Here is a 57,170-nt window from a genome sequence, read left to right on the forward strand (position 1 = left end):
CCCAATGCCGTTGTCTTTGCCGTGGGCGTAGGCTGCTTGGCAGTGGGTCCCGGGGGTGGTTCGGGTGGCTGCGAGCGTGTCTGACTTATCGGGTCTTGGCCTGTTGACCTGGGTGTATCCGCCAGGCTTGGTGGATCGGGTGGTGGCGGCATGCGGTCGTGCCGAGCAACGTCAGCGGCTGCTTCCCGCGCGGTTGGTGGTGTATTTCGTGCTGGCGTTGGCCCTCTTCTCGCCTGCCCCGTATCTGGAAGTGATGCGCCACCTCGTCGAGGGCTTGCGGGGGTTGGGGCTGCTGAGCAACTGGCTTGTTCCGGCGAAGTCCTCCCTGTTCAGGGCCCGGCAGCGGCTGGGCTCCGAACCCTTGCGGGTGCTGTTCGCCACGACCGCGAAGCCGATGGCGACCGAGGCGATGCCCGGCGCGTTCTGGCGGGGCCTGCGGCTGCTGGCCGTCGACGGCACCTGCTGGGACGTCGCGGACAGCGAAGCCAACGCGACCGCGTTCGGGCGGCCGGGCAGTGGCCGCGGGTCGGGCAGGAGCGCATTTCCGCAGGTGCGGATGGCGGCGTTGGTGGAGATCGGCAGTCATGCGGTGCTGGACGCGGAACTGGCCGGCTGCCGCACCGGGGAAGTCACTCTGGTGAGCCGCCTGCCGCGTTCGACCGGCCCGGGCCAACTCGTCCTGGCCGATCGCGAGTTCCTCGGCGTCCCGTTGTGGCGGGCGTTCACCGCCACCGGTGCCGACCTGCTGTGGCGGGTGCCCGCCAACCGCGTCCTGCCCGTGATCAAGCAGTTCCGCGACGGGTCCTGGCTCTCACACATCAGAGCAAGCAGCGGTCCGGCCCGCAAGGAGCCGGTCGTGGTCCGTGTCCTGGCCTACCGGCTCAAGGGCCGGTCCGGTCAGGGTGAGAGCGACGGTTATCGCCTGGTCACCACCCTGTTGGACGCCCGTCGGTATCCGGCCCGGCAGTTGGCCGCGCTCTACCGCGAACGCTGGGAGATCGAGTCCGTGTTCGCCGAGATCAAAACCCATCAGCGCGGTCCACGCGTCGTGCTCAGCAGCAAAACACCCGACGGCGTCCGCCAGCAGATCTGGGCACACCTGCTGGTCCACCACGCGCTGCGGGAACTCATGCTGAGAACGGCCGCCACCCGCGGCCTGGACCCCGACCGGGTCTCCTTCACCGAAACCCTGCGTTCCGCCCGGCGCAGCGTGACCGTCACGCCGGGCAGTTTTTCCCCCTGACCTCCTGGTCAGGGCACTGGTGATGCTGGAGCAGGACCTCCTGGAACGGCTCCTGCCCGTCAGGCGCCTCCGCAGCCAGCCCCGCGTCGTGAAACGCAAGATGTCCAACTACCACCTCAAACGACCTGAACACCGTGCCTGGCCACAGCCGACCCGCACCGGACCTCAAGCCGTTCTCATCACAAGACCCCAACCCGCAAGCCCGTAACGCAACGGCATTGCGTCTAAACCCCGCCCCCAACGCCGACCAACTCGTCATAGGCGCTCCCAGAGCAACCGGTCGACCCCATTCACTCCAGCGACCTCACTTTGCCGATGACTTGCGGCGGCTGATCGTGCCCGAAGCAGAACAACAGCACGCCCGCGAAGCGGTTGGCCAGGTCGCGCTGTACGGCGCTGTGGATCGATGACCGGTCCTTCCGCGGCAGGCGACCGGCGAGAGCTCCAGGCTGCTGCTGGGCCGCCACTGGGGCGTGGGAGCGCCTACCGCACCGGGGGTGCGGCGGCCGTAGGTGGCATCGGCTCGTGGCTCGAGTCAGTCAGCCTGGAGCAGGGCGTGCAGCTCGGCGGTGTCGATGATGTGGGCCCGTGACGGGAAGACTTTGTGGAGCAGGACGTTGTGGACTTCGGTGTCTGGGTCGGCGACGCCGTCGGACAGGACGTAGAGCCGGTAGTCGAGGTCGGCCGCGTCGATGACGGTGGACAGGACGACGCCGCTGGTACTGATGCCGGAGACAACCAGAGTGGTGATGCCGCGCTCGCGCAGCTGCTGGTCGAGGTCGGTGGTGGACATGCCGCCGTATCGGATCTTGCGCACGGTGATGTCGCCGTCCTGGGGAGCCAGGCGCTCGTGGATGGCGGTGGCAGGGTCCTCATGGTGCATGACGCGGTGCTGGGCCAGCGGGGCGAAGGACTTGTTGACGGCCGGGACCGCGTCCCAGTCAGCCTCGGTGAAGCCGACGCGTACGTAGGCAATGGTGCCGCCGTATGCGCGAACGTCGGCGATGGCCCCTGCCACACGATCGAGCAGGGCCTTGCGGTCCCCGTCTTCGGGCAGAACGGCCAGGATCACGGGCTGGTAGTCCATCACGAGAAGTGCGGTGTGCGTGGGGTCAAGTGCGGGGGCGGTGCTCACGCGAGGGGTCCTCCTGGCTGGCGGTGTGTCTGATCGGCGCGGCCGTGCACCGGCGGACCAGCTGCGCCCTGTGGGCTTCAGTGGGAAGTTGCGGTGTGTCATGAGTGGCTGCGGGACAGTTCCGGCTCGTGTCGCGACGTCTGGTCGTGTCGGGGCAGCAGCAGCGGGCTGGTGAGGATGAGCAGTCCCGCGACCGTGAGAGCGGTGCGTGGGCTGGTGACGTCGGCGAGCAGCCCGCCGAGCGCGGTGAAGACGGCGATGGACGCCTGCTGGCCGATCGACCAGGCCGACAGGGTGCGGGCGACGAGATGTTTGGGGGTGTGTTCGAGCCGGTAGGTGGCGAGTACCGGGGTGAACAGGCTCATGTTGATGATGATCGCCAGCTCGACGGCCATGACGGTGGCGAGGCCGACGACGCCGGGACGGACGAAGGCCAGGCCGATCAGCCAGACGGCGCGCAGGGTGCCGACGGTCCGGAAGACCTTGTGCCGGCCATAGCGGGCCACGACGCGGGGGGCCAGCCGGGAGCCGATGAGCCCGCCGACACAGGGGGCGGCGAAGGCCAGGCCGTACTGCCAGGGCGGGAACCCGAGCTGGCGGAGCAGGAGCACGGCCAGCAGCGGCTCGGTGGCCATGATCAGACCGGCGACGAGCATGTTGTTGAGGTAGAGCGCCCGCAAGCCGGAATCGCCCAGGATGTGGCGCCAGCCGTCAAGCAATGCGCCCGCACGGACCGGGCTCTTGCCGGTCGTTTCCGGTGCTTCCTCCCGGCCACGGATCGCGGTGATGCCCAGCGCGGAGAACAGGTAGCTGAGGGCGTCGGCCACCACGGTGGTGACCGGCCCGAACAGGCCGATCGCCGCCCCGCCCAGCGGCGGCCCGACCGCGATGGAGCTCCAGTTCGTGGACTCGAACCGAGCGTTGGCCACGAGCAGGTCGTCCGGCCGGACGAGGGCCTTGAGGTAGGCGCCGCTCGCCGCGTTGAAGGCGATCTTGGCTGCGGCGACCATGGCCGAGACAAGGAGCAGCTGGACAAAGCTGAGCCGGCCGAAGGCGTAGGCGACCGGGATCGTCGCCATGACCGCGAACCGGGTCAGGTCCATCGCGATCATGACTGGGCGCTTGCGCCGAAACTCCACCCACGGCGCGAGTGGCAGTGCGATCAGCGCGCCCACCGCGGGCCCCACCGCGGAGAGCGCGGACACCTCGGCGGGGCCGGCATGCAACGCCAGCACGGCGATCAGCGGGAATGCCCCGAACCCCAGCCCCGACCCGTAGGCGCTCACCGCGTATGCCGCCCACAACCAGCCGAACCGCTGGCCCAACGGTCTCCTGCCCACCATGCGCAGCGCTCCCACCTGAACAAACCGACGTTGACCCGTGAGAGCTAAGCGAGCAACACAACAGCAGGTCAAACAACTGCACTGCCGGTTATCCACAACCATTCGTTGTTCACTAAGGTGACCGACGTGGATCCCGAAGCAGTACGTACCTTCGTCGCCGTTGCGGAAGCGGGCCAGTTCCAGAAAGCCGCTGCCGACCTGTCGATCACCCAGCAGGCTGTCTCCAAGCGCATCGCCGCACTGGAGCGCAGCCTCGGCGTGCGGTTGTTCACCCGCGCCCCCCGCGGCGCCGAACTCACCATCGACGGGCAGGCGTTCCTGCCCCACGCACGTGAGCTGCTGCGCGTCGCCGAGCGCGCGGTCACGTCCGTGCGCCCCGGCCGCCGTCCGCTGCGCGTCGACGTGATCGCTTCGCGCGGCGCGCAGTCGGGCCTCATGCGCGGCTTCCACCGCGCGTACCCCGACATCGACCTCGACGTGGTCATGCTGTTCGAGATCGAGACGGTCATCACCGCCATCCGGTCCGGCGCGATCGATGCATCCTTCCGCGCCGTCGCCGCACCCGGCCAGCCCCTTCCCGAGGACATCGAGTCCGTCCGCGTGCTCGACGAGCCGCTCCAGCTCCTCACCGGCCCCGCCCACACGCTGGCGGGCGCCCGGTCGGTGACCCTCGCTCAGCTCGCCGGGCACCGGATCTGGATGCCCGGCATCGTCCCCGGCACCGAGTGGGCCGCCTACTACCACGACCTCGTCGCGGAGTTCGGCCTCACCATCGAGGCGACCGGCCCCAACTTCGGCTCCGACGCACTCCTCGACACCATCTCCGACACCCCGGCCCTGGCCACCCTCATGGGCGGGCACACCCGCCTCATCTGGCCCACCGGCCACGACCTGCGCCGCATCCCGGTGACCGACCCGACGCCCGTCTACCCGCACTCGCTCCTCTGGCACCGCGACAACCCCCACCCAGCGCTGGCCACCCTCCGCGCCCACCTCGCCGCCACAGCGGCCGGCCACGACGCCGCCGGGACCTGGGCACCGGACTGGGTGATTCCGCGCTGAACGGCCTCGCCCGCGCAGCCGGCCCTGCCGGGACGCAGGCGGTCAACGGCGGGCGCCGCCGGGGCGAGCAGGCTGGTCAGCTCGGAGATCGCATCGGGGGAAGCGCCGCTACCGGTCCATTTTCAGCCGTCGCCGACCGTGCGGGACAACAGCAGACGGGACGGCGGCAGGGAGGACTGTGGTTCCGTCGAACCGATCAGTGCGGTCGCCGGCCCTCAGGCTCAGACGAAGGGAGAGAGCCCAGCGCTCTCAAGGTGATCAAGCAGTCCTGAAGACATGCGTCCGGCGAGGATCGGTCCGAACGAAAGAACGAACCCTCGCCCAAGACTCCACCGGAGACCATCACCATCCACCGTGCACCCGGGATCCGCTCGCCGTCAGCCTTGAAAACCACCCAGCACCCCTGCTCGACCAGCCATTCCATGGGCTCCACGACACCCATCCCCTCCCCCGTAGATCTCGCCACCACCAACCACCAACCACCAAGTGACCGATGGTGCCGCCCCTGGACCGTGCAGGGGTGGCCAAGAGTCGACGAGACGCCGTCGCTAGTCAGCTACCACCTGCGCAAGTCGGCCAAGCACGGCTTTGCTGCCCAGGCGAGCGGCCAGGGAGCCGACGGTCGCGAGCGGTGGCGGCAGGCGGCTTCCAAAGAGGGATGGGGTTTTACCGACTCTGATTTCCCGGACACGCCCGAGGGCGCGTTGTCCGCTCTGACCATCCCAGGCTGCTCCCCAGTAGCAGGTCAGAAGGGGCGCTACTCCCCGGAGGGACACCCCTTCTGCGCGATCTTGTCTCACCCTGGCTCGCGGGTTTCCCACCCCTGACCAGCATGTGCGGCCAACCCGCGGCCAGGATTCACAGCCCCTCCGCCGGCTCACCAGCGGTGTCGGGAAGGTCGTCGTCGTGGGTGTCGGCTATGAGCTCGGCGAGGGTGAAGTGGGCTTCGTCAGCCCTCGACCATCGGTCCTTGACACGCACGTAGTAGCTGCGTTCGGAGACGCGGAAGACCTGTCTTTTCTGGCGTCGGATCCCCGCTGCGGAGTAGACCTTTTTGAAGGTGTCCACGATGCGCAGCATCGCGGCCAGAGCTTCAACGGGCCTTGACCCCTGATTTTGGACACACGAGACACTGGATCCTGAGGATCTGAGAACGGACATCTCGTGGCCATGAAGAACTATCCGCCGGAGTTCAAGGCGGACGCGGTCGCGCTGTACCAGTCGCGGCCCGAGGCGACGATCCGGCAGGTTGCCGCTGATCTGGGGATCAATCCCGAGACCCTGCGCAACTGGGTCCGGGCAGCCGGCGCGAGCCGACCGCGGGGACGCCGGTCAGAGGCACCCTCCGAGCCGCCGCGCCTCTGGAGGCGGAGAACGCCGCTCTGCGCAAGAAGGTCCGTGAGCTGGAGGAAGAACGCGAGATCCTGCGCAAGGCGGCCAGGTATTTCGCCGGGGAGACACGCTGGTGAACCGCTTCCAGTTCGTCGCCGACCACCAGCGCCACTACGGCGTGAAGCGGCTGTGCACCATCCTCAACGTCGCCCGCTCCAGCTTCTACTACTGGCGCCGGACCGCCGAGGATCGGGCTGCCCGCCGGGCCGCCGACGGCCGCCTGGCCACCCGGATACGGGCCGTGCACCACGAATCGGGCGGCACCTACGGCGTCCCGAGGATCACCGCCGAACTCCGCGAGACGGGCGAGCGCATCAACCACAAGCGGATCGCCCGGGTGATGCGGAGCATCGGCCCGGCCGGAGTGCGGCTGCGGCGCAGGCACCGCACCACGACCGCGGACCCGGCCGCAGCGAAGGCCCCGGACCTGATCGGCCGCGACTTCAGCGCGAGTGAGCCGAACACGAAGTACGTCGGCGACATCACCTATCTCCCGCTGGAGGGCGGGAGGTTCCTCTACCTGGCCACCGTGATCGACCTCGCCTCGCGCCGTCTGGCCGGCTGGGCGATCGCGGATCACATGCGCACCGATCTCGTCACCGACGTCCTGGCTGCCGCCGAACGCACCCGCGGCAGTCTCGCCGGAGCGGTCATGCACACCGACCACGGAGCCCAGTACACCAGCCGGGTCTTCGCCGAAGCCTGCCGCCAGGCCGGCATCCGCCAGTCGATGGGCGCGATCGGATCCAGCGCGGACAATGCACTCGCCGAGTCCTTCAACGCGACGTTCGAACGCGAGACGCTCCAGGGCCGCGAGCACTGGTCCAGCGAGCGAGAGGCTCGCCTCGACGCGTTCGGCTGGCTGCACCGCTACAATACCCGCCGCCGTCACTCCCGCCTCGGACACCGCAGCCCGATCACCTACGAAGCAGCGTCCCGAACAACACCAACTACGCTGACCCCAGCCGCATGACCCGTGTCCAGAACTCGGGGTCAAGGCCCGAGGAAGAGATCGCCCAGGCAATGGACCACCTCGTCCCGCTCTCCGGGTAACGTCCAGGCATGAGTCATCCGCACCCCGAGCTGAAAGCCGCTCCGCCCCTTCCTGAAGGAGGGCTGCGGGTCATCGCCCTGGGCGGCCTGGGCGAGATCGGCCGCAACATGACCGTCTTCGAGCACGCCGGCAAGCTGCTCATCGTCGACTGCGGCGTACTGTTCCCCGAAGAGACCCAGCCCGGCGTAGACGTAATCCTTCCGGACTTCACCTCCATCCGGGACCGGCTGGACGACATCGTGGCCGTGGTCCTCACCCACGGCCACGAGGACCACATCGGCGGCGTGCCCTACCTGCTGCGCGAGCGGTCCGACATTCCCATCGTCGCCTCCAAGCTGACGCTGGCGTTCCTGGAGGCCAAGCTCAAGGAACACGGCATCCGGCCGCGCACGGTGCGCGTGCGGGAGGGCGACCGGCGCAGCTTCGGGCCCTTCGACTGCGAGTTCGTGGCGGTCAACCACTCCATCCCGGACGGCCTTGCGGTCGCGATCCGCACCGGCGCCGGGATGGTGCTGCACACCGGCGACTTCAAGATGGACCAGTTCCCTCTCGACGACCGCATCACCGATCTGCGTGCCTTCGCCCGCCTCGGCGAGGAGGGCGTGGACCTGTTCCTCACCGACTCCACCAACGCCGAAGTACCCGGCTTCACCACCTCCGAGCGCGAGCTGAACCCGGCGATCGAGCAGGTGCTGCGCACCGCACCGCGCCGGGTCATCGTCTCCAGCTTCGCCAGCCATGTGCACCGCATCCAACAGGTCCTGGACGCCGCCCACCAGCACGGCCGCAAGGTCGCCTTCGTCGGCCGGTCGATGGTCCGCAACATGGGAATCGCCCGTGACCTGGGCTATCTGAAGGTCCCCTCCGGCCTGGTCGTGAGCACGAAGGAGCTGGAGAAGCTCCCGGACCACAAGATCACTCTGGTGTGCACCGGCTCCCAGGGCGAACCGATGGCCGCGCTGTCACGGATGGCCAACCGCGACCACCAGATCCGTATCGGCAAGGGCGACACCGTCCTGCTCGCCAGCTCCCTCATCCCCGGCAACGAGAGCGCCATCTACCGCGTCATCAACGGGCTTACCCGGTGGGGCGCCCACGTGGTCCACAAGGGCAACGCCAAGGTCCACGTCTCCGGGCACGCCAGCGCCGGCGAACTCGTCTACTGCTACAACATCGTCAAACCCCGCAATGTCATGCCTGTGCACGGCGAATGGCGCCACCTGCAGGCCAACGGCGACCTCGCCATCCGTACCGGTGTCGACCCGGACCGGGTCGTCATCGCCGAGGACGGCGTCGTCATTGACCTCGTCGACGGCCGCGCGTCCATCACCGGGAAGGTCCCCGCAGGCTACGTCTACGTGGACGGGATGGAGGTCGGCGGCGTCACCGAAGCCTCCCTCAAGGACCGCCGCACGCTTGGGGAAGAGGGTGTGGTCACGGTGGTGGCGATCGTCGACGCCGACACCGGCGCCCTCGCCGAAGCCCCCGACTTCCTGGCCCGCGGCTTCGCCCACGACGACACCACCTTCGAGCCGGTCATCCCCGTCATCGAGAAGACCCTGGCCACCGCCGCCGACGAAGGCATCGGAGACGCGATCCAACTCGAACAGCTCATCGCCCGCGCCGTGGCGAACTGGGCGTTTCGCACCCACCGCCGCAGGCCCCTCATCATCCCCGTCATCATCGACGCCTGAGCCCGGCAGCACGGCCCCCTGACTGCCGTGCCCGGCCTCGTGAGCATCGAAGCCGGGCACGGCAGTCAGCAGCCGCCCGAGGAGTCGCCACGCAGTCGGTCGCAGCCGATGGCGCTCGGACAGCGAAGGGGTGACATTGCCACCTGCTCCATCCTGGCGGGCGCGGCACGGCGGCGGAACTCGTTCGTACGGATCTCACTCGAGTGTGTGCCGGGTCCCGGTGGGCCCGGCACATCTATTCGCTCAGTGGGAGTCGTTACTGACTTCGGCTCGTTAGGGTGATCTTTCTCGAAGGCCCTGATGAGCCGGGAGTGTTGTCTGTATCCCGTGATGTATGAGGTATGCGGATGGGGGCGGGCTGACCCGTGCGGGACGTCGACGCCGGGAGACGGTCCGGATACAGGCGGCCGAGCTGTTCGAGCAGAACATCAAGTCGCCGGATATTGCACGGCGCCTGCGGGTGAGCCTGAAGTCGGCCTACCAGTGGTACCAGCTGTGGCGGGACGGTGGCGTGCAGGCTCTGGCCTCTCGTGGCCCGAGCGGATCGCGATGCCGCCTGTCCCCGCGCTGCCTGGAAAAGCTGGCCGCGTATCTCGATGAAGGGCCAGCCGCGCACGGCTGGGTGGAGGACCAGGTGTGGACCGCGGCGAGGGTGGCCACGCTGATCGGCAGGAAGTTCCACGTCTCCTACAGCGTCTCGGGTGCCACCCGGCTGATGCACCGGCTCGGCTTCAGCCCGCAGATCCCCGTACGGCGGGTGGCCGAGCGCGACGAGCAGGCTGTCACCGTCTGGAAGGAGGCGACCTGGGCGGAGGTAAAAGAGCCGGGCGGCCTGCGGAGGCTGCATCTGCTTCGAGGACGAAGCCGGGTTCACGCGGCGGCCGCCCAGAGGACGGACCTGGGGCCGGCGCGGCCGCACCCCGGTCGTGACCATCAGCGGACGCCGCTCGGGACGGCTGTCGGTGCCCGGGCTGATCGCCATGCAGCCCGGCTCCCGGACCCGGCTGTGCCACCGTCTGCGCACTCACCCTGCGGGCAAAGGCAAGCGCCGCAGTATGGGCGAGCGCGACTTCATCGCGTTGATCGACGGCACCCATCACCTCGTCAAGGCGCCGATCGTGCTGGTCTGGGACCGGCTCAACACTCATGTCTCCCATGCCATGGGTGAGTTGATCGCCGAGCATGAGTGGCTGACGGTGTTCCTGCTGCCGCGTACTCGCCGGACCTGAACCCCGTCGAGGGGGGTATGGGCCCACGTCAAGCGCAGCCTGGCCAACCTCGCCGTGGTCTCCCTCGACCGGCTCGAAATCCTGGTCCGCAACCGGCTCAAACGCCTCCAGTACCGGCCCCACACCCTCGACGGCTTCATAGCCGGCACCGGCCTGATCCTCGGCAATCCAGCGTCACCTTGACGAGCCGAAGTCAGTAAGTTGACACACCCGTTGGCCGCCTGAAAGATCTCCACGGCGTGAGGGGATTGACACCCTCCGGGCTCACCCCCAGGTCCCGGGCGACCTCGGTGACCGTCTTGTCCGACGACAGCGCCGGCGCGACGGCATCCCACTTGAACTCCGCCGTGTATCGCTCGCTCGTATTGCTCTTCTTGCTCACTACCTGTGACTGCTTCCTCCGGAACCTTCCGTCCCGGTATCAAGCTGTCCAGGTCAAAGGGGGAGCTTCACTACGGGCCAGAGCCTGATTCAAGACACTCCCCGTACTGGCGCCCTGACTGCGTGACGGGCCGATCGCGGCCCGACGGCCCGGATCGTGTTCGTGGGCATCGGATCCGGGGCGCGCCGGACGGTCTGTCCGGCCAGCCCCGGTCAGTGCAGGGCCGGCCGGTGGGCCGAGACGGTGCGAAGGTACTCGCGGTGTGCCCCGGTTCGTTCAGCTCAGGCGCCACTGCTGGTTGGCGCCCCCGTTGCAGTCCCACAGCTCCAGCTGCGTGCCGTTGACGTTGCCGGCCGGCTGGTCGCCGCCGGTGACGTCGAGGCACAGGCCGGACTGGACGCCGGTGATCGTGCCGTCGGCGTTCAGGCGCCACTGCTGGTTCGTGCCGCTGCCGCAGGTCCACAGTTCGACCTTGGTGCCCGCGGTGGTCGCGGCGCCGGTGGCGTCCAGGCACTGCGTGCCTCCGTACAGCCGCAGTTCGCCGGCTGCGGTCAGGGTGGCCTTCTGGTTGGCGCCGCCGTTGCAGTCCCAGATCTCGATCTTCGTGCCGGGCGCGGTCTGGTTGTCGAACGCGTCGAGGCAGCGGCCGGAGGAGGCGCCGACGAGGGCGTGCGTGGTGCCGGTGCTGGTGGCCGAGCCGGTGGACACCCGGAACAGGACCGTGCCGTGGCCGGGCACGGTGGCCGAGATCGCACCGCTGGTGGTGGTCTTCACATGCGACCACAGGTTGTCCAGGCTGTAGCCGGCGGGCGAGGCGGGCAGGCCGACCGCCGACGCGGTCGTGGAGATGGTGGCCGCGCCGGAGTTCTCGTTGAACAGCGCCACCGACACGTCGCCGCCGGCCAGCGGTTTGGCCAGGACGTTCAGGCCTCCGGCGGAGGATACCTGCACCCCCTGCTTGCCGAGCGCGTCCTGGTCGACCGCGACGACGTCCCGGTCCCCGAGGATGGACGCTGTGGCGGCAGTGGAGTTGGGCAGGTCGTTGCCCGTGATCAGCGGGGCCGCCATCTCGGCCCAGAGGCTGAACTCGCTGCGGTCCTCGGTGAACGACATGCCGCCGTTGCCGACCTCGAGCATGTCGGGATCATTCCAGCCACCGGGGCCGGCGTACTGCGCCAGCTTGACGTTGGCGTGAAAGATCGACAGCAGGGAACCGTAGCTGTCGTTGATGTCGCCGGTGGTGCGCCACATGTTGCCCACGCCCGCACCCCACGTCCACACGTTGTCCACGCCCCACTCGCACAGGCTGAACACAATGGCTCGGCCGCTGCCTGCCAGGGCGTCGCGCATGGTGGTGTCGCGCTGCTGGGCCGAGGTCCCGTCGTCGTTGCAGTTGTCGTACTTGAGCAGGTCCACGCCCCAGGAGGCGAAGCTCTTTGCGTCGGTCTGCTCGTGGCCGAGGCTGCCGGGGTAGCCGGCGCAGGTCTTCGTGCCCGCGCTCTCGTAGATGCCCAGCTTCAGGCCCTTGCCGTGCACGTACGCAGCGGTGCCGCTGATGCCGTTCGGGAACTTGACGGGGTCCGGCACGAGACGGCCGGCGGAGTCGCGGCTGCCGGCCATCCAGCAGTCGTCGATGTCGACGTAGGTGTAGCCGGCCGCGGCCAGCCCGGAGGAGACCAGGTAGTCGGCGACGGATTCGACCTTCTGCTCGGTGACGTTGCATCCGAACTTGTTCCAGCTGTTCCAGCCCATCGGCGGGGTCAGGGCCAGCCCATTGGGCAGCGCGTCGGCCTGTGGTGCGGCGCCCAGGACCCAGGCGGCTGGAGCGATGAGCAGGGCCAGGACGGTGCCGACCGCGGTACCGGTGCGCCTGCGGGCGGGCTTGTGGCGGCTGCCGGTGCGGGCCGAGACGTACTCAGGGTGGAATGCGCGGCGTGTCCGGAGTGTGCGGGCCATGTGGAGCGTGCGGGGCATGTGGAGGCGCACGTTGTCCTTCTTTCGGATGGGGGTTACCCAATGGGCACTCAGGCTCGCGGACAGGCTTGAGTGACCCCGCGTCAGGTGTGAGAACAGCCGAAGGGGATGACAAAGACGCATGACGGGTAAGGGTGGAAAGTTTTGGATTCTGTGCGAATGACGGGCCATACCGTCGCAGTCCACACAGGCTCCGTCAAGGGTGTACACAGCAACCGGAGCGAAACTCTGGTGCCGGTGCTCATCGGCGTCGTCGTCGACCAGGCCGTGAGCAGCGGCGACAGCAGTCGGCTGCTGCTGTGGCCGGCCGTCCTCACCGTCCTCCGCATCTGCCTGTCATGGAGTTTCCGGCTGGGCGCCCGGGCCGGCGAACGCGGCGCGCCGCATGGCGAACACTGCGCGCCGCGGAGACCGCCCACGACTGCGCCTCGGCCGTCGGCCGGGAACTCGATTCTCCGGCCGGAGCGGAGCAGGGACGGCTGCGCGGCGCGCTCGCGTACGTCCTCCCCCACCGGCTCGTCAGGGCGCCGATCGTGCTGGTCTGGGACCGCCTGAACACCCACGTCTCCCACGCCATACGCGAGCTGATCACCGAGCCTGCATGGCTCACGGTGTTCCTGCCGCCTGCCTACTCGCCCGACCTCAACCCCGTCGAGTGGGTCTGGGCCCACGCCAAACGCAGCCTGGCCAACCTCGCCGTCGTCGCCCTCGACCGACTCGAGACCCTCGTCCGCAACCGGCTCAAGCGCCTGCAATACCGGCCCGACACCCTCGACGGCTTCATAGCCGGCACCGGCCTGACCCTCGACGCCCCAACGTCACCCTGACGAGCCGAAGTCAGTAACAACGGGTGAGTTGAGAATGCCGATGATGGAGCCGCCCCAGCGCTGGAGCCGTCCAGGGTCGGGGGAGCCGTTGGCAGCCTCGGTTTCCAGGCGCGTGGCAAGCTGGGTGAACTCGAGGACGTCGTCTTCCGGCAATTCCAGTACTGGTGCGGCCTGGCGCAGGGCGCGGCCGCGACGCCCGTCCCTTCCTCCTTCACTCCAGCCAAGGGACATGGGCAGAGCAGCCGCAACGGGGATGTCAGCAGGCCGACCACGGCAAAACGGCGTGGTGACCTGCGCGGACACGGGGACGATCCTGCAGCCGCGCAACAGCAGGCGCAACTCCCTAGCGCAACAGATAGGCGCAACCCTTGCCGCAGCCCCGTGCTCCTGGTCAACCGGAACGACCGCTCACGCGGCCGGACAGCTCCGTGGGCGCGAGCGAGGTGGCTCAGCTCCGACCGTGCCGCCGGTACCGAGGGGACGGCCTCCCAGTAGGGATGCCACCACAGCCGTACGAACAGGCGGCCGCCACGGGGCGCGGCCGACCGGAGCCGTAGGCATGACGACATGCGCGCAGCGGCCCCAGGTAACGAGGCCTGGGGCCGCTGCTGTCGTACGGGGCGGGGTGCCCCCTTCATCCCTCCTAGGGCCTGTGTGATGTCGTGATCAATCTTGCCGATCCGGGCCCCTCGGGAAGGGGGATCCGGTAGGAAGACGATCGTGACACGCAGGCAACTCACCGACGAGCAGTGGAAGTTGATCGAGCCGTTCCTGCCGATAGGCGAGTACGGGCCGTACCCCGAGCGGCTGCGGGATCAGTTCGAGGGGGTGATCTGGCGGTTCCGCACCAGCAGCCAGTGGCGGGAGATGCCCGGCGAGTTCGGCCCGTGGCCGACGGTCTACGGCCGCTTTCGGGTGGGGAGGGACGCCGGCGTCTTCACCGCACTGCTCGAAGGCCTGATCGCCGAGGCCGCCCGCCAGGGACAGACGGACTTATCCCTGGTCAGCGTGGACTCCACCACGGCCCGCGCCCACCACGACGCCGCCGGGATGCGCATCGGCAAGGAGGTCATGGACGCCCTTGAAGAAGCCGCCATCGAGCAGGAGCGGGCCCGAGAAAAAGGGGCGGCCCGCCAGAACAGAACGGACAGCACGGCAGTGACGACCCCGGTCAGGAAGAACGACGGCGCATCAGGCGACGGCGCAAGCTCCGCTTGAACCAGGCCCTGCTCGGCAGATCTCGCGGTGGACTGACGAGCAAGATTCATCTCGCTGCAGACCGCAAGTGCCGTCCGTTGTCCCTCGTCCTGACCGCAGGACAGGCCGCCGACAGCCCGCAGTTCGTCCCCGTGCTGCAGAAGGTGCGCATCCGTCTTCCCGTCGGCCGGCCCCGAACCCGGCCCGACGCTGTCGCCGCGGACAAGACACCCCATGCAGCTATCGGGTCAAGCGGCTGCGGCGAGTGGTGATGGTTTCGGTGGGGCGAATGCGATCGCCTCGTTGAACCTCTGGCGGGTGGTCAGGCAGTGGTGGAGCTGGCCGAGCATGCGGTTGAAAAGGTTTCGGAGAGCCGCGTAGTAGCGATCGCCGGTCTCCCGTCGGCGGTTGTAGTGGTCGTGGGCGCCGATTGAGGCAGTGAGCGCGGCGAAAGCCCAGTGCCGTCCGGTTGCGGCCAGGCGGCTGTTCTTGATCCGGCGGTGGCTGACGCGGCGGCTTTTGCCGGACTCGCGCGTCACGGGGGCACTTCCGGCGTAAGCCTTCAAATCGCGGGCTGTGTCAAACCGAGTGCGGTCGTCGCCAATTTCGGCGAGGAGCCGGGCGCCGGTCAGCGCGGCGAGACCCGGGAAGCTCGTGATGATCTCCGCGTCGGGGTGCTGCAGGAAGAGCTCCTCGGTGGCGCTCGCCAGCTCATCACAGGCCTTGCAGGCGGCTTCGAGCTGGGCGAGCAAGGCAAGTGTTTGGTGTCCCATCGCCGCTTCCACCAAAGCTGGCTGACGAAGCCAGGTCCGGCGGAACACCTCGAGCAGGCGGTCGGTCTCGGCCTCGATCCGGCGCTGGCGGCCGGCCTGTTTGACGGCGGCTTTGAGCTTGCTGCGGGCGAGCTTGGCGGCTTTGGCCTGTGTGGGCGCGATCGCCAGGATCGCTCGAGCCTCTCGTGCCAGTAGCTTCTCGCGCTTGTCGGCAAACGCTTCAAGGACTGCCGGGTAGTACTCGCGCAGGTGCGAGCGCAGACGATTGTGGGCACGGGTGCGGTCCCAGACCGCGTCCTGCTGGGCTCTGGCTAGGACGGCGATCGCCTTGACCAGCTCAGTGTCGCCCGGCAGAGGACGGTGAAGCCCTGCGTCGGTCCGTAGGATGTTCGCCAGGACGACGGCGTCCTGGTGGTCGGACTTTTTGCGGGAGACGGAGTGCCGGTCCCGGTAGCGTGCCACGGCCATTGGGTTGATCGCGAACACTTGGCGCCCGGAGGCCCGCAGACAGGCCACCATGAGTCCGCGCGAGGTCTCGATCGCGATCGGGATCGGATCGTCGGGAGTGTCGCCGTGTTCGGCGAGCAGACGGAGCAGGTCCTGGAAGCCCGCCGCGTCGTCGCTGACCCTGAGCTTGCCGAGCAGGCGAGCGTCGGAGTCAACCACCGCCACGTCATGATGGTCTTCGGCCCAGTCGATTCCGCAGGTCACCTGCATGCACGCCTCTTTTCGATACGTCGCTGTCCGCCGGCGTCGAGCCGCGGCAGGACCACTCGGCGACCTAATAGAAGCGCTCGCCGGCGCACCACCCCATCAGCCGTCCGTGGCCCCAGCTGTTCTCAGGGTCCTCGCTCTCGTGAAGAGCTCCACGACTCCGGCTGATCAAGAGGTGGCCCTGGGAACGGCTCGAACCACGGCACGCTACGGCGGTCGAGTCCTAAGCGGCAGGGGTCGCGCACGCGTCGCTCTTGTCGAAGCACTCAAAGCGCGGCATACAGCAAGACGTCTCGCTCGACCCCTGCCCAGAGCTGATCCAACTCCCAGCCCTCAACGCCTATTAGGCCTACTCCTCCCGCGCCAACCGCGACTACCTGCGGAACCGCAACATCAAGGCAGTCATCCCGGAGAAGAAGGACCAGGCCGCCAACCGGAAGAAGGGCAGCCGGGGCGGCCGCCCCGTCAGCCACGACGCCGATCTCTACAAGGAACGGAATACCGTCGAGCGCCTGATCAACAAGCTGAAGGCCTGGCGGGGCATCGCGACTCGATACGACAAGACGCCCGAGAGCTACCTCGCCGGCCTCCACCTCCGCGCCTCGATGATCTGGGTCAACGACCTCCTGAAGCCAACCGGTTGATCACGACATCACACAGGCCCTAGGCGGAGTTGGCGCCACGTGAACGGAACCACGACCTGCGCTGCCGCGGGGCATTCACTGTGCTCTGCACCGTGGACGGTGTGCTTGGCGGACTGGACTGGGGACGTCCGAGCACGGCGGTCCGCACGGCCGACCAGTCTTGAGCACGCCACCAGTCGAAGAGCTGGCCAGTGGCGAGCACCGGGAAGGTGAGGGCGTCGACGAACTCTTTGTGCTGGTTGCGCTGGTACACCTCGGTGGGGCGCTGGGCGGGGTCGAGTCGGTGCTGATGGTTGACAATCAAGGCGGAGCAGGTCACCGGCTGGTCAGGGCGTAGTTGCGGCCACTTCTCCAGGTGCCGCTGAAGGTAGGAGACCAGCTTCTCCGGGGCTGCGCCGGATGCGGCTTTTACCTCGATCAGGCACGTCTCCTGATCCAGTACAGCGAGCAGGTCAGCCGATTTAGTACCCAGCTCCGCGTCCAGCTCGGTGACGGTGAAGCCGGCGGCGCGCAGCACGACCGCGACCGCGACTTCCAGTTCACGGCCAGTGCCGTACAGCAGGCCTGACCGCACGGGTTCGGCTTCCTGCCGCGCCTGTTCGAGGTCAGTCTGGAGGCGGGCCTTGTCGTCGGTCGGCCGCGTCCAGATCGGGAGCCAGCGAGACCTCCGCCCCTGCGAGCAAGCGCTTCCCGGCGATCGATCCGGTGAAGTTGAGGAAGTCCACACGGGTGTCGTAGCGACTGAAGATGTTTCTTCGGAGCCCGTTATCGTCCGCGTTGCCCATGGTGGCGATGATCAGCGCGGGCTCGCCGCGTAAGGCCGCTCCGGACAGGAATCGGTCGAACTCATCTGCACCTCGGTTGTGGAAGTGACTCGGGTTGATGGCCACGGCGCACGTGCTGGTGTCCATAGCGAGCCAGCGTGGTTCAGCTCCCGACTCGCTCCAGGAAATGGCTGCGTACTTGGCCGAGGCCGCGAAGAGATCGCGCGCGTAGTCGGCCGCCTCCGGATCGGGCTCCGCCGTCGTCGCGGGGTCGTGAACAGCAACGTGGACAGAAACGAACCCGTTCGGGCCTTGGAAGTGCGCAGCCATAGCAGCACCGTATCCGCCGGGTACGACACCGCAGCCGCACTTTTTCCCCTGAGGCAGGTCGGCTTGACCGCCCGGCGTCGCGCGCGAGCCACACCCAGCGGCGCCCAATCCCCTCGCGCACCGCCCGGGGCCTGTCCCACCCACCCACTTCTTCCTTCTTCCTGCTGTGGGACGTGGACTCGGGGGCGTAAGGGGATGTCGGCCTCCCGACCACGGTCGAACCAGCGTGGTGACCTGCGGATTCACAGACAGGCGCGGCAGAGGGTGCGGACGGTTGTCGGCCGGGTTGTCGGAGGGGATCTGGGCCTGGGCCACGGAGGCGTTGTCGCTCCGTGGTCGGTGGTCTGGTCGGGGCTGGCTGCTGCTGCCGTGATCGGTACGCGCATGCCGGACAGGTCGTCCCGCACAGTGCTCGCGCCGCGTCGTGAGGGACGGCGCGGAGTTCGCACAGATCGTTCCGCCTCGTTGTCGTACCCGCATGTGACGATGCTGGAGGGAGGCAAGTGACGTGGCAATCGAGTGGGACCGCATCGGGCAGCCGGCCTTTGACCGGTATGTCGAGGCGCTGCTGCACCGGATGTTCGATGACAGCGGGCAGGTGATCGTGGTCAACGGGCGCGGCGGCGATGATGGCATCGATGTGCAGGTCACCACTGAGGTCGGTCTGCGGATCTTCCAGCTGAAGTACCACCCGGATGGCTTCCCCGGTTCACTCAAGGGCCGCCGCGCTTCGATCAAGAAGTCGTTCAACCGGACCATGGCCCACAAGCCGACTGAGCGCGCCCTTTCCCCCGGCCGCGGCCGTATCGCCCATCCCGCCTGTCTCTTACTCCTTCACTCCAGGCAGGGCAATCACCTGATATCGGCGCTGGGACTGCTCACGCAAACCAACCGCCCGTTATCAAAACTCCACGTGCTGACACATCCACGTCGAAAAATCAATACCGACAAACCGATACAGCTCAACAGGTCTACGCGGGCGGGTGTCCTGACCGGAGGGGCGGGTCGGGAAGCCCACGGTGTCCGGACGCGATGCTGTCACCTTGACCTTTCCCCATGCAGATTTGCCGCCCGGGTCCCGTGTCTGGGATCTTGTCCGGGGCGGCGATCTCAAGCAACGCGCTCAGCCGTCGGCACCACTCGCCTCGGCCCCAACCCAGGCCTACGGGTGGAGCCGTGGCCAAGCCACGAGCAGCGGATCTTCGGACTGTCCATGGCCATACGAAGAAGGAGAAATAGCGTGAACACCGAAAAGGTTACGGCTCGACGTCTTACGGCCGAGGAAGTTTCAGGATTGGGCCTCCAGGAGGAAATCTTCGTCTCGGCAGAGCTGGACGATCTTTCTCTCGACTGCTACGCTCCGGCCTTCCTCACGAAGCCGGGAAAGTATTTCGATGGAGGATCCTTCATCGCAAGGACAATTTTCGGTAAGGAAATTCATGTTCTTCCGAACAATGTTGAAGAGCGTGGGATCTGGGTTGCCGACGAGGCTGGGGAAGAAATCGAGGTTCTCCAGAGTGCTGGCGTCCTCCTGAACCTCGCTCTCTTCGTGCCCAACGGGAACAAGGAATCTCTGGAGTCGCTCTACACCGCAGCAAGAGAAGCATTCGGCGCGGGAATCGTTCAGCGCTGGAACGAGGAAGTCGTGGCGGTGCCGGACGTCAAGGTCGACCTGTTCGAAGAGCCGGCCCGCGGGCGAAAGGGCACGAGCGGCCAGAACCGCGACCGCCGCGCCTTGGACATCTACCCCACCCGAGTGCGGTTCATGGAGCCCAGCGTCGGCTGGAAGTTCATCGTCGAACCGCACCAGGAGACCATCGACGACACGCCGACGATCTGAGCTGACAGCAGCCCGGAGAAGGTACGCCGACGGCTGCGATCTCTCACAGTCCGATTTCTGCACGCAGCATGAGCCAACCGGCTCGGGGCGGGACGGGGCATTGATGCCGGCGCCCCGCCCCGCGTGACCCGCATACGTTGCGGAGCGTTCCGCGTATTCGCCGATCAGGCGCGTCGGCTTCGTGTGGGAGCAGGGCGCGCCGGGCGAAACTGCCTGGCTCTCGGGGGCTGATCGGCCGGTATCCCCGGCGATGAGGGCCGTCCGGGGAAATGGATCAAGCAATGCTGGAGAGTACGCATATGGCAGCGGAGGCCGGTACAGGAGGAGCATGCCATGGGGCGGATATGGACGGTGCGCCTGGATCCCTGCTGGGAACGGTCACCCCCGCGAGGGCATGGCCGTAGCCCGCGCCCGCGGCAAACTCAAGGACCGCCAGCCCAAGCTGTCAGCACGCCAGCAAGCCGAACTCGTCCGCATGTACGCCACCGGCGACTACACCATCGCCGAACTGATGGAGGTGTTCTCCGTGGGTCGCGCCACCGTCTACCGCGTCCTCGAACGGGCCGGTCATGGCCGTAAGGGAGGAACGGCATGAGACGCCGCGAGTCCGAGTTCGACCGGGACATAGCCGCGCTACTGGCAGCCAGGGCGTTCATTGAGATCCGTCATCTGGCCGGGAGCACGCGGCACGAGTCGGCGGCCAGCCCCGAAGAGACACTGGAACGCATCAGGTTCCTGGCCAACCTGGGCCACAACCTGCCGGGTGTCGCGCGTCCGCGTCCCGCCACGCCGTCCCGCGCGGGCACGGGCCCAGGGAGTTGGGAGCAGGCGACCGCCGCACGGCCGATGACCGGGGTCTGGAGCACCGCCGGCCCGAAGGGGCAGGCGTGGATACTGCGTCACATCGGCCAAGAAGGACGAACCTGGACGCCACCCCCGCCCCTGCCGGAGCGCCGCAAGGGCCTGTCCCCGATGACACTGCGGCAGCGGGCCGGATTCCTGCTCGGGCGCTGGCCCGTCAAGACCCCCGTCGGACGCCAGCCGCTGCCCGTCGAGGCGAACGTCCTCAAGGCCCTCGACACCGAAACGGTCTGCTCTCTGTACGACGAGGCCCGACGGCTCCGGCTCGGCCTGGGCGGAGGAGGACCGTGGCTCCGAGCCCACCTGGATCCCGACGGCGTCCACTACCTGCTGCCGAACCCGGCGTCGTACTACTGGCCCGGCACCCCGATCAGCGATGGCGAGATTGGCTGGTGGCAGTGCACCGCGCTGCTGCGGATGCGCGACGGAGAGCAGGTCAGCGGCATGGTCGCCGTACTCCCGGAGGCCTTCACCGCGCTGCCTTCGACGCTGCCCCGACGGCAACAACTTCGCCTTGCTCACCGCGCCCGCTCCACCGAGCGCGACGCCTACCTCTGGGGCCGGGACCACAAGGCCGAGTGCGCCCCGGAGTTCTGCGGCTACGTTCCCGAGGCAGCCGATAAGAACTCCTACTGACCTTTCCGTTGGGTTGTCGTGGTTGGTGTTGGGGCTATCGAAAGACCGGTTCCGGCGAGGCATCCGTCGATGAGATGGGGGCTGCGCTGAATGCGGCGCATGCCGCTGCGGACGGTTCTGACGAGGTGGTCTCGGTCGGCGAAGACGACGTTGGCGGTGGCAGCACGCCGGAGTAACGACCAGATGCCCTCGACCGGGTTGAGGTCGGGTGCGTAGGTGGGCAGTTGGACGACGGTGAGCCACTCGTGCTCGGCTGCGTACTCACGCAGATGGATGCTCCGATGGACATTCAGGATGCCCCTATGTTGCGTCAAGCGGCAGCAGCTGTGGCGGTGGACGCTGTCGCGGGGTGGATGTGCTGGTAGATCTCGCGGGCGACGTAGCGTTTGAGACAGCGGATGATCTCGCGTTTCGACATGCCCTGCTTCGTGCGTCGTTCGAGGTAGGTGCAGGTGCGGGCGTCACGGCGTATGCGTGTCACGACGATGCGGTAGAGGGCAGCGTTGGCCTGCCGGTTTCCTCCGCGGTTCAGTCTGCGACGCTGGGTTTTTCCGGAGGACTGGTCGACGGGGCTGACGCCGCACAGAGCGGCGAACGATGCTTCGTTGGCCAGCCGTTCCGGGTTGTCGCCGGCGGCGATCAGCAAAGCAGCTGCACTGTCGGGCCCGACACCGATGATGTCCAGCAGTTGCGGATGGCAGCGACGGACAGCCTTGGTGACCCGGCGGCCGAGTTCCTTCACCTCGGCGGTCAGCTGTTGGATGCGCCGGGCCAGTAGCCGGAGCGTGAAGACGGCGGCGTCGTCGGCGTCGGGAAGGTCTGCGCACGTGGTGATCAGGGCCGTGTTGGTGAGCTTGGACAGTGCCTCGCGCAGTTCCGGGTCGATGCCGAGGAGTACGGCCTTGAGCTGGTTTTTCGCCTGCGTTCGGGCTTTGACGGCCGACTCCTTCGCCAGCCGGAGCACACGCATGTCGGCGGCCGGGCCCTGGCCCGTCTTGGGAGTGACGTCCGCGCGTCCGGACAGCACCGCGCGGGCGGCGGCCTCCGCATCGACGGCGTCGGTCTTGCCGCGCTTGCGGCGCAGGGCGCGATCAGGCTGGTTGACCTCGATGACCTGGATGTTCTCCCGGCTCAGGAAGCGTGCCAGGGCCGCGCCGTAGGATCCGGTGCATTCCACGCCGGCTCGGTGCAGGACGCCGAACGAGCTTGCCCAGGCGAGGAGTTGGCGGTATCCGATGGCGGTAACCGGGAACTCCTTGTGGGCCAGGAGCACCCCGAGCACGGTGATCACGGCGGCAACATGGACATCCTTATGGGTGTCCACCCCCAGGATCACCTCCTCTGCCTGCGGTACTTCGGACTGCGCGGGCAGAGGCGGCTGGGGCATGCTGGTGATGGTCACGCGGCTCCTCAATCGGCACGGGGCTGTGTGCGACGTCAGGCCGGTGGACGGTCAGAACTGTGACGGTGCTTTGTGCGGCAAGGCCCCTATCGGGACACATCCATCGGTCCGGCGGCAGCGCGCACCGCCCGGGACCGCAGGTCGACAGATCCTGAACAAGGCAGCTCGGGCCAGTTGTCCCACGAGTCAGACCCGGGCTCCGGACGATGCCCCATGAGTCTCACAGTTGTCCCAGATGACCACGACGGGTCCGCCGAGCTGAAGGTGTGCCCGCACAAGCAGGTCACGGTAGTCCTGCCAGGTGAAGCCCCGGTGATCACCGCGTTGATGGCCCTGAATTCGAGGACGGTAGATCAGCCGACTACGTTCGCCGACCTTGAAGCAGGCCAGCGCGGCCATCGTGATGCGGCCTCGGGAGGCGCCGTTGAACCGCACCACGGGCATGCCTCCTTTGGGCGCCCAAGTGCGTGCCCGGTGCGACGTCATCGAGACGGCGGCTTCGTCCTCGAAGACCAGCCATGCCCCGAGCGCCGCCGCGGTGGCTTTGCCCGTGGCCAGGTCTCCTTCACCCAGCCGGCCACTGCTGCATCGTCACGCTCCGCCGCCCGCCGCACCGGCCGCTGACACGACCAGCCGTGCCGCCGCAACAGCTCCCACACCCCGCGGACCGACAACGACACACCCAACCGGTCCGCAATCAGCACCCCCACCCGCGACAGCGTCCAGCGCTCATCCGCCCAGCCCTGAGCCACCGCTCCTGCCAGCAACAGCGGCTCCAACAGCGCGAAGTCACGGTCGTCCACCTTCGGACGCTTCGCCGGACCGGACGCCTTCAGGGCCTGGGATCCGCCCTCACGCCAGGAACGGCGCCACCGCTCCACCGACCGCACACTGACCCGAAGATCCTTCGCGATCACCGTGTTCTTCTCACCCCGTGCAAAGCCCACGGCAGCCAGCATGCGCACCCGTTCACGCCCGGACTGACCGTGCGGAGTGAGACCACCACCCTGCGGATACCTCACGTCCACGAACTACTGCAGGGATCAACCGATGTCACCCCCGACAACCCAACGGAAAGGTCAGTAACAAAGTGCCCTGGAATGCGGGTGGTTGGCGGGTTGTTGACCGGTCCATGAGGAAGGGGCAGCAGCCGCCGTGGATCGTGGCGGATGCGCTGTGGGCGCGGATCGAGCCGTTGCTGCCGGTGGTGCGGCGTCGACCGGATCACCCGGGTCGCAGGCGACTGGATGACCGCAAGGTGCTGTCCGGCATCCTGTTCGTGCTCTACACCGGGATTCCGTGGGAGTTCCTGCCCCAGGAAATGGGCTTCGGCTCGGGGATGACGTGCTGGCGGCGCCTTCGTGACTGGAACAACGCGGGAGTTTGGCAGCGTCTGCACGAGTCGTTGTTGGCCGAGCTGAACGCTGCCGGCGCTTTGGACTGGTCCCGGGCGGTGATCGACGGCTCCCACGTCCGGGCCTTGAAAGGCGGCCCAAAACCGGACCGAGCCCGGTCGACCGTGCCCGACCAGGCTCCAAGCACCATCTGATCACCGAAGCGCACGGCATTCCGCTGGCAGTGTCACTGACCGGCGCGGAAACCGCAACGACGTCACCCAGCTTATGCCCTTGATCGAGGCCGTCCCATCAGTACGGGGCCGGCGCGGCAGGCCACGGCGACGACCGGACACCATCTACGCCGACCGCGGCTACGACCACGACAAGTACCGCAAGCAAGTCCGCGCGGTCGGAATCACCCCGGTCATCGCACGCCGAGGCACCGGACACGGCTCCGGGCTGGGCGTGCACCGGTGGGTGGTTGAGCAGAGCTTCGCCCTGCTGCATTGGTTTCGCCGGTTACGCATCCGCTGGGAGATCCGCGACGACATCCACGAGGCCTTCCTCAGCCTGGCCTGCGGCATCATCTGCTGGCGCCGGCTGGCGGCAGTTCAGCGCCGCCACTCATAGGCACCGAGAGAGGTTTCCACAACCTGCTGGGGCCAGGCCGACCGGACCTGTCGGAGCCGTTCACTGTGGTCATGGGCCCATCCATCTGGCAGACGCACGCGGAAACGTACCGATGTCCGCGATCCGGCCATGTCCTCCACCACAACGACGGCAGCGTCGTTCTGGCCGGAAAGTTCGAATCGGATCGCGGGACTGCGCTCGTCGTCCATCCAAGCGGCGTCCCGCCCAGCGGTGAGTGTGCCCAGGACCTGTGCCCAGTTGTCCAGATCGTCCGGGGCCAGACACACATCCAAGCGTCCCTGGGCGAACCCGCTCGTGACAACGATCTCCGCATCGAGGAAGTCATGCTCGGGCAGCACGCCGGGCATGTGGCGACCCAGAACCTGAACCCAAAGACTGCTCTCCCCATCGGCCAGGCGAATGAGATCCACCTTGCTGCCCTCGGCCATCCCCGCTCCCCACACTCGCATCAACTGCCGTCATGATGCACCCGCATCAGCACGCGACCCGTACGAGGGCATTGCGTTAGGAGTTCTAAGAGGTCATCTCATTTGGGGTATTCGATAGGCTCCGGGTGTGGGGATCGTTGAGCGGCTGGTGCCGGATGAGTTGTGGGAGTTGTTCCAGCGTGTGGTGCCGGAGGCTCCGTCGCGCCCTCAGGGAGGCGGTCGGCGTCGGCACGGTGACCGGGAGGTGCTGGCCGCGATCGTGTTCGTGGCCACGTCGGGCTGCACGTGGCAGCAGGTGCCGTCCGCCTCGTTCGGCCCTTCGGGACCCACTGCTCACCGGCGTTTCACCGAGTGGACGAAGGCCCGGGTGTGGGCGAAGCTCCATCGCCTGGTCCTCGACGAACTCGGCTCCCGCGGTGAACTCGACTGGTCCCGCTGCGTGATCGACTCGGTGAACATGCGGGCCACGAAAAGGGGGATCTGACAGGTCCGGATCCTGTGGATCGCGGCAAGTACGGGTCGAAGATCCACTTGATCACCGAGCGCACCGGGCTGCCCCTGTCGATCGGCATCTCGGGTGCGAACATGCACGACAGCCAGGGCCTGGAGCCGCTCGTGCGGGGTATTCCACCGATCCGCTCACGACGCGGTCCACGCCGCCGCAGGCCCGGCAAGCTGCACGGCGACAAGGGATACGACTACCGTCACCTGCGGCAATGGCTCCGGGGTCGAGGTATCACGCACCGCCTGGCCCGACGAGGCATCGAGTCCTCCACCCGCCTGGGCCGCCACCGCTGGGTCGTGGAGCGGTCCGTGGCCTGGCTCGCCGGCTGCCGCCGACTCCACCGCCGCTACGAACGCAAAGCCGAACACTTCCTCGCCTTCGCCGCCATCGCCTGCACCCTCATCTGCTACCGCCGACTCACCAAATGAGATGACTTCTTACCAGGGCAAGCAGATCGCTTCCCACAAGCATGAGTTGGATGCGGAGAAGGCCCGCAACAGGAAGTTGATCGAGAAGGCGCGGGCTGTCCTGACCGCCCGACGGTAGACCGTTCCCCACTCTCCCCAGTCAGCCGCCGCACCCCAGAGTTCCTCTCTTTCAATGAGACGGCCCTGGGTGCGGCGGCTCCTCCCGTCGTCTCTGCACGGCTTCGTGCAGAGACGACGGGAGGAGCCGCCGCACTGGGAGTTGGATCCCTGCCCAGCCGAACCTGCTCGCGTTCGCGCAGGCCTGTCAGCGCCTGCTCCCCCGCAATCCACCTGCTGGCGTCGCCAGTGGTGAGAGACCGTCTGCGACGGCGGTAGTCGTGTGGTAGCAGCCTCCAGCACAGCCCGCCCGAGGCCAGTGCGACAGCGCTCGGGGTTCTCCCGCTGCGAGTGCTTCGTAGGCCGGCCACCAGACTTGACCGCCGGAAGCAGCGGACAAGGAAGTTCCACTCCGGATCCGACAGATCCGTCGAGCAACGGGTGCGTAGCCTGCACACCCAGCCCCCAAAAGTGCGTCACAGCCCAGCTACTGAACTTGATTGGGTGATGTCGGGAGCGGTTGTCCGACAAGGGCCGCCCGTCTCGCGGGCCTACGGTGTTGCCTGGGTACTCCATGGGGAGAAGATCTCCCCGTGAGCCAACCTCTGCCGCAGTTGCCGAAGCCCGAGTTCGTCTTGATCCATGTTGAGGCTCCGCCCGAGGTGCCCGCCCAGATTGCTGTCGATCTCGGTGAGACCGGCATTCCGGCCGGGTTGATCGGATACGAGTACTGGCCGCTGAGTGAGGCGGTGTTTCTTGAGGGGATCGGTGAGCGGGGGCTGGTTGCCATCGCGACGAGTGGCCTGTTCGGACGCATCGCCGTCGACGTTGTCACTGGTCACGTGGTGCAGATTCCCAAGATCGATTCAGCGAGGGCTCCCCGTCTCGTGAACAGCGATCTCGGCTCCTTCAACCAATGCGTGGCCGCGGTGATCGCGCGCTTCCCGTTCTATGCGGACGGCGACGAGGACAGGTACGAGGCGGTGGCAGAAGAGCTTCGGGATCTCATTTCCGGCATCGACAAGGCAGCTCTCGCGCACAACGGATTCTGGGAGACGTTCTGCGACGACGTGGCGATGGGGGACTACGAGGACTGGGATGTATGAGCCGACAGCGAACTCCGCCCTTGGTCAGCCGTCCATGATCAAGTCGACGTCGACCAGACAGCTATCGACTAGCTCGGGGCGGTACTGGATCTGCTTGAGCCTGCGCTTGACGGCATGGGTGATCTGGCCGAGGTCGGCTGCGGCGAGGTTGCCGATATCGCGCTTGACCAGCGACCAGATGCCCTCTTGCGGGTTCAAGTCCGGCGAGTAGCTCGGAAGTTGGAAGACGGTGAGCCAGTCCGCATGGTCGGCGATGAACTCGCGCAGCGGTTCGACCAGGTGCATACGCAGGTTGTCCCACACGAGCACGATCGGACCCCCGAGCTGGATGTGGGCCCTCAGCAGCAGGTCGCGCAGGTCGCGCCAGCCGATGCCCTTCGGTTCGCCCTTGCGGCCCCGGTACTCACGCACCGAGTAAAATATCCGGGACCGCTTCCCCGGCTTGTAGCAGCTCAGCCCGGCCATCGACACTCGGCCCGAGCCCCGGCCGCGCACGTGGACCACCGGAGTGCGGCCCCTGCGTCCCCAGCTCCTCGCTCGCGGCGGCGTCATCCCTCCAGACCTCGACCGCCTGGTCGTCGCGCTCGATCGCCCGCCTGGCCGCCTGCTGTCAGGACCAGCCATGCCGCCTCAGCAGCCGTCAGGTGCCCTCCACCGTGTAGCTCACGTGGAACAAGCGGCCGATCAGCGTCTTGATCCGCGCCAGCGTCCACCGCTGATCCGCCCAGCCATGGACCAGCGGCCCGCGCTCCAACTCCCGCTCGAGCCTGGTGATCAGCGCGTCGCTGAGCCTCGGTCGCTCCGGCGACCCCTTCGACAGAACCCCGGCCTCGCCGCGCTGCCTCCAAGCCTGGCGCCACCGCTCCACCGACCGCTCGCTGACCCGCAACCCGGCAGCGAGCTCCCGGTTCTTCTGTCCGCCCTCGAAGCGTTCCACGGCCTGTAGCCTGATCCGCTCCCTCATGGCCCTCCCGGCATTGGTCAACCCTCCGCCCTGCGCGTATCTCACGGTCCACGGCTACCGGATCGGCCCGGCTGCCGTCAGGCGAACGGCTCCGACATCACCCAATCAAGTTCAGTAGCAGAGACATCCCCGCTGACAGCCTCTTCAGCTCTCGAGTTTGCGAAGAAGTGGCGTACAGATTTGTCGTAAAGGCGTCACCGGCGATGTACCGTTCCGCATGATTTGATGGATCTTGTGAGGCTGTTGTGAACCATAGGCCTTTCCTAAAATAGGTCGAAGTGGCAATGGCCGGCTACTACTGAAGGGCGGGGCGTTGGACGGGGATCTGGAAATCGGGGATACGGATCGGAAGATTCTGAGGCTGCTGTATAGCGGGCTGGATGACACCCGAGTGGCGATGGAATTGGGTGTGAGCCATCGCACCGTTCAGCGCCGTGTTCAAAGTCTCATGTCCCTTTTGGGGGCAAGAGGCCGCCTGGCTCTGGGGGCGCGAGCCCAGGAAGCGGGGCTCCTTTACGCTCCTGATCGGGTATTGGACGCAACTCGCACAGCCATGCTTGCTCAAATCCGGCGATCGTGAATCCATCTAGACTAGACATATTTAACATAGCGGGCCGCGCGGGGGTGTAACAGCTGTCGTGGGCAGTGCTACGCGGGGAGAATGAGGTATCCCGATGGCGGTGGATTGACAGCCGAAGACGGGGCTCAGCGCGAGCAAGCCCGGAGCGCAGCCGCTGACTTTGATCGAAGCCGAGAGCCGTGACGGGGAAGTAGCCCGACGAGTGTTGGCTTCGGATGGTTGGCAGCCCTGGCCTCCAAGGAACCCGGCGGGCCCGCTGCAAACTCGATGCGGGACAACTCCGCCTTCTGGAAACGGCGTTGGACGCGGGCCTTACCCCTCCGACTGGAGTGGCCAGTGCTGAACGCTGGCCCGGAACGTCGAGATCGTGCGCCGCTGCTTCGGTGCCGAGCACACGCTGGCTGGGATGCACCGCATCGGCTGCTGAAGCGTGCAGGGACTCTCCCTCCCGCAGGAGCGAGGCGAAGATCGCCGCCTGGAAGGACCGTCACAGAAAGAGGGCAGCGGACTTGGGCGCCTGGCTCTCTTCGAGGACGAAGTCGGCCAGGAACTGAGGCCGGGCTGCCGTGCGATGGACTGCTTGCTGCGGCCGGCGGGCAGTAAGGCTTGGACGGTGGCGTGCTTGCTGCTTGTGCGTTCAGCACACCCGTGGCTGGTTGGTCACGGGTGAGAGCACATGGCCAGACACGCTCCCCCGTTTGCCCTTCTAAAGCTGAGCGCGAACGTACTGGCCTGGTCCACTAGCAGCGGGTAGGGAACCATAGGCACACTCGCACCATGAATAGCAAGAACGTTCCATGGACAAGACAGGAACCCGGCGTCTCAAGCGGAACCCGTCTCAATGTACTCCTTCCAGCGCATCTTCTGTGTATGCGGAACGCTCGGGACTCTCGGAGAAAAGCTAGGAATGGCGGAATCTCGCCTATCGAACCCGGAGCGCGACTGTTGTACCCCAACCCGCAAGCGATGCTATTCGGACGGGTCGCTGAAACTCCTTGCCCCTCATCAATACAACCTTTAGCCTTCCGGCGTCATGCGCATACGAACCGCTGCCTGCGTCGCAGTCCTCCTCACCGCCCTTGCTGCGTGCACCAGTCACGCCCCAACCCCCGCCCCCGACTCCGCCGAACCGGTCAAAGTGACCCGGTACGGAACCGAAACGAGCCACGGGCATCTCGTCTTCTCTGCCCAGTACACGATCCGCAACACCAGCCAGTCACCTATCGAATACAAGATCGCATTCAAGTTCGATGGAGACGGTGCCGCTGCAGTGGAACCAAAATGGGTCACTCAAACCGTCGGGTCCCAAAAGACCTACTCCGGAATCGTATCCGTACCCTGGGAACGAGATGCCGCATCAACAGGAGTGGAAATCAGTCAAGTGCAACAGACTCCGCTCTGATGCGGTGAGACCTGCCTCTTCCTCTCTAATCCTCCAGCCGTAGATCATGTGTCGACGAGCCTGTCGAGCGTGAATGCCGACCGGGTGCTGGCGGGATGGTCAGCGTGAAGCTGAGGAACAGGCTAAAGGCTGTCCCGTATGTCAGGCCGTGGCTGTCGCCGGGTGCCTGAGAGAGGATCAAGGGCAACCTGGTCCATCAAGTGTTGAAGAGGCAAGTGTGGTTGACGGAGCGCAGACACTGGAGCTCTTCCGGTTCGCAGACGCGGTCCAGAGCGTCACTGTTGAGGTGGATTGCGGTGCTCCTCTAGTGAGGGGCGAAGAGCGGTACTACTCAGCAGAGATCGTTCTGACGAGCGGCTTCGTCAACGGGCGAGTGGGTCTGCAGGTGTCTCATGAAGATCTGGACGAGTGGGAGCGTTGCCTCGATGCTCTTCAGGCCGACGAGGGGGCCGAGTGGCCGGCTGGGGGGCGCAGTGCCTGGGTGGACGTGGTTCCCGATGACCCGGTGGAGGTGACGGTGCACGATTCCCCGTCGACGCAGATTGCGGTGCGCGTACCGATCGACGTCGCCTCGGGCTGGCTCGAGGAGAACCGGCTGCGGTTGGAACGTGTCCGCGCCGCTGTCTCACCGTCTTCATAGGGCTCGCAGGGTGTGATGATCCTCGGGTGGCTGGCGTAATCACGGCATCTGAGTCGTCTTGGATAGCACCGTTCACCGGGCTGAGCCCGCGCTGTTTCCACAAGGTGGTCAGTGCACTTCGTCGCGATGGAGCGGACGCGGTCCGTCGGGGTCGGCCGTGGAGTCTGTCGTTGGACGACCGAGTGCTGTTGGTCGCGGCTTACTGGCGGACGAACTTGACGTTGCGCCAGCTCGGCCCGCTCTTCGGTATCTCGAAGTCCGCAGCCGACCGCGTCATCGACCACCTTGGCCCCCTTCTCGCGCTTCGGCCACGTCGGCGGTTCCGTAAGGACACCGTCCTCATCGTGGACGGCACCCTCGTACCTACCCGTGACCACACAGTGGCCGAGCAATCCAAGAATTACCGGTACTCGACCAACCACCAGGTGGTCATCGACGCCGACACCCGCCTCGTGGTCACGGTCGGCCGCCCCCTGCCCGGCAACCGGAACGACTGCAAGGCATGGGAGCTGTCCGGTGCGAAGGCCGCTGTCGGCCATACAACTGTGATCGCCGATGGCGGCTACCGCGGCACAGGACTGATCATCCCGCACCGTCGCGAACCCGGACAGGCAGAACTTCCGGCCTGGAAAGAGGAGCACAACCGCTCGCACCGCAGAGTTCGCGCCCGCGTCGAGCACACCTTCGCCCGCATGAAGGGCTGGAAGATCCTCCGCGACTGCCGTCTCAAGGGCGACGGCGTTCACCACGCGATGCTCGGCATCGCGCACCTGCACAACATCGCCCTCGCCGGATGACCTGAGGGGGGCAGTCCCAAAGCTGGCTGACTCAGCTTTTCGATCATTGCGGGACAAACTTTAGCCTGTGGGCGTGCAGGGGTTCCTGGGCGAGCGGCAGGTCGCGAGGAGTATGCGTCTGCGGAGCAGGTCGAGGTTGGCTCGGCCGAACCCCATCCGCTTGAGGAGCTTGACGCGCGTGACGTGTCCCTCGACCGAATTACGTGACCGCTGACACCGGGGCGTGTCCGCCGGCTCTGGAGATCGTTTCACCAGAGATCGCGTACACAGGCCCCACCCTGAAACGCGAGCGAGGACTCCGGCTTGGCTGCCTGCTCCGGAGTCCTCAGAGGCAGCCCGGTCCCTGAACCGCTCTGGCGGGACCGGGCTGCCTCGGGCTGATGGCCGCCGGGCTGGTCGGCGAAGTACCGGCCGCAGGACAGGCCAAGAGCGCGGGGCCCCGGTGCAGGACCGCCGCCCCCGCACCGGGATCGTGGGCACAGACGCGACGGGAGCAGCGGTGTTACGGGTGGTGCCGGTCGCGGGCGAGACCACCTGGTCCTTCCTCCACCGGATCGCAGACGCCTACCGCCTGCAGGCCAGCGACCTGCAGGCGTGGTGGCGCTGGCAGAACCCCGTGCCGCAGGACGGTGGCGGACGCCCCGACGGCGAGGTGCTGCTCGATGCAGTCGCACAAAAGCAGGTAGCCGGATGGTGCCGGATCCCGGCCGGGCATCTGGCCCGGGCGCTGCCGTCGTGGACCGCCGGACCCCAGGTCCTGGCCGATCCTGGCCGGGACGGGGACGGGCGGGGCGCTGGGGACGGGCGGGGGCGGGCGCGGTGGCGGACGGGAGCGCCGGAGTGGGGTCCGGTGGTCTTCGCCTGCCGGCTCTGCACCGCCCGGCGCGGGGCCGCCGACAGACCCGTGTGGGTATACCGGCAGCCGTGGCAACGCTGGTGCGGTCGCCAAGGCCGGTGGCTGTTCGCGGTGGGTGATGGCCATCCGCTGGAGTTCGCCGATGTGAGCACCCTGGGCGCAGAGTTGGCGCAGGCGAACCGTCGGTGGGGGCGGGTGAAGACGGCCGCGGCGGGTGCCGCGCCGGGTGAGGTGTTCGCGCTGGCACGGGCAGTGGTGTGCCGGTGGTGGGAGCTGGAGGATTTCTGGGCGCGGGAGACGGTGTGGGGGCCGCGGCTCGCAGGCGTGGCCGAGTCGACGCAGCGGCGGTGCGGGAATGTGCCGGGCTGGGGGGAAGCGCAGTGGCGGTTGCTGGTGCGCGATTGCGTGGTGTTCCCGGAGGTCGTGGCCGTGGCAGCGGCTCTGGTCGATACGCGGCTGGTGGAGCGGGTGGGCCGGCAGATGAAGGGGCTGCTGCGGGACCGGGCCGGGGTGGAGCCGTTCGCGGCAGTGCTGGGCGAGCGGCTTCAGCGGCCCTGGCTTGCCGGGGTAGAGAGAGCCGGTGCTCCGGGGCCGTTGGCCCGGTGGGTGGCCATGACGGCCCGCGAGCAGCGAAAGCCTGACGGAGTACTGCCGCTGCGCGGGTTCAAGGGGAAGTGGTCGGTGCGTGCCCCTCATCGGCCGGTGGAAGTGGGAGTAGGTCTGCTTGAGCTGGCCTCCGAGTCGTCGTCGGCCGATGACGGCGGGCTGGGTGAGGCTGCGGCGGAAGAACGCTCGAACGGGCAGTCGGTGGCGGGGCAGTCGTCTGGCGGGCCTGGCTGGGCGTTGTGGCAGCGGGAGGCGGAACTCTTCGCCGACGGGGTGGAGCGGGCGCGGCGTCATCTGGAGCGGTTCGGGCATTTGGCTGTGGCGCATACCGGCAGCGGGGTGGTGGACGGGTTCGATCTGGGGCGGTGGCTGGCCGGGCGGCGTGCCGAGGCCGTGTGCCTGACCGCGGAACAGACGGCGCAGCTCGAAGGGTTGGATCCGTGGTGGAATCCGCCGTGGCCGGTGGGCTGGCAGCGCTTCTGGCACCGAGTCCGGCGGCACGTGGAGGAGCACGGGCCGGTGCACGGCGGGGACAACCTGGACGGGCTGCCGCGAGGGCTGCAGACCTGGCTGCGCCGCCAGATCCTGCTGTACGAAACACTGCACCCCGGCCAGCAAGGCCTGCTGGCCGAACTCGGCCTCACCGCAGGAGAGGTCGAACGGTTTCGGGCCTGGCCCGCACGGCGCCGTCATCCCGGCGAAGCCTTCGCCGCGGCCCAGGTCTATGCGGCGCGGTTCGGGCATCTCGCGGTGACCGGGGCCACCGTCATCGACGGAATCGCGCTGGACGCCTGGCTCAGCAGCGCACGCCGACGCCAGCGCACCACCGGCCGGCCCACCCGGCTCGGAACCCGCCTCCATGCACTCGATCCCTGGTGGAACCCGCCCTGGGCACTGTCCTGGCAGCGGATGTGGTGGGCCGCCCACCACCACCTCAACGGCCTCCCCGACGGCACACAATGGTGGCCCGACGCACCCGGAAAGGAAGGTGCTGTGGCCTGGCTGCGCCAGCAGCACACCCGGACCTCGCTGCTGCTGCCCGGCCAGCGGCAGCTCGTCGCCGACCTGATGCGCGTAGCCGGTGACGGACCGGTCTGGCGGCCGCGGATCAGCGACCAGGCCTGGCACACCCTCGCAGACCTGCTGCCGTCCCGGCCGGCCGGCGATCGCCGGTACCGCAATCAGCGGGAGATCCTCGAAGCCATCATCCACATCGCCTGCACCGGACAGACGTGGCCCCACACCCCCGCAGAGCTCGGGAGTTTCGCGACCTGCCGGATCACAGACCCGGTTCAACGCCTCGGCGGCGTCGTTGAGTTTGAGGTAGGACAGATGGCCCCGCAGTTGCTGGAAGCGGCGTGCTTCACTCATCTGCATCGGCGATGTACTCACTCCTTGTTCTCCTCCTTCGGTGAGGGAACACTCCGCAGCCGGTCGGCCACGGCGGCATAGTGGGACAGGTCGACCACTACCCGTTCGGCCGGATCACCCGCGGCCTGCTGCCCGCGCAGCCGCTCGGCCTCCGCGAGGGCGGCCTGCGACGGCGGGCGGCGGACCTTGTTCTTGCACGGAGCCCGGTCAGAGAAGGCGGCCAGCACCTCGCGTTCTAGCGCGATCACGTGCCCGGCGTCCCGCACTGTCTGCCCGGCGCCGCGAGGCGCCCGGCGGTGGCGGGCGATGACCGCCCGGCCTGCGGTGGCGATGCTCAGATGGTCCTCACCGAGCCGGTGCAGGACCCGGACCTGAGCGCCGGGCAGACCCGGCGGCACCGAGTACAGATTCCCGTCGAAGGACACCAGGCTCTGAGCACTCACCGTCCGCTCGGCCTCCAGCTCGGCCGGGAACGGACGCACCGGGATGTCCAACAGCGGTTCACAGTCGGCGAGTTCACCCACTGTCATCTTGATTCCAGCGACGACCCGGCGCCGGTCGTCCATCCGGACGGCCAGCTTGTCGATGCCGGACTGGGCCTGGACCACGGTCAGCGCGTCGGGGACCGTGCGCCACCAGCGTTGCGCGGCCGAGTGGTTGGCCTTCTCGACCACACCCTTGCGGTTGCCGCGGCGCGGCGGGCAGATGTCCACCCCGACTCCGTAGTACTTCGCAACCGCCGCGAAGGACGCGGTGACCTGACCGCTGGACGGATAGCAGACCGTCGCCATCCGGTCGAAACGCCACCGCCTGGCGGTGCCGCCCAGCTTGCGCGCCACCTGATCGAGGGCCTGGACCAGATGCGGGAAGTCTTCCGACTCCGCCAGCACTGCCCGCCAGCGGCCCGAGTGCGCGAGCGCCCCGACCAGCAGATGGGCGTGCTCGCCTACTCCCCACCCATCGGGCGCGTCCGGCAACTCCAGCCAGTCGAACTGGATTTCCTCGCCCGGCGGATGCGCGATCACCGCGACGTTGCGGCCCGTCGCCGCGTGACACGGCTCGCAGTGCGGCCGGGCCTGATACCGGCGAAGAGCACGAGTGAATGTCGAGTAGCCGCCCTCATATCCCAGACCGGTGACCTCGTCGAAGAGCGTCGACGCCCACAGATGCGGATCATCGGCCAGCCGCTGCCGGCAGTACTCCAAGTACGGCACGAACGCATCCGGGCTCTGACGCCGCTGCCCAGGAACCTGTTCGCCGTTCAGATAGGCACGGATCGTCTTGCGGTCACGGCCCAGATGCCGAGCGATCGCCGAGATCGTCCAGCCCTGCCGACGCAGAGCATGAGCGTCCACGTCTTCCTCCTGCGTGAGCATTCAGGCCCCCGAACAGGCCGTACTTCATGCGCACGCAGGCTCTCCCGTCGAGCACCCACACACTCCGACACACCGAGCAAGATCACACGATGGATGGGGAGATCAACAGAGCAGGTTTGCCCCCACCTCAGAGCACCCGGTGGCCGCTTTCAGGGAGCGTCATCATCGGCGAACGCGCCCTGAAGGCCGGCGAAGCGATGGAAGCGGCGTGCGCGGACGTCGGCTGGACCTACCGGCGCCTTCAACCACCAGACGAGGTGCTCACCGCCAATCTGAAATGGCTGGCCGGCTACCGCCACCCCCGCAACGCCGGCCAGCCCGGCCAGAGGGCCGCTGTACTCGAGGCATTTCGCCGGCCACGGCCGCTGATGGAAGGCACCGAAGCGGTCGGCGACCCGATCAAAGTCCTGCCCGCCGTTTTCCACACTCTGTGGCACGGACAGCTGACGACACCGCTGGAGACGCCGCTGCACGAACGAGCCGTCGTCACCACCAACCCGCTGAGTGGGAGCACTGACACCAACCCACCGGCTACGGCAGGACACCTGCCCTCGGGCAGGAGCGAGGGCGGGGGTGAGGCGGGCCAGGACAGCGGTGCGGCCGGCGCAGCCACCGCCGCGGGCTCCGGCCCGGCGCCGGCGTGGGGCGCCGTCCTGGGCAGGGGCGGGACCTGCAGCCTGCACGGACAGATGCCGTGAGCGGGAGGCGGCCGGTGGTGGCGCTCGGGAGTCATGTCCGCTTCCGCGGAGCCCGGTGGCAGGTCGTGGCCCTGTCCGGGCAGCATCTCCACCTCGCCGGTGAGGACGGCGGCGACCAGGCGGTGCTCGCCGGGTTCCTTTTCGCCGACCCGGACTTCGCCATCCTGGACGCGGATGCGCCGGCGCAGAGGGTGCCGCAGTGGGGCCTGTTCGAGACCGCACCGCCCGCGGCACGCGAGAAGGCCTTGGCCTGGCAACGGCACGTGAGGGAAGTCGACTGCGGACTGCCCGACGGACCCGCGAGCAGCAAACCCGTGCGGCCCCCGTACGACCCGGCACGGTTCACGCTCGCCGAGCGGGAAAAGGCCAAGGCCGAGGAACTGACCGCGGCCGGCTTCGGCCGCATCTCACGCACCACCGTGCAGCGGATGCGGCTCGCCTACCGCAAGCAAGGCCTGTGGGGGCTGGTCGACCACCGGTCCACGCGCAGCCCAAGTATCACTGGGCGGACTGACGAGCGGGTCGTCGCTGCCGTACGCGACGTCCTGCAGCGGCGGCGCGGGCGAGATACGGGTGCAGGCACGGGCTCGCTCGGTACTCATGGGACTTCGACACTCACATGATCACCGGCACCGTGCCTGTATCTGTACCCGGGTCAACCCGCCAGCCAAAAGCAGTACATGACGTCACATCACTGGACGTCAGCGAAAGATCAGAACGCAGCACCTTCACGCAACGACCCTGCCTCGAACGCAGAGCGGAATTACACCGGCAGGACCGCTCTCTACCTCTCGTACGCCGCGGCTCGTGGCATCGCTTGGCAGTGCGGTCAGTTCACTCCAGGAATCGAACTGTCCCATGCAACGTCATTTTCGAATTCCGAGCCACTGGGAGGTGTCCAGGAGCGGGTAAGGACGAGTCTTATCAACTTTCCGTCTTTTTCGGGATCGATGGCTTGGAAATATTCGAAGGTCTTGGATTGTCCGGGAGCCAGCGTTCCACTGGATGAATCCAGGTGGTTGCTGCCACCGACGTAGTCTCCGATGTATTCATTGTCGCCAGCTTCGACGGAAACGAATTTGTAACCGTCGGAGGAAAAATCTTCCCCAAGCACGAGATGTTTGCTGCTGGCGTTCAAAGCGGTCACTCTCACGGAGATTACGACCTGACTGGTCCTGATTGAAATTGGCTGCCCATCGAGCGATGTCCCGTAAAATCGCTTGAACGGATCGACTTTAAGGGTGAGCCCATCGCTGTAGGCGTAAGATTTCCCTGCATCAAGAATGCAAGGATAGCTGCCGGAGCGGATATTACCCGCACCCAAAGACGGCTTATGCGGAGGCGTACCACCTGCAGCAATGCACGGATCTGAAGCTTTTGAACCGCTTTTTGGTGTCGCCCGTGGAGAGGTTTTTTCGGCTTGACCGCCGCTAGTAACTGAAGAATTTCCAGAATCGGTGGATTTATTTCCGCTGTCGGAAATGAGTCGCACGGCGCCGTAGCCTCCCAGTGAAATGAGCGCAACCGCTACGGCGCCTAAAACAGCCAGTGAGATTCGACTTCCCCGCGTGTTGTTGATCGTCAGCGGTCCGAGTGAAATATGACTGTTGCGAACCCGGGAGGAACCACCGATTACTACGCTGTGCGAGTAGGACTGGGGTGAATCGGATGACTGCGGATCGGCCAGCGCGCGTACGATCTTATCGTGGAAATCACTGTTGGAATCCAACTCATGTGCGAGCAGGGAACGAAGCGCATTTACTGAGGCCGGATCCGTGGGATTGCTCGTGACATTCGTCAGAGCGGTCTCGCCCTCCTCGGAGTCGCCCAACTGCCGGCGGACCAGGTCGACCACTGCAGTGCCAGCACCCTGCCCGATTGTGCTCGCTGCACCACTTGCCGCCCCGACGAATATTTCGACTACCGTAGAAATCAGTCCGCTATTTTCCATATTTCCCCCAGTCGGTGCAATTGCTTAATTTTTTCATGCTTGTCGCCCGGCCGCGCGTGAACCGCTCAATGTAACTGAGCCGAGACAGGGCATATGCCAGAGGCGGTCTCCGGGTTCTCGCCGCGCTAGCCGCGGCGGTGGCGGTGATCCGCCGCCGTGGGAGAACCGCTGTCCTTCTGGGTGCACGGTGGCCCGGGCGGCTGGATGGGCAGCGCGGTTGTGGTGGATCGGCGGCGAAGCCGAGGACGCCCAGCACATGCTGCGGGGTATCGGTGATCCACTCGCTGATCGCGATGAGCGAGCGAGCCCCGGTCAGCACCGCCGAGACGGCTGCGCACAGCAGCGCGAGGGCCGGATACCGCAGTCCTCGCGCATCGCGAGGATCGGCGACCAGGATCAGGAAACGCCGCAGGTCAGCAACATCGCTTGAGGTGAGGGGATCAATGGGTCTCGACAACCACATGATCACCAGCACCGTGCCTGCTCTGCTCTCCTGGGCCCCTTGGCGCACAACGGACATGACGCCACGTCACTCATGAGACCGGCGAACCGGACCAATCCCAATCACGCAATGCCCCTGTGGGGGAACCGACCGAGTCCGCCGCGAAGGCCATCACCGCAGGGTCCAACCACTTCCCGCAATCCACACGCTTCACAGTGAACTGCCACCTGCTTGGATCATTCGCCGTGTCCGAAGCCACAACCGTGACGGTAAACGGCTGACCGAGGCGGGGGGTCCCAAGTACCTCGGCACCTGGGGGCGCACCTGCGCGCGCAGCACTGGCGCTGGGCACGGCCCCGGTGTCCTAGCTCAGACACCAGCCGCAAAGTAGCGGAGTGATCACGTACCCGCTGCCGTAGCAGCCTGTTCGTCATGCTCGCGCAGCATCCGCATGACGGTGGCGGGCGAGGGATGCTGTCCCTTCTTCGTGCCGGTGGTGATGACGAGGCGCTTGGCGATGTCGCGCAGGCTCATCTCCTGGTCGCGCAGGTGGAGGGCCATGGACAGCATGTCCTCGTCGGTGACGCCCGCGCCGCCGATGGTCTTGCCGCGCTTGCGGGCGGACTCATGGCCTTCAAGGGTGCGGTCGCGGACGCATTCGCGCTCCATCCCGGACATGGCGGCGAGCACGGTGAAGACGATGCCGGATGGGTCGTGCGAGCCCATCAGTTCGCCGGTGAGGAACTCCAGGCCGACGTCGCTCGCCTTGAGCTCTTCGGCGAGCATGGCGAGTTCGATGCCGCGGCCGAGTCGCTTGTGTTCGTGAACGACGAGGGTCACGGCGGCGCCGGAGGAGCGGATCTCCCCGGCGAGCTTCACAGCGGCCTCCAGCTCGGGGCGCCGGGTGGCCCGGGTGGCCCGGGTGGAGATCTTCTCCGAGAAGACCCGGGTCACTCCGGCCTCGGCGAGGGAGTCGAGCTGCGCGTCGAGGGACTGCCGGGCGGTCGAGGCCCGTGCGTAACCGAGGCGGACGTGTCCGACCGGTTCGGCTCGGCACTCACCGGCCGGGGCAGCTCAGTCCACACCGACCCCGGCTTGCGTACGGCGGGGGTCGGCACGCTGAGGGCCTTGGCGAGTTGGGGCACTAGGCGGAAGCGGGCGGCGTGGTACTGGATGGCCACCTTGCCCTTGCCGGTCCGGCACGGGGAGCCCGCGGGGGCCGCGCAGGTAGACATCGGACAGTCGCACAATTCCACGCGCTTGAAGTCATCGCTCACGCCCCCAGAGCGTTTCATGAGGGTGTTTCAGGAGTCCAGTCGTTTGCAACAACCCATGAAACGTGATCTCCGCAGATGGGCCGCAGTGCGGGCGGGTGTTTCATGAGCGACCACCTATGAAACACCGTGCGGGTGGTCAGCGGTGGTCACTGCTGAGGCCGGCAAGGACCGCGCCGACCGGACGGGCAGCGCGGTGAGGTTCGAGTTCGGTGGCGAGGTCGGACAGCAAAGCAGCGCAGCGGCCGGACTCGACCGTGATGGCGATGTCCATCGCGGCGGCGGCGGTTTGGGCGGCGGCTCCCCCTTCAGGTGGGCGGAAATCCGCTTGGTGAGCCCTCTTGCCCGTGCTGAAATGCGCGGATGGATATTTCTGAAGTACTCGCTCTCTTCGACCGTCAGATGCGGCGGGATACCCTCGCCGACGCGCCCGGCGCCCGGATCGAGCGGGTCGGCAAGGTGGTGCGGCAGGTCGGCGCCAAGGGCGGCTGGAGCGCGGTCGTCTGGTCCGGCCTGGACCAGGCCTCGGCGCGGTCGGCGATCGCCGAGCAGGTGCAGTACTTCACCGAGCTGGGCCGCGAGTTCGAGTGGAAGCACTACTCGCACGACCAGCCGGAGAATCTCGGCGAGCTGCTGCTGGCGGCCGGGTTCGAGGCTGAGCCCGACGAGGCCCTGATGATCGCCCGGATCGCCGACTTGGCCGATGGCGGCGGACTGCCCGAGGGTGTCCGGCTGCACCCGGTGACCACCCCAGCCGACGTGGAGCTCATGCTGTCCGCGCACGAGGGAGCGTTCGAGACGACTGCGGACTGGCTGCGGCCGAGCCTGCTCGACATGCTGGCCGAGAGCCCGGGGACAGTCAGCATGGTCGTCGCGATGGCCGACGACATGCCGGTCTGCGGGGCGCGGATGGAACTACAGCCGGGCACCGAGTTCGCCAGCCTCTGGGGCGGCGGCACCGTACCCGCCTGGCGCGGCCGGGGGATCTACCGGGCGCTGGTTGCACACCGCGCCAAGATCGCCGCCAAGCACGGCTACCGCTATCTGCAGGTGGACGCCTCCGACGAGAGCCGCCCGATCCTGCAGCGGCTCGGCTTCGCCGCTCTGAGCACCACGACCCCGTACGTGTACAAGCCATAGCCGGCACCCCTTTATTCGGGGGTCGGTGAGGTCAGCGAAGTCCTTCATCGTGTCTCCGTGCTCGAACGGTCGGCGGCGTCCGCCGGGGTGCGGGGGTGGGGCACCATGAGCTCCAGGTCGAGCCGCTTATCCATGTCCAGCCGGAACGTGCCGTAGGGGTTGACGTTCGACCAGAACAGTGCGGTCAGGCCACGCCGGTCCTCGTTGCTCAGCTTCTTCGCCCACGCCGGTTCGGCCAGGACCTGCTGCATCAGCAGGGTGTTGACGTGCACGAGCGCAGACTGGAGCAGGTGCAGGGCGAGCATCGACGTCTCGGCGTGCTCCTTATCCGGGCCGGTCAGGGCGCCGTCTTTGCCGTAGTGGAGCACGGTGTTGGCGCTGTTCCAGTTCTCCACGACCTGGAGCCCGCCGTGGATCTCGCGGCGCAGGCCGGGGCTGGCGAGGTAGTCGCAGGCGAAGATGGTGCGCACGGCGCGGCCGAGTTCTTCGAGTGCCTGGTAGGTGGGGTGCTTGGGGCCGCCGCGGGTGAAGCGCCTCAGCACCTGTTCGGCCTCCGTCGTCCCCAGACGGAGCGCGGTGGCGTACTTGACCATCTGGTCGTACTGCTGCTCGATTAGGTCCCAGCGGACCGGCCGTGTCAGCGAGCCGCCGAGCGCCGGCCACCCGGGCGGGGAGTCATCCGGGCGGTACAGGCGGATGCTGCCGATGTTCTTCAGCCTCGGCAGCAGGCGGAAGTTCAGCAGTTCAGTGAAGGCGAACCCGACCACGCTCGCGCCATGGGTGTCGACGTAGTTCGACTCGATCGCGGCGTCGGTGCAGCGCCGCAGCAGGCCCTCGGTCATGAAGTTCGAGGACCAGGACCCGAACTTCTTCGAGTCCGACGCGCACGCGGTGCCGCGGCCTCACCATGCCGTGTCGCGAGGGGCGAAGGTGGAGTTCACCAGCCTGGTGACGGCGGCCCGCAGGTTGTCGACGGTGATGAAGTGCCGACGGACGTGCCGCAGCGCTGCCTCGCTCTCGCCGGTCGCGGCGATCGCCCGGATGCCCATGTTCGTGCCCAGCGCGAAGAGGGCCAGCAGCAGGCGGCGCTGGAGGACGTGACGTTCGATGCGCTCGTAGGCGGCCACCGAGGAGAACTCCTCGGTGAAGCCGGTGAGGAAGTCGGCGTTCTTCAGCACGTCCAGTAGGTCGAGGACGCCCCAGCGGCGTGCGACCTCATCCTTGAGGGCCGCCAGGCCGGTGGGCTCGGCCAGCGGCTCCAGCTTCGGAACGGTGATCCACGGCTCGCCCTTGCGGGTGGTGACCTTCACCCCGCCCGCCGAGCCGTCCGCGAGCGAGGCCGAGAGCCGGTCCAGAACCGCGGTCATACGCTTCTTCAGGTCCGCGATGAACGCCCTCGGGTTCAGGGGCTGGCGGATCGCAGCGTAGTGCACGGCGCGGGTGGCCTCGAAGTCGCCGGGCAGGTCGTTCTCCGGGTTTCGCCACCGCGCGGCGCCCTCCACATAGATCTCACGGCGCCGGACTGCGTCCCGCAGGGCGACCAGGACGCACAGCTCGTAGGGGATGCGCTCGACCTTGCCCTAGTCGTCGACGACCGCCTCTCGCCAGTCCTTGCGCACCACGCCGTCCATGGGCACGTCGTCGCCGGCGTCGTAGAAGCGGGTCTTGCCGTCGACGTCGGCGTATTTCTTCAACAGCTTCATCGCGTCCATCACCGGCCGATAGGCGGTGTTGTTGCACCTGAAGCCCAGCGTGTTCAGCAGCGGAGGCAGCATCTGCCGGTAATACGAGCTGTAGGAGGAACGCAGGGTGGTGCGGACCTTGGCCTTGAAGACCTTTTCGTTCGCCTTCGCCTCGGCCACCAGCTCGCGCAGCGTCTTCTCCCCGACCACCGGGAACAGGGCCTGGCGGACGACCTCGTCGGGCTTGTCGACGGCGGCCGTCGCCAGCCTAAAGAGGATGCCCTCCTTGCCGCGGACCTTCTTCAACTCGGCCGTCAGCTGCTTCTCCACCCGCCGCTCGGCACGAGCGTTGATCTTGTGGACCAGGGCGACCAGCAGGTCGACCAGGGCGTCAGTGATCTCCGCCTGCCGCGACGAGCACAGCGCCGCGAGCAGGGTGATCCGTACGTCCTCGCTGGTGTCGCGGAAGTCCGAGGGGTACATCTTGATCGCCCGTGCCCGCCAAGCGGCCACCAGCTTCTCCGAGCAGTCCGCGAACAGCCCGTCGGGCAAGCCGAGCTTGCGCACGTCGTTGAGCTTGGTGATCTCGGTGAGCAGGGAGTCCAAGCCGACCGCGCCTGGGTCGCGCTTGAGCGCGGCGATGCCGGCGGTTTCGAGAAACACGACCAGGTCGTGGTCACTGTAGGCGGTACCAAGAATCCGGTCCCGGCCACGGCTGTGCACGGTGACCCTCCGGCCGCCCGTACGAGACGGCCGGTGCACGACAGTCGGCACGCCGATCACCCTCCCAGCCTGCCCCTGGATCATCCACAGGGCGAACCGGGGGGAACGGCCGTAACGAACCCGCGAGCTCCATCGTTCACACCATGCGCGCCGGCCCGTGCCCGCCGTGGCCAGCGCGCATTCAACATAGAGCTCCGCTTCGCCCATGGGGGCAAGTCCTCATACACGGCCCGGCCCGTAATTGCGGCTCTGCAAGCCCGGGCCGCGACACCCGTTCAAAGTACCCGGGCGGCGTACCCCTCGGTGAGGCGGTTGGCGATGCGGGCGCGTTCCTCGTCACGGGGGCTCGCCGGGGGCGGACCCAATCCGCGGGTCGAGGACGGCTCCAGACCTGAGGTGGACCCTCGACGCTCGGCGTTCCGGGAACAGAGCACAAGGTGCACAGGTGGTCGTGGTCGTAGCCCTTGTCGGCATGGAGCTTGGCGGGCCGACTCCTGCGGGGCCGACGCGGGAGCAGAATGGGCGCGATCTCACGACGCGGCAGCTCGCCCCGCTGTTCGGGATCTCTCCGACGACCGCCTGCCAGGTGATCCAGAGGCCAGGGCCGCTGACCGCGCTCGAGCCGGTGCGTGATGTCGCAGGAGGCGGCCAGCGACTTTGTTGACGGTGATCGTCTTCTGAGCGCTCTTCCCCCCGGTACGCTATGGCTCCCTGGTGAACTTCACGTCCAGCCCGCACGGCAAATCTCGGTCGTCCGTCGCGCACAGCGCCTTGCCGCCGTCCACCACCGCCAGGTCGAATTGACAGTTCTCGGCGGCGCCGTGGAATGAAAGACCGATCCAGGAACCGGACTTGGCGGTCTTCTCCCCGATTTCGGTGCCATGGCCCTCCGCGACGTAGAAAGACCAACCGCCTTCCGATGACTTTCCGGGGCATTTTGTCACGGCAAGGTTCTTCGAATCGAGACCGTCGGCGGTAAACGTCCGGTCGGCGGCAATGGTGAACTTTTCGCCGTGCGGTCCCACCCAGTTCCCGGTGATGCGGTCGACCGCAACTTTGGTGGTCGACTGGCTGCCCACACATGCGGTGAGCAGCAGAAACGGCGCCAGGGCGGCGAATATTTTCAGGGTGGTTCGATGCACGCGGCCACTATAACAACGGGCGGTACGGAGCCTGACTCAGCTCCGTACCGCCCGTTGTGTGCTATCTGATGACGATCCCGGCTAGTTCAGCCAGTCCGAGGTAGTGATGCATTGATTGACTGGCCACTTCTCCTCCCAGTTGAAGTCCTCCCTCACCGCAGCCCCGTTGTAGTTCGTGAATAGCGGGTTCCAGGAGCGCGGCACCAGATGTGTGGCGGACTGCCAATCTGAGGTGTTGTACGCATGGAACTTCAGCGTCACCGTGCCAGCCTTCTTGTTGATCGACTTGATGCTCGCCTGGCCGGACCAGGTTCCCAGGAACGCGTCGGCCCGGTTCTTAGTGCCGACCGCCCCGTTGGTGAAGATGCTCCCGAGGTCGCTGAGGACGCCTTGTCCCGTGTTGAAGTGCCACCAGGGGGACCCCGCGTCCGGCCCAGTGTCCTGGTAGTGCATTGGGAGCGCTTCCTTGGCGGCAGGCGCCTTCATGCCCTGGTCCATGGCTTGACCGAGCAACTTCGAACGCATCTCGGTAACGGTGTAGTCGACCGCCAGTGCCGAGAGGAACGCGTCACCGCCGCGGAACTGCTGGTGCGGGCCGAGCGGAAAACCGCCACCCCACAGCCAGCCAATGAACATCGAACGGTTCTCCCAGCCGTTGTCAGCCTTGCTGTCTCGGACGATGCCCCAGTCCGGCTGGGCGGCAAGCATCTCCTGGAGCGTCATGCCGCCCCGGTTCATGAACGGGGTGTCCCACGACTTCGTGATGAAGTTGTACGTCGCCCCTGGCGTCCACTGGTTGGTCGAGCCACCGGTGTTGCCGGTGCTGCTGGTGGAGGCGGTGCCGCCGGTGTTACCGATGGCGCCGAGCACGGCCCCTACGACGCCGAGCACCGCGCCGACGACTCCGCCGATGACCGCGCCGATCGCCCCGATGATGTCGTCGTAGGACATACCGGTGGGGTCGGTGAAGGTCGCCGGATTGTTGGCGGCGTACGAGTACCCGTTGAGGGACTGCGGTTTCTGCGGTTCGAAGACCGGGTCGGTGCTCAGGAAGCGTGCCGTGATCGGGTCGTACTGGCGTGCCCCCAGCTGCGTCAGACCGGTGGTGTCATCGGCCGGCTTGCCGAGGAACCTCTTGTCGTCCGGCCAGCTGGAGGGCTTGGTGCCGCGGGAGGATCCGAACGGCGAGGTGTAGCGCTTGGTGTAGGCCAGCGTCGTGGCGTCGAAGACCAGGCTGGACGTGCCGTGGTTGTCGCCTGCGACGAAGGCCAACTTTGTGCCCGTGACCCCGACGGTCGCGGTGCGTACGGCGATGGTCTGGTCGCCCGCCTTGTAGTAGCGGGCGCCGGACAGGGTCTTCACCGTGCCGGCCGTCTTCAGGTGCACCTCGGTGGCCCCGAGGTAGAGCACCGTCTCGCCGTCCGCGGTGGTGTTGCGGCGGATCAGCAGTTCACCGCTGGCGTCGTAGACGTAGCCGGTGCCGGTGGCCGCCTTGGTGCCTGCGGCGGGCTCGCTCGCGGTGGCGAGCTTGCCCTCGGCGTCCCAGGTCAGCGTCTGGGTGGCCTGGGTGCCGGGCCGGGTGGTGGTGTTGCCGGTGTTGTCGTAGCTGTAGAGGGTGCTGGTGCCCGCCTTTACGGTCGAGGACAAGGCGTGCGGCTGGCCCTTGGAGGTGCCGTACTTGTAGTCGGTGACTGTGTCACCGCTGGTGCTGTGCTCAGTCTGCTGGGTGCGCAGACCACCGTCGTTGTACTGGTAGCTGGTCCAGTACGGAGCGGCTCCGCCCAGGTTGGCCGTGGTCCGCCCGGAAGCGGCGCAGTCGGTGGTCTTGGGCGTCCAGGCTTCGCTGAGGCGGCGCTGGCCGTCGTACGCGAAGCACTGGTTGTCGGCCTGGCCGGCGCCGCCCAGGGTGGTGCCGTCGAAGATCGACGTGATGTTGCCGGCGTCATCCTGGGTGAACTTCAGCTTCTGGAGCATGAAGCCGTGGACGTCGTCGGTGACGTACGACCGGGCAAGACGGCGGCTGCCGGCCTCGTAGTCGTGGTTGACGTAGACCTTCTTGGCCGCCGTGGAGTCGGTGGCCAGTGTCAGCTGGCGCGCGTCACCGAGCGGGGAGTAGGCGGCCGCCTGCAGATAGCCGGTGGTGCCCTTGGAGGTCAGTACCTGGCCCAGATTGTCGTAGGTGTAGGAGACCGTCTCGGCCGCGAGTCCAGCCACCGCCGGAGCCGCCGCCTGCTTGACCGTGCCGTCCAGGTTGTAGCCCGTGGAGTACGACAAGGTGGCGGGCACGCCCGCGGTGACCAGCGGGTCGGTCGAGGGCAGGATGAGCTGGTTGTTGGTGACCTTGTACAGCGGGTCGTAGGCGGTGACCTTCTGGGTGTAGGCCTTGCCGGTCACCCCGCCCACGTAGCGGACCGCCGTGTCCTGCTGCCCCTTGGCCAGCGAGTCGAAGGTCCAGGCCGCGAGCTTGTTGGCGTCCGTCTTGGACGTCTGCCAGGAGCCCGTCATCCGGGCCAGTTCGTCGTACGCGTACAGCAGCACCTGGCCCCGGCTGTCGGTGGAGGTGATCGCCTGATCCAGCTCGTCGAAGCCGGTCGTGGTGGCGCCCTTGTCAGGGTCTGTCACCTTGACCTGGCGGCCGAACAGATCGTACTCGTAGCTCCAGACGGCGTTGTCCGGTCCGGTCACCGACTTTTGCTTCTCGCTCGGGGTGTAGGCGAACGAGGTGGTGGTGTAACTGCCCGTCGGCTGAGGTCCGTTGTAGTCACGGCGCTGGACGGTCTGGCCGAGCGCGTTGGTGACCTCCGCGGTTGCCTGGCCGCCGGCCGGGGCACTGGTGGTGGTCATGTCGCCCATGTAGACGGTGTTGACGGTCCAGCGGGTCGCCCCGTAGTTCTTGGTGACCGACTTCACCGAACGGCCGACGCCGTCGAACGTAGTGTCCGTCTGCATCGGGGCCTGACCGCCGTCGATCTGCACCAGGGTCCCGTTCGGCGCCGCGGTGTTGTCCCAGATGTCGGACTGTGCGGTGACCGCGAGCCCTCGGGAGTCGTACAGCGTCTGGGCGATGATCCGCCCGCCGGCCGCCGACGGCGCCTGGACCTGACGGGTCCGCAGCAGCGAGTCGAAAATCTCGAAGGTGGTGTTGTAGCCCGATCCGTCACCCTTGAGTGTCGCGCTGGATGTCCACGGCAGGGCGGTGGCCGTCATGCTGTACGCGTAGACGTAGTTCGGCGTCTTGCCCAGCGCTTTGGAGCGGTTGGGCAGCCATACGTCGGTGATCCGCCCGAGGCTGTCGTAGGACGTCTCGGTGACCTTGTCTTCACCATCCCGAAGGGCAGACCGCTCGATCCCACCAACCTCACCCGCCGCTTCCGCCGCCGCCTCCTTCGCAGCGCAGGGCTCAGGACGATCCGCTTCCACGACCTCCGGCACTCGACCGCCACCCTGCTCCTGGAACAGGGTGGCGACCTCGTCGTCATCAAGGAACTCCTCGGTCACGCCCACATCGGCGTCTACGCCCACGTACGCCTCCGCCTCCAGCGCCGGCCATCGACACACTTGGCCACGCCCTCGGCCCGACCGACACCCACCGCAGCCGTCCGCTGGCCGTTGCCGTCAGCTGCTGCCGTCGCCCCGCACGAAAGCCCCGCCAGGACTCACCTGACGGGGCTTCATACTCGGGCCGAGTCCTTGTCCGCTGACCTTGCCGTCAACTACTGCCGTCACGGGCGGCAGGCGCTCCACTGTAAATCATTTCAGAGGGACACCTGCCGCCAATTCGCATCTACCAGAGATTCGCCGCGCGCAGAATGCGGACGATTTCAATCCCCTCGAATTGAGTCAATCACGGCCATGGCTTCGTACTGAAATCGCTCCAAATCCTCATAGGATTCCGGAAATCCTCCCCGCCTGGTCGCGAACTTCACAGTGGCGCCATGCGTGAGATAGTCGTCATCCACGCCAACGGACACGATTGCTACGAGAAATTCGGCTGCCTGCAATCCCCAGGCGGCCTTCAGTGCAGCACCTGCGAATGCACGCGACCGTGCGACAGCAGCGCGAAGAAAAAGATCGCGCGCCTTCGGGAGGTCATCACAGAAGATGCTTACATCATTCACTTCGAGCTCGCGCTGAGCAATCTCTTCCGCCTGCCAGTCGCTACGCCATCCGGCCCCATCGCCGTAGCAGCCCACGAGTAGTAGGGATCCAGCCGGTCCAGTTTGCCATCCACTTTCGACCAGATCCTGCAATTCAGCAGGCAGAATTTCCGGGTCGCCGACCTCAGAGGCTGGCCGCCACAGCGGTAGCATCAAGGAATTCTTGTTCACGGGGCATCCATTCCAAAAAACTTGTACGCCTTGTTGATTGCGCTCTGTGGAACCTGTTTGGCTACACGCGATGAAAGGACGTCACCGGACTCCGTCCGCCATTTTCTATTCGCGGGGTCAAAGTAATACTTCTTCGGGTCGGCGCCGCGACCCATAAATTGCAGATGGATACCTGCACCCGGCTTACCTGGGTTTTGATTTTCAATGTCCACTCGGAACGAGCGGTCGTTGGCGGTGTAAACAGTTTTGCTGTTGATCACCGGCGCATCCGCAGCCGTGGTTATGGAACAGGTTCCGGGCGGCGTGTTGTGAACCAAAACCGGCGTGGCCCCCGCCAGTACATAGTACGTATGCAGGCCGTCGATCGTGAGGTTGCGAGTTTCCTGCCGTTCGTGGAAGGAACGCGCTGCGAGTACCGCGACATCGACACCCGTGTCCGTGCGCAGAGTCATGCGTGGCTTCAGGTCGCCCGCGTCAACCCAAGCGTCCTTGGAAGGGGACCAGAACGGATGATGGTCGGTTGCTGTGATCTTCGCGGTTCCATCACGCGTTTTGAGCGTGAGTTCGGTGAAATCCTTGTCCGCAACGGTGATGATGGTGGCAAGGACGGTGCGGGATTCGGTCTTTCCCGTTTTCGGATCAGTCGCAATGACCTGGTCGCCGACCGCGACATCGTCGATGTGTTTGGCCGTTCCATCGGCCATGCGGACAGATTCATCGGGGAGGAAGCTGTTCTTCAGGCAACCTGTGGATTTTCGTGCGATTGCTTCCATTTCTTCCGCTTGGTGCCTGATACCTGATGAAAACGCACTCGCTTCGCCTGCGGTGAACATGTCGAGTGCTATCCAACTGCACGCTTCGTCCTCATGATGGACGGCGCAGTTCCAGGCATCCGTCGGTGTTTGCCAGAAGAAATCGACTTCCGCCTCAGCGCCTTCGATGGCTCCGCACTTGAAATCCCAGAAGTCGCACCTTGAATAGAAGAACTGTTTGATTCCGCATTTCAGGTCCGTGAGGCCACACGTTGGCGGCCCGTCACCGCCACCGCCGCCACCGCCACCGCCGCCACCGCCACCGCCGCCGCCACCGCCGCCACCGCCGCCACTGCCCTGCTTCTTACCTGGCCCGCAGACGTCCCAGCCGCCGGTGCACTCCGATCCGTCCGAGTTCATCTTGATCAGGCCGGAGGGGTCGGAGTAGTTGACGGGGTCGTTGCCGCTGTAGCTGTAGGCGGAAAGGTTCTGCGGGTCGTACGGGGTGCTGAGGGGGTCGGGGCTGAGGAATCGGCCCAGGTTCGGGTCGTAGGCGCGGGCGCCGAGCAGGGAGAGACCGGTGCTGGTGTCTTCGGTCTTGTTCAGGAATCCCTTGTCGGTGCCGGTGGGCAGGGTGCCGCCGCGTTCGTCGCCGAAGGGGGTGTAGCGGCGGCGGGTTGCGGTGCCTGTGGTGGCGTCGACGGTGAGCTGGGTGGAGGCCTGGTTGTCGGCCATCAGGTAGGTGACTTTGCCGCCGGGCATGTTGTTGCCGGTGGTGGTGCGCATGGCGACGGTGGATCCGCCGCTGGTGTAGTACCGGGTTGCGCTGACCGTGGTGCCGTCGTTGCGCAGTTCCATGCCGCCGAGGTAGGCGACGGTTTCTGTGGGGGTGGTGCGGACGGCGAGGTTGCCGTCGGCGTCGTACACGTAGCGGGTCAGTTCGCTGCCGGTGGTCTTGGTGTTTTTGACGGTGGAGAGCTGGCCCAGTTTGGTCCAGGTGTAGTCGGTGGTGGTGCCGGGCACGACACGCTTGAGCATCGTGCCGTCGTTGTCGTAGGTGTAGGTGTCGGTGGTGGTGGTGCTGCCGGCGACGATGTGGTTGATCTTGCGGACGCCGTGCGGCTGGTCGGCGTTGGCGGTGGTCCAGGTACCGGCGTCGTCGTATCCGGGATACAGGTAGTCGTGGATGGCCTTGCTGCCCGTCTGGCTGGTGTCGGTGACGGACTGCAGGTTGCCGAGGCTGTCGTAGCTGTACCCGGTCTGGTAGGGGGAGGTGCCGGCGAAGTCAGAGGCCGTCGTCCCCGCGCAGATCCCGGCGTGGGTGTAGGCCAGGGTGAGACGGGCCTGGTTGTCGTAGGTGAAGCACTGCGACTGGGAGCTCTGCCCGCCGGAGTTCTCGCTCAGCTGGGTGATGTTGCCGGCGTGGTCGTAGCTGTAGGTGTCCTTCTGGCTTTCGGTGACGAGCTGGTTGGCCGTGGTGGTGGTGGTGATGCCCTGCAGCCAGCGGGTGCCGGTGTCGTCCTGGTAGCTGTACGAGCGTTGCGCGGTGACGCCGCCGGCGGGGGTGGTGGGCTTGCCGTAGAAGCGGTCGGTCAGACGGCTGTAGGCGTCGTAGGCCGTGTTGTTGACGTAGGTCTGCTTGTCGGAGACGACGCTGTCGGGCTGCCCCTGGGAGTTGTATCCGGTGGTGACGGTCTCCGCGTCCATCCCGCTGGCTGCGGGGCCCGCGGGGTATTTCACCGTGGTGACGTGGTCGGCGGCGTCGTAGGTGAACTCTGTCTTGTAGTCGCCGGCCAGGCCGGTGACGTTGGCCGGGACGGTGACGGTGGTGCTCTTCGGGCGGCCGCGGTCGTCGAAGCCGTCGATCTTGGTGGTGTAGGTGTTGCCGCTCGTGTCGCGGCTGACGGACGAGGTGATCTGCCCCTTGCCGCCGGAGATGCTCGGGTCGTCCCAGGCCCAGGCGGCCAGTTCATCGGCTCCGCTGGTCACGGACGTCATGCGGCCCAGGGTGTCGTAGCTGTAGCGGAGAATGTTCTTTCCGAAGCCGGTGATCGGATCCATGTTGTTGCTGACCGTACTGATCTGCCCGTTTTTGTTGTACTCAGTGAGAGATGTTCCGGCGTCCGGATCGTCGACCGTGAGGCGCTGACCGGCCCAGTTGTAGGTGTATTTGGTGTTGTTGCCGCGCCAGTCACTGATCTGCTTGAGCTGGCCGGTACCGGTGCCGGTGTAGGTGTACTGCGTGGTGAAGGTCGAACTGTCCTTGTGTTCGACGACCTTCGAGGTCTGCCCGTACACGTCGGTGTAGGTGTCCGTGGCGCCGTACACCGACGGGGTGACGGTGGTGTAGTCGCCGTGGTAGACGGCCGTGCTGGAGCCGTATGCCGAGGTGGTGGTGCCGGTGCCATTGCCGACCAGGATGCTGGTGGAGGTGGTCCGCCCGGCCCAGTCGAGGGTGAGGTCGGTGTAGGAGGGCAGGTCCTTCACCTCGGGGTTGGCGGGCCCGCCGACGCCCATGACGCCCGAGTTGCGGAAGACCGGGGAAGTGCCCGTGACGTGGCCTGCCGTGTCGTAGCGGGTGACGGCCACCTGCCGGCCGAAACCTTGACCGGCGGGGAGCGGTGCCTGTGTCTCCCGGGTGCGGCCCAGACCATCGCCGTAGGCGTACATGGACAGGTAGGTGTCCCCGGACTGGAGGGTCTGGGTGCCCACGCCGGGGTAGCCGTCGACCGAGTCCGGCACTCCGCCGATCGTGGAGGTGGGAATGCTGTAGCTGAACTTCAGCGACGGTGAGCTGGCGGTCTCGGTGGGCTTCACCACTTCGGTGGTGCGTCCCGCGGCATCCAGCGTGAGCGTGGTGATCTTCCCGTTGGGGTCCATGCTCTTGTACGGCACGCCCCAGAAGCGGGACAGCCAGACCGTGGAGGTCAGCGGGGTCAGCGGACCATTCGGGAACAAGCCGTCCGGGTCTGGAGTGGTGGTGGTGATGCCGCCCGTCGGCCAGGAATTGTCCGGGCTGTAGGTGGTGGTGGTGCGGTTCAAGTTGCGGTCTTCGCTCCACACCTCCCGGCCGGCGTTGTCGTAACCGTGCTTCGGCCCCAGGAAGTCGGTCGCCCCGGACGAGGCGTAGGTGCGCACTTCGGTCGCATTGCCGTCGACGGGCTTGTTGGCGGTTACCGAGTTGGCGTTGTCGTAGAAGGTGGTGGTGTAGCCGTCCTGGTGAGCAGCGTCCCTATCCACGCACCCCAGGCCGCCCATGCTGTAGTGCAGGGTCTCGTCGAGGAGGACGGTCCAGCGCTGGACGCCGGTGCTGTCGAGGAGGTCGGTGTTGTAGGCGCGGCCGAAGGTGGTGCACTGGTTGTCCGAGACGCCCTTCGCGCCCCAGTCGGCGATGCGCGCGGGCAGGCCGTACTTGTTCGCAAGGTCGGTGTTCTCGAATTCGTTCTGGACAGTGTGCTCGCGCCAGCCGGTCGAGATCTGGGTGAAGGTGGTGGTTTCCGTCTCGCGGACGAAGCGGGCGTCGGGCAGCCCCACGTAGGTCGCGGTGGGGTGGACCCAGTACTTGTGGAAGACCCGTTCGTGCGAGTACCCGCCGTCGTCCCGCTGCGACGTCTCGATCGTTTGACCCTGAAGCCACGCCGAGTCGGTGTAGGAGGTTTCATCACCGTCTTTGACGCTGACCGAGCGGGTCTTCGAGGGGTCGGACTTGTCGGTGCGGTCGCCGTCCAGGCCGCGGTAGAGCCAGTAGACCGTGGAGTGCTTGACCGCGCCGGAGCCCGTGGTGACCTCGACGCTCTGGTAGCCGCGCCAGTCCGACCAGGTCTCGTCGTCGTCCGAGGCGAGGGGGTCGTCGGCGAAGCGCCAGCCGGCCCCGCCCTTGTAGTCGTAGGTGGTCGTCATCTCCGGATCGCCGTCCTGGTTGCTGGTCACCGTCGGGTCGACGGTGACCTTGGTGACCAGGAACTTCTTGAACCAGCCGGTGGTGGAATCAGAGGCGCCTTCGGGGGTCCATTTCTGCCAGTAGCAGTCCTTGGTGTTCGACGACTGGGTCGGGTAATCGTCAGAACTGCATGCGTTGGGCGAGCCGTAGGTGACGGTGGTCGTCGCGCCGAGGTCTCCGTGGATCGTCTCGATGCGGCGGAACCACAACTCCTTGTCGCCGACCTGGTTGTCGAGGTCGATGCCGTTGAAGTTGATGACCGGCAGGACGATGTCCGTGCCCGTCCCGTACTTCTTGCGCTGCACGTAGTCCAGCCACAGCGTCTTGCCGACCGATCCGGCCGGGTTGGGCAGGGCGTGCTTGGTCTGGTACTGCTGCACCAGCTCCCAGCCGTTGGCCGAGGTGGTCAGCACGTAGGTCTTGATGTCCCACAGCATGTCCTTGGAGAAGAACGTGGGGTAGTAGGTCTTGCCCTTGCAGTAGTAGTCGGCGGAGGTGCCGTCGCACATCAGGTCGACCGGCACGTCCGGGTACGACGAGGGGGTTGAGGAGATCGACGGGCAGGCGCCGGGTTCACTGCGCAGCGGGTCGGTGTCGGCCATGCGTTCCACACAGCGCCCGACATGGGTGAGGACCACCTTGCCGGTCGGGATGGATCCGGGGACCTGGGAGGCCCAGCCGTACTGGATCTCGTTCAGGTAGCCGCCCGAGGTGTACTCGCGGGCCTTTTCCGTCGTGTCGGCGATGGAGCGGTAGTAGTTGGACTCCTTGTCGTAGAAGTAGGCCGATTCGACCTCGTTGGCGTCCACGACCCGGTCCAGGTTCCACCGCCAGGCCTGTGAGCACGGCTCGGGGAACTGGCTGAAACACGGCTCGCCCGGGTTGTTGCCGACCACCGGCACGGTGAAGACGGACGCGGTCGCTGCCTGGGTGCGCTCGGAGCGGCCCCAGCCGAAGTAGTAGCGCTGACCGTCCTGGGAGGAGATCACCCAGTACTCGTCGTCCGCGCCGTGCCCGTCGAACAGGTGCTGGACCCGCCAGCCCGGATCGTCCTGCACGTGATAGTCGCCGGTGCCGGTGCCGTCCTGGACCAGCTGCGAGCTGACGCCGTTGAGGTTGATGACGTAGACGGCGCCGTCCGGCTCCGTCGCGGTGTTCGGCGAGTCCCAGCACATGTCGCTGATCGGGCTCAGGCCCTCCTCGCTGCAGTTGCGGTAGCGCCGCTCGATGAATCCGACGCTCAGGTCCCACCCCATACCGACCCAGGAGGCCTGGTTGTTGGTCGCCGAGGTCCGCCCGTCCACCGACTGCGAGTTGTACGTCATCGCCAGCGACGGCGCCGACCCCATGGCCGGCTTGGGCAGTTCCACCGGCACGCTGTAGTTGAAGGCGCCCGATCCGGTCGACACGTCCCAGGACCCGGTCGGGGACAGGGCAGAGGCCCGGTAGTCACCCTCGTCCGAGGACGAACCGGTGGTCACCGCGTAGAGGCTCGCGCCCGCGCCACTGCCCAGCTGCGAGGACAGGCCGCTGTCGTCCGGCTCCGCCACCACCGTCGCGGTCAGTGTGCCCGCGGCGGTGTCGTTGTCCACGGGAATGAATTCGCGGCTGGTGCAGCCTTCGGCATCGGGGGTGTCCAGCGCGCAGGCGGGAAGCTTCACCAGCCGCAGCCGGGAAGCGAACTCGCCGCCGTATGCGTACCTGAAGCCGGAGTAGTCGATGCTGACCTGGACCTGTCCGGGCGTGCTCACTCCGTCGGAGCGGGTGACCTGCAGACCGAGCCCGACCCCTCCCGCCGGCGCGACGTCGTCACGGTCCAGCACCCGCACGTCGACCTGATCGGGAGACACCGGGTCCCCCGCAGGATCGGCCGAAGCCGAAGCCGAAGCCGAAGCCGAAGCCGAAGCCGAAGCCGAAGCGGAGTCGGAGGGCTGGGGTTCGGCGGTCACGCTCGTTTCGGGCACGGGTGTGGTGGACGCGGCTGCTTCGGGGCTGTCCGAAGGGCTGGGGTCCGTGGACGGCGACGCGTCGTCGTCGGTCAGCCGGGATGAGGCCAGCTGGGCAACGGCCCCGTCCCCTTCGGGCACGGGTGCCACCTCGACCACGTCAGCGACCTGGGTGACGTCCTGGTCCTGCGACTTCGACGCGGACGGGGTCGGCGTCGTCACCTGCCCCGGATCACCGGGTTCAGCGTGCGACAGGTCCACCGTCGCTTCTGTTGCGGTCGGCCAGTGTGGCTTGGGCAGTGCTTTGCCCACTTCCTCCGCCTGCTGCGGGGGCACCGTGCCCAGCGACTGGGAGGGAACGACCGGTGTCGAGTCCTCCGCCGCGGCCGCCTCGGAAGGCGACACCACCGACATCGTCGACAGCAAGCCGGCCATCAAAGCACCGGCCAGCCCAACTGATAGGTAACGCGTACGCCTTACGGCCACTTGAATCCCCCCACGCATGCCACCTGCATCACGTGCACGGGGCAGTCCAATGAATCAACTGCCGTCTTCCGGGCATGCCGAACAGACCCATCAGCACGATGGGATCGACTTGACCAGGAATTTGATCAGTGAAGGCGGACAGTAGTTCCCGTGAACAGACTGTGAACAGGGGGTTTGATCATGGGTTCCCTTCGAGTGCTGTGACGTTTTCCACAATCAGGCGAGCTGCCGTGCAAGCGCCTGACCTGCACTTCAGGTGTGGTTCGGGCTTCCCCGGCGGCGGCCGCGGGGCAGACCGGCATCGGCCGCATCAGTCAGCGCAGCCTGCGAAGGGCCCCCGCTTGCGGGGGCCGGGCCTGCCCGGCATCCGACTTCGAGGGTCGGATGACCCGCAGCACAGGCGCACCTCACCCGATCATCGGTGCCCCGCGCTGTAGCCGAGCGGCCTGGCGAGACGGAAGTTCGCGGTGATACGGCCGAACGGACTGGTGACGGCGAGACGCCGAAATGCGATGAAGTCGACCCGCGTGCGTGCTCTGCCGGTTTCGATTCACCCCCGCACGTGCCGGGGCTGCGCCGGGAGAACTGACCGGCAAGTTGTCGTAGGGTCGCCTGGGTCGCCGTGCTGGGGGCGTGGCGGGAAGCAGCAAAAGCGCACGGGGTTCTTGAGAGACGGCAGGTCATTGCGGTCGTCGGTGGGAGGGGTTCACTCGATGGCGGCGCAATTCGGCAGGAGGCTGCGCAGGGGCGCGGCAACCACCGCTGTAGTCGTGGTCGCGGTCGCGGCTCTGTCCGCCTCGCAGGCCGCGGGAGTAAGCGCCGACAGTCACGGCAGACAGATGACCGCCATCCACACCCGGCAGAATGCGGACGGCACGGACTACGGAGTCGCGACCGGCAACTCGCGTTACTACACGGATCTTCCGCCGCTGCAGAGCCCGAACCCCGCACCGAGCGCGAGTGCGGGTGGCGGCACGCCCGCCGCCACGGGCGCGGCCGAGGCGGGTATCCCGGCGACCGTGCTGGC

39 protein-coding genes and 15 pseudogenes are annotated in these 57,170 nt (G+C 66.9%); 25 read left to right on the forward strand and 29 right to left on the reverse strand.

Annotation, left to right across the window (positions count from 1 at the left end; all coding sequences use genetic code 11):
* Nucleotides 1-76: 76 nt before the first annotated feature.
* On the forward strand, nucleotides 77-1,243 hold the full coding sequence (locus N4G66_RS37620; protein WP_261708798.1) for an IS4 family transposase: 1,167 nt from the start codon (nucleotides 77-79) through the stop codon (nucleotides 1,241-1,243).
* Between the two features lie 290 nt (nucleotides 1,244-1,533).
* On the opposite strand, the gene N4G66_RS37625 is transcribed toward N4G66_RS37620, so the two are convergent.
* The 3 genes from N4G66_RS37625 to N4G66_RS37635 all read right to left on the reverse strand — a co-directional run bounded on the left by N4G66_RS37625 (nucleotide 1,534) and on the right by N4G66_RS37635 (nucleotide 3,721).
* Nucleotides 1,534-1,710 (reverse strand): hypothetical protein, encoded by a 177-nt coding sequence (locus tag N4G66_RS37625; protein ID WP_261708799.1) that lies wholly within the window; start codon nucleotides 1,708-1,710, stop codon nucleotides 1,534-1,536.
* Nucleotides 1,711-1,778: 68 nt separating this feature from the next.
* On the reverse strand, nucleotides 1,779-2,378 hold the full coding sequence (locus tag N4G66_RS37630) for a cysteine hydrolase family protein (RefSeq protein WP_261708800.1): 600 nt from the start codon (nucleotides 2,376-2,378) through the stop codon (nucleotides 1,779-1,781).
* A gap of 98 nt (nucleotides 2,379-2,476) precedes the next feature.
* A complete protein-coding gene (locus N4G66_RS37635) occupies nucleotides 2,477-3,721 on the reverse strand; it encodes an MFS transporter (protein ID WP_261708801.1) in 1,245 nt (414 codons plus the stop codon).
* Nucleotides 3,722-3,847: 126 nt separating this feature from the next.
* Between N4G66_RS37635 and N4G66_RS37640 the strand changes: the two genes are divergently transcribed.
* Both N4G66_RS37640 and N4G66_RS37645 read left to right on the forward strand, forming a co-directional pair.
* A complete protein-coding gene (locus tag N4G66_RS37640) occupies nucleotides 3,848-4,783 on the forward strand; it encodes a LysR family transcriptional regulator (RefSeq protein WP_261708802.1) in 936 nt (311 codons plus the stop codon).
* A 530-nt stretch (nucleotides 4,784-5,313) separates the two neighbouring features.
* Nucleotides 5,314-5,487 (forward strand): annotated as a pseudogene (locus N4G66_RS37645) (transcriptional regulator); the annotation flags it as partial.
* Between the two features lie 154 nt (nucleotides 5,488-5,641).
* On the opposite strand, the gene N4G66_RS37650 reads toward N4G66_RS37645, so the two are convergent.
* Entirely contained in the window at nucleotides 5,642-5,851 is a 210-nt protein-coding gene (locus N4G66_RS37650; RefSeq protein ID WP_261708803.1) for a hypothetical protein, read from the reverse strand.
* 96 nt (nucleotides 5,852-5,947) lie between these two features.
* On the opposite strand from N4G66_RS37650, the pseudogene N4G66_RS37655 reads away from it, so the two are divergent.
* The 3 genes and pseudogenes from N4G66_RS37655 to N4G66_RS46260 all read left to right on the forward strand — a co-directional run bounded on the left by N4G66_RS37655 (nucleotide 5,948) and on the right by N4G66_RS46260 (nucleotide 10,335).
* A pseudogene (locus tag N4G66_RS37655) lies at nucleotides 5,948-7,148 on the forward strand (IS3 family transposase).
* Between the two features lie 89 nt (nucleotides 7,149-7,237).
* Nucleotides 7,238-8,923, forward strand: a complete 1,686-nt coding sequence (locus N4G66_RS37660) for a ribonuclease J (protein ID WP_261708804.1) — start codon at nucleotides 7,238-7,240, stop codon at nucleotides 8,921-8,923.
* Nucleotides 8,924-9,257: 334 nt separating this feature from the next.
* Nucleotides 9,258-10,335: pseudogene (locus tag N4G66_RS46260) on the forward strand (IS630 family transposase).
* A 10-nt stretch (nucleotides 10,336-10,345) separates the two neighbouring features.
* Here the strand turns inward: N4G66_RS46260 and N4G66_RS37680 are convergent.
* The gene (locus N4G66_RS37680; protein ID WP_261708806.1) at nucleotides 10,346-10,534 is read right to left on the reverse strand and encodes a transposase; all 189 of its coding nucleotides are present in this window, start codon (nucleotides 10,532-10,534) and stop codon (nucleotides 10,346-10,348) included.
* A gap of 276 nt (nucleotides 10,535-10,810) precedes the next feature.
* Nucleotides 10,811-12,508 carry a glycoside hydrolase family 27 protein gene (locus tag N4G66_RS37685; protein WP_261708807.1) on the reverse strand — a complete coding sequence of 566 codons (1,698 nt, stop codon included), beginning with the start codon at nucleotides 12,506-12,508 and terminating at the stop codon, nucleotides 10,811-10,813.
* Nucleotides 12,509-13,017: 509 nt separating this feature from the next.
* On the opposite strand from N4G66_RS37685, the pseudogene N4G66_RS37695 reads away from it, so the two are divergent.
* Nucleotides 13,018-13,335, forward strand: a pseudogene (locus N4G66_RS37695) (transposase); the annotation flags it as partial.
* Here N4G66_RS37695 and N4G66_RS37700 read toward each other — a convergent pair.
* Nucleotides 13,327-13,638, reverse strand: coding sequence for a hypothetical protein (locus N4G66_RS37700; RefSeq protein WP_261708809.1), 312 nt, complete (start codon nucleotides 13,636-13,638; stop codon nucleotides 13,327-13,329). The pseudogene N4G66_RS37695 and the gene N4G66_RS37700 overlap by 9 nt on opposite strands.
* A 417-nt stretch (nucleotides 13,639-14,055) precedes the next feature.
* Between N4G66_RS37700 and N4G66_RS37705 the strand changes: the two are divergent.
* Nucleotides 14,056-14,759: pseudogene (locus tag N4G66_RS37705) on the forward strand (transposase); the annotation flags it as partial.
* A 21-nt stretch (nucleotides 14,760-14,780) separates the two neighbouring features.
* Here N4G66_RS37705 and N4G66_RS37710 read toward each other — a convergent pair.
* Entirely contained in the window at nucleotides 14,781-16,022 is a 1,242-nt protein-coding gene (locus N4G66_RS37710) for an IS110 family transposase (RefSeq protein WP_261708810.1), read from the reverse strand.
* A 344-nt stretch (nucleotides 16,023-16,366) separates the two neighbouring features.
* On the opposite strand from N4G66_RS37710, the pseudogene N4G66_RS37715 reads away from it, so the two are divergent.
* Nucleotides 16,367-16,663: pseudogene (locus N4G66_RS37715) on the forward strand (transposase); the annotation flags it as partial.
* Between the two features lie 19 nt (nucleotides 16,664-16,682).
* Here N4G66_RS37715 and N4G66_RS37720 read toward each other — a convergent pair.
* Together N4G66_RS37720 and N4G66_RS37725 are read right to left on the reverse strand one after the other, a co-directional pair.
* Entirely contained in the window at nucleotides 16,683-17,237 is a 555-nt protein-coding gene (locus N4G66_RS37720; RefSeq protein WP_261708811.1) for a hypothetical protein, read from the reverse strand.
* A gap of 31 nt (nucleotides 17,238-17,268) precedes the next feature.
* Entirely contained in the window at nucleotides 17,269-17,757 is a 489-nt protein-coding gene (locus N4G66_RS37725) for a hypothetical protein (RefSeq protein WP_261708812.1), read from the reverse strand.
* A 1,240-nt stretch (nucleotides 17,758-18,997) separates the two neighbouring features.
* On the opposite strand from N4G66_RS37725, the gene N4G66_RS37730 reads away from it, so the two are divergent.
* From N4G66_RS37730 to N4G66_RS37740, 3 genes are all read left to right on the forward strand, one after another.
* Nucleotides 18,998-19,597: a hypothetical protein gene (locus tag N4G66_RS37730; RefSeq protein ID WP_261708839.1), complete on the forward strand. Its 600-nt coding sequence runs from the start codon at nucleotides 18,998-19,000 to the stop codon at nucleotides 19,595-19,597.
* 394 nt (nucleotides 19,598-19,991) lie between these two features.
* Nucleotides 19,992-20,192 (forward strand): helix-turn-helix domain-containing protein, encoded by a 201-nt coding sequence (locus N4G66_RS37735; RefSeq protein ID WP_261708813.1) that lies wholly within the window; start codon nucleotides 19,992-19,994, stop codon nucleotides 20,190-20,192.
* Nucleotides 20,189-21,094: a hypothetical protein gene (locus N4G66_RS37740; protein WP_261708814.1), complete on the forward strand. Its 906-nt coding sequence runs from the start codon at nucleotides 20,189-20,191 to the stop codon at nucleotides 21,092-21,094. The genes N4G66_RS37735 and N4G66_RS37740 overlap by 4 nt, the downstream gene beginning before the upstream one ends.
* On the opposite strand, the pseudogene N4G66_RS37745 reads toward N4G66_RS37740, so the two are convergent.
* The 4 genes and pseudogenes from N4G66_RS37745 to N4G66_RS37760 form a co-directional block, all read right to left on the reverse strand.
* Nucleotides 21,088-21,369 (reverse strand): annotated as a pseudogene (locus tag N4G66_RS37745) (transposase); the annotation flags it as partial. The gene N4G66_RS37740 and the pseudogene N4G66_RS37745 overlap by 7 nt on opposite strands.
* Nucleotides 21,370-21,404: 35 nt before the next feature.
* Nucleotides 21,405-22,481 carry an IS110 family transposase gene (locus N4G66_RS37750; protein WP_449343323.1) on the reverse strand — a complete coding sequence of 359 codons (1,077 nt, stop codon included), beginning with the start codon at nucleotides 22,479-22,481 and terminating at the stop codon, nucleotides 21,405-21,407.
* Nucleotides 22,482-22,682: 201 nt separating this feature from the next.
* On the reverse strand, nucleotides 22,683-22,940 hold the full coding sequence (locus tag N4G66_RS37755; protein WP_261708816.1) for a hypothetical protein: 258 nt from the start codon (nucleotides 22,938-22,940) through the stop codon (nucleotides 22,683-22,685).
* 38 nt (nucleotides 22,941-22,978) lie between these two features.
* Complete coding sequence (locus tag N4G66_RS37760) at nucleotides 22,979-23,524, reverse strand: winged helix-turn-helix domain-containing protein (protein WP_449343321.1); 546 nt, start codon at nucleotides 23,522-23,524, stop codon at nucleotides 22,979-22,981.
* 104 nt (nucleotides 23,525-23,628) lie between these two features.
* Between N4G66_RS37760 and N4G66_RS37765 the strand changes: the two are divergent.
* A pseudogene (locus N4G66_RS37765) lies at nucleotides 23,629-24,463 on the forward strand (IS5 family transposase).
* Here N4G66_RS37765 and N4G66_RS37770 read toward each other — a convergent pair.
* A complete protein-coding gene (locus N4G66_RS37770; protein WP_261708818.1) occupies nucleotides 24,445-24,912 on the reverse strand; it encodes a DUF5959 family protein in 468 nt (155 codons plus the stop codon). The pseudogene N4G66_RS37765 and the gene N4G66_RS37770 overlap by 19 nt on opposite strands.
* Before the next feature lie 133 nt (nucleotides 24,913-25,045).
* On the opposite strand from N4G66_RS37770, the gene N4G66_RS37775 reads away from it, so the two are divergent.
* A protein-coding gene (locus N4G66_RS37775; protein ID WP_261708840.1) for an IS5 family transposase occupies nucleotides 25,046-25,845 on the forward strand; the annotation gives its coding sequence in 2 pieces (ribosomal slippage) (nucleotides 25,046-25,381 and nucleotides 25,384-25,845; 798 coding nt in all).
* A 689-nt stretch (nucleotides 25,846-26,534) separates the two neighbouring features.
* Nucleotides 26,535-27,047 carry an SUKH-4 family immunity protein gene (locus N4G66_RS37780; protein WP_261708819.1) on the forward strand — a complete coding sequence of 171 codons (513 nt, stop codon included), beginning with the start codon at nucleotides 26,535-26,537 and terminating at the stop codon, nucleotides 27,045-27,047.
* A gap of 24 nt (nucleotides 27,048-27,071) precedes the next feature.
* Here N4G66_RS37780 and N4G66_RS46265 read toward each other — a convergent pair.
* Nucleotides 27,072-28,056 (reverse strand): annotated as a pseudogene (locus N4G66_RS46265) (winged helix-turn-helix domain-containing protein).
* A gap of 268 nt (nucleotides 28,057-28,324) precedes the next feature.
* Here N4G66_RS46265 and N4G66_RS37795 point away from each other — a divergent pair.
* The 4 genes from N4G66_RS37795 (at nucleotide 28,325) to N4G66_RS37810 (ending at nucleotide 34,344) form a co-directional block, all read left to right on the forward strand.
* Entirely contained in the window at nucleotides 28,325-28,591 is a 267-nt protein-coding gene (locus N4G66_RS37795; RefSeq protein ID WP_261708822.1) for a LuxR C-terminal-related transcriptional regulator, read from the forward strand.
* Between the two features lie 1,619 nt (nucleotides 28,592-30,210).
* Nucleotides 30,211-30,633: a DUF5959 family protein gene (locus tag N4G66_RS37800; RefSeq protein ID WP_261708823.1), complete on the forward strand. Its 423-nt coding sequence runs from the start codon at nucleotides 30,211-30,213 to the stop codon at nucleotides 30,631-30,633.
* Between the two features lie 26 nt (nucleotides 30,634-30,659).
* Entirely contained in the window at nucleotides 30,660-31,430 is a 771-nt protein-coding gene (locus N4G66_RS37805) for a transposase (RefSeq protein ID WP_261708824.1), read from the forward strand.
* Between the two features lie 850 nt (nucleotides 31,431-32,280).
* Nucleotides 32,281-34,344: a Helicase associated domain protein gene (locus N4G66_RS37810; RefSeq protein ID WP_261708825.1), complete on the forward strand. Its 2,064-nt coding sequence runs from the start codon at nucleotides 32,281-32,283 to the stop codon at nucleotides 34,342-34,344.
* Here N4G66_RS37810 and N4G66_RS37815 read toward each other — a convergent pair.
* Complete coding sequence (locus N4G66_RS37815; RefSeq protein WP_261708826.1) at nucleotides 34,281-35,618, reverse strand: Mu transposase domain-containing protein; 1,338 nt, start codon at nucleotides 35,616-35,618, stop codon at nucleotides 34,281-34,283. The genes N4G66_RS37810 and N4G66_RS37815 overlap by 64 nt on opposite strands.
* Before the next feature lie 137 nt (nucleotides 35,619-35,755).
* Between N4G66_RS37815 and N4G66_RS37820 the strand changes: the two genes are divergently transcribed.
* On the forward strand, nucleotides 35,756-36,337 hold the full coding sequence (locus tag N4G66_RS37820) for a TnsA-like heteromeric transposase endonuclease subunit (RefSeq protein ID WP_315903738.1): 582 nt from the start codon (nucleotides 35,756-35,758) through the stop codon (nucleotides 36,335-36,337).
* Nucleotides 36,334-36,960, forward strand: a complete 627-nt coding sequence (locus N4G66_RS37825; RefSeq protein WP_261708827.1) for a hypothetical protein — start codon at nucleotides 36,334-36,336, stop codon at nucleotides 36,958-36,960. Before N4G66_RS37820 ends, N4G66_RS37825 begins: the two co-directional genes overlap by 4 nt.
* Before the next feature lie 206 nt (nucleotides 36,961-37,166).
* On the opposite strand, the gene N4G66_RS37830 is transcribed toward N4G66_RS37825, so the two are convergent.
* The 5 genes and pseudogenes from N4G66_RS37830 to N4G66_RS37845 all read right to left on the reverse strand — a co-directional run bounded on the left by N4G66_RS37830 (nucleotide 37,167) and on the right by N4G66_RS37845 (nucleotide 40,278).
* Entirely contained in the window at nucleotides 37,167-38,288 is a 1,122-nt protein-coding gene (locus tag N4G66_RS37830; RefSeq protein ID WP_261708828.1) for a hypothetical protein, read from the reverse strand.
* Nucleotides 38,278-38,808, reverse strand: a complete 531-nt coding sequence (locus N4G66_RS37835) for a transposase family protein (RefSeq protein WP_261708829.1) — start codon at nucleotides 38,806-38,808, stop codon at nucleotides 38,278-38,280. The genes N4G66_RS37830 and N4G66_RS37835 overlap by 11 nt, the downstream gene beginning before the upstream one ends.
* A 321-nt stretch (nucleotides 38,809-39,129) precedes the next feature.
* Nucleotides 39,130-39,696: pseudogene (locus N4G66_RS37840) on the reverse strand (recombinase family protein); the annotation flags it as partial.
* Nucleotides 39,681-40,025, reverse strand: coding sequence for a zinc finger domain-containing protein (locus N4G66_RS46270; RefSeq protein ID WP_449343322.1), 345 nt, complete (start codon nucleotides 40,023-40,025; stop codon nucleotides 39,681-39,683). The pseudogene N4G66_RS37840 and the gene N4G66_RS46270, both read right to left, overlap by 16 nt.
* Before the next feature lie 118 nt (nucleotides 40,026-40,143).
* A complete protein-coding gene (locus N4G66_RS37845; protein WP_261708830.1) occupies nucleotides 40,144-40,278 on the reverse strand; it encodes a hypothetical protein in 135 nt (44 codons plus the stop codon).
* A gap of 89 nt (nucleotides 40,279-40,367) precedes the next feature.
* Here N4G66_RS37845 and N4G66_RS37850 point away from each other — a divergent pair, with 89 nt between their 5' ends.
* Nucleotides 40,368-41,144 (forward strand): GNAT family N-acetyltransferase, encoded by a 777-nt coding sequence (locus tag N4G66_RS37850; RefSeq protein ID WP_261708831.1) that lies wholly within the window; start codon nucleotides 40,368-40,370, stop codon nucleotides 41,142-41,144.
* Between the two features lie 44 nt (nucleotides 41,145-41,188).
* On the opposite strand, the pseudogene N4G66_RS37855 reads toward N4G66_RS37850, so the two are convergent.
* The 3 genes and pseudogenes from N4G66_RS37855 to N4G66_RS37865 form a co-directional block, all read right to left on the reverse strand.
* Nucleotides 41,189-42,016 (reverse strand): annotated as a pseudogene (locus N4G66_RS37855) (Tn3 family transposase); the annotation flags it as partial.
* Between the two features lie 30 nt (nucleotides 42,017-42,046).
* Entirely contained in the window at nucleotides 42,047-42,646 is a 600-nt protein-coding gene (locus N4G66_RS37860) for a Tn3 family transposase (protein ID WP_261708833.1), read from the reverse strand.
* 78 nt (nucleotides 42,647-42,724) lie between these two features.
* A complete protein-coding gene (locus tag N4G66_RS37865) occupies nucleotides 42,725-43,600 on the reverse strand; it encodes a hypothetical protein (RefSeq protein WP_261708834.1) in 876 nt (291 codons plus the stop codon).
* A gap of 475 nt (nucleotides 43,601-44,075) precedes the next feature.
* Here N4G66_RS37865 and N4G66_RS37870 point away from each other — a divergent pair.
* A pseudogene (locus N4G66_RS37870) lies at nucleotides 44,076-44,174 on the forward strand (IS5/IS1182 family transposase); the annotation flags it as partial.
* A 76-nt stretch (nucleotides 44,175-44,250) separates the two neighbouring features.
* Here the strand turns inward: N4G66_RS37870 and N4G66_RS37875 are convergent.
* Nucleotides 44,251-44,691, reverse strand: a complete 441-nt coding sequence (locus N4G66_RS37875; protein ID WP_261708835.1) for a hypothetical protein — start codon at nucleotides 44,689-44,691, stop codon at nucleotides 44,251-44,253.
* 81 nt (nucleotides 44,692-44,772) lie between these two features.
* Nucleotides 44,773-48,018, reverse strand: a pseudogene (locus N4G66_RS37880) (RHS repeat-associated core domain-containing protein); the annotation flags it as partial.
* Between N4G66_RS37880 and N4G66_RS46275 the strand changes: the two are divergent.
* A pseudogene (locus N4G66_RS46275) lies at nucleotides 48,004-48,308 on the forward strand (tyrosine-type recombinase/integrase); the annotation flags it as partial. The pseudogenes N4G66_RS37880 and N4G66_RS46275 sit on opposite strands and share 15 nt — an antisense overlap.
* 204 nt (nucleotides 48,309-48,512) lie before the next feature.
* Here N4G66_RS46275 and N4G66_RS37890 read toward each other — a convergent pair.
* Both N4G66_RS37890 and N4G66_RS37895 read right to left on the reverse strand, forming a co-directional pair.
* Nucleotides 48,513-49,019 carry a hypothetical protein gene (locus N4G66_RS37890; RefSeq protein WP_261708836.1) on the reverse strand — a complete coding sequence of 169 codons (507 nt, stop codon included), beginning with the start codon at nucleotides 49,017-49,019 and terminating at the stop codon, nucleotides 48,513-48,515.
* Nucleotides 49,016-56,092: an RHS repeat-associated core domain-containing protein gene (locus tag N4G66_RS37895; RefSeq protein WP_261708837.1), complete on the reverse strand. Its 7,077-nt coding sequence runs from the start codon at nucleotides 56,090-56,092 to the stop codon at nucleotides 49,016-49,018. The genes N4G66_RS37890 and N4G66_RS37895 overlap by 4 nt, the downstream gene beginning before the upstream one ends.
* Before the next feature lie 764 nt (nucleotides 56,093-56,856).
* On the opposite strand from N4G66_RS37895, the pseudogene N4G66_RS37900 reads away from it, so the two are divergent.
* Nucleotides 56,857-57,170, forward strand: a pseudogene (locus N4G66_RS37900) (lytic transglycosylase); the annotation flags it as partial.

The sequence above is a fragment of the Streptomyces rhizosphaerihabitans genome (genome assembly GCF_025399795.1).
GTDB lineage: Bacteria > Actinomycetota > Actinomycetes > Streptomycetales > Streptomycetaceae > Streptomyces > Streptomyces rhizosphaerihabitans.

Excerpts from the sequence above, each read along its gene's own strand:
- N4G66_RS37740 (WP_261708814.1), top strand. The coding sequence starts at position 20,189 with ATGAGACGCCGCGAGTCCGAGTTCGACCGGGACATAGCCGCGCTACTG.
- N4G66_RS37635 (WP_261708801.1), bottom strand. The coding sequence starts at position 3,721 with ATGGTGGGCAGGAGACCGTTGGGCCAGCGGTTCGGCTGGTTGTGGGCG.
- N4G66_RS37845 (WP_261708830.1), bottom strand. The coding sequence starts at position 40,278 with ATGGACATCGCCATCACGGTCGAGTCCGGCCGCTGCGCTGCTTTGCTG.
- N4G66_RS37735 (WP_261708813.1), top strand. The coding sequence starts at position 19,992 with ATGGCCGTAGCCCGCGCCCGCGGCAAACTCAAGGACCGCCAGCCCAAG.
- N4G66_RS37725 (WP_261708812.1), bottom strand. The coding sequence starts at position 17,757 with ATGGCTGCGCACTTCCAAGGCCCGAACGGGTTCGTTTCTGTCCACGTT.
- N4G66_RS46270 (WP_449343322.1), bottom strand. The coding sequence starts at position 40,025 with ATGAAACGCTCTGGGGGCGTGAGCGATGACTTCAAGCGCGTGGAATTG.
- N4G66_RS37770 (WP_261708818.1), bottom strand. The coding sequence starts at position 24,912 with ATGGCCGAGGGCAGCAAGGTGGATCTCATTCGCCTGGCCGATGGGGAG.
- N4G66_RS37830 (WP_261708828.1), bottom strand. The coding sequence starts at position 38,288 with ATGGAAAATAGCGGACTGATTTCTACGGTAGTCGAAATATTCGTCGGG.
- N4G66_RS37685 (WP_261708807.1), bottom strand. The coding sequence starts at position 12,508 with ATGCCCCGCACGCTCCACATGGCCCGCACACTCCGGACACGCCGCGCA.
- N4G66_RS37850 (WP_261708831.1), top strand. The coding sequence starts at position 40,368 with ATGGATATTTCTGAAGTACTCGCTCTCTTCGACCGTCAGATGCGGCGG.
- N4G66_RS37755 (WP_261708816.1), bottom strand. The coding sequence starts at position 22,940 with ATGCCCGTGGTGCGGTTCAACGGCGCCTCCCGAGGCCGCATCACGATG.
- N4G66_RS37835 (WP_261708829.1), bottom strand. The coding sequence starts at position 38,808 with ATGTCCGTTGTGCGCCAAGGGGCCCAGGAGAGCAGAGCAGGCACGGTG.
- N4G66_RS37710 (WP_261708810.1), bottom strand. The coding sequence starts at position 16,022 with ATGCAGGTGACCTGCGGAATCGACTGGGCCGAAGACCATCATGACGTG.
- N4G66_RS37660 (WP_261708804.1), top strand. The coding sequence starts at position 7,238 with ATGAGTCATCCGCACCCCGAGCTGAAAGCCGCTCCGCCCCTTCCTGAA.
- N4G66_RS37750 (WP_449343323.1), bottom strand. The coding sequence starts at position 22,481 with ATGCCCCAGCCGCCTCTGCCCGCGCAGTCCGAAGTACCGCAGGCAGAG.
- N4G66_RS37895 (WP_261708837.1), bottom strand. The coding sequence starts at position 56,092 with ATGGCCGGCTTGCTGTCGACGATGTCGGTGGTGTCGCCTTCCGAGGCG.